The organism is Actinacidiphila sp. bgisy144, from assembly GCF_057708105.1.
The window spans coordinates 1-57671 of record NZ_JBYIRM010000027.1; the positions used below are offsets into that span (position 1 = coordinate 1).

42 protein-coding genes, 1 tRNA gene and 2 pseudogenes (1 of these 45 running past the window's edge) are annotated in these 57671 nt (G+C 69.7%); 27 read left to right on the forward strand and 18 right to left on the reverse strand.

Annotated features, from left to right (window positions below; all coding sequences use genetic code 11):
* Positions 1-70: 70 nt before the first annotated feature.
* Positions 71-2533 carry an SdrD B-like domain-containing protein gene (locus tag AC3EVP_RS26745; protein WP_435134024.1) on the reverse strand — a complete coding sequence of 821 codons (2463 nt, stop codon included), beginning with the start codon at positions 2531-2533 and terminating at the stop codon, positions 71-73.
* Positions 2534-2807: 274 nt separating this feature from the next.
* Between AC3EVP_RS26745 and AC3EVP_RS26750 the strand changes: the two genes are divergently transcribed.
* Complete coding sequence (locus AC3EVP_RS26750; RefSeq protein ID WP_435134199.1) at positions 2808-3506, forward strand: hypothetical protein; 699 nt, start codon at positions 2808-2810, stop codon at positions 3504-3506.
* A gap of 87 nt (positions 3507-3593) precedes the next feature.
* Here the strand turns inward: AC3EVP_RS26750 and AC3EVP_RS26755 are convergent, their stop codons facing one another.
* A complete protein-coding gene (locus AC3EVP_RS26755; RefSeq protein WP_435134027.1) occupies positions 3594-4979 on the reverse strand; it encodes a right-handed parallel beta-helix repeat-containing protein in 1386 nt (461 codons plus the stop codon).
* A gap of 126 nt (positions 4980-5105) precedes the next feature.
* Here AC3EVP_RS26755 and AC3EVP_RS26760 point away from each other — a divergent pair, with 126 nt between their 5' ends.
* Positions 5106-6314, forward strand: a complete 1209-nt coding sequence (locus tag AC3EVP_RS26760) for a Dyp-type peroxidase (protein ID WP_435134029.1) — start codon at positions 5106-5108, stop codon at positions 6312-6314.
* A 34-nt stretch (positions 6315-6348) separates the two neighbouring features.
* Here the strand turns inward: AC3EVP_RS26760 and AC3EVP_RS26765 are convergent, their stop codons facing one another.
* Positions 6349-6726 carry a hypothetical protein gene (locus tag AC3EVP_RS26765; RefSeq protein WP_435134032.1) on the reverse strand — a complete coding sequence of 126 codons (378 nt, stop codon included), beginning with the start codon at positions 6724-6726 and terminating at the stop codon, positions 6349-6351.
* Between the two features lie 99 nt (positions 6727-6825).
* Here AC3EVP_RS26765 and AC3EVP_RS26770 point away from each other — a divergent pair, with 99 nt between their 5' ends.
* On the forward strand, positions 6826-7302 hold the full coding sequence (locus tag AC3EVP_RS26770) for an MSMEG_6728 family protein (protein ID WP_335982366.1): 477 nt from the start codon (positions 6826-6828) through the stop codon (positions 7300-7302).
* Between the two features lie 149 nt (positions 7303-7451).
* Here the strand turns inward: AC3EVP_RS26770 and AC3EVP_RS26775 are convergent, their stop codons facing one another.
* Together AC3EVP_RS26775 and AC3EVP_RS26780 are read right to left on the reverse strand one after the other, a co-directional pair.
* Positions 7452-8822 (reverse strand): hypothetical protein, encoded by a 1371-nt coding sequence (locus AC3EVP_RS26775; RefSeq protein WP_435134035.1) that lies wholly within the window; start codon positions 8820-8822, stop codon positions 7452-7454.
* 296 nt (positions 8823-9118) lie between these two features.
* Positions 9119-10024 (reverse strand): hypothetical protein, encoded by a 906-nt coding sequence (locus AC3EVP_RS26780; protein WP_435134037.1) that lies wholly within the window; start codon positions 10022-10024, stop codon positions 9119-9121.
* 314 nt (positions 10025-10338) lie between these two features.
* Here AC3EVP_RS26780 and AC3EVP_RS26785 point away from each other — a divergent pair, with 314 nt between their 5' ends.
* Positions 10339-10665 carry a hypothetical protein gene (locus tag AC3EVP_RS26785; protein ID WP_435134039.1) on the forward strand — a complete coding sequence of 109 codons (327 nt, stop codon included), beginning with the start codon at positions 10339-10341 and terminating at the stop codon, positions 10663-10665.
* Positions 10666-10893: 228 nt separating this feature from the next.
* Positions 10894-11133, forward strand: coding sequence for a hypothetical protein (locus tag AC3EVP_RS26790; protein WP_435134041.1), 240 nt, complete (start codon positions 10894-10896; stop codon positions 11131-11133).
* 922 nt (positions 11134-12055) lie between these two features.
* Here the strand turns inward: AC3EVP_RS26790 and AC3EVP_RS26795 are convergent.
* Entirely contained in the window at positions 12056-13045 is a 990-nt protein-coding gene (locus tag AC3EVP_RS26795; protein WP_435134044.1) for an amidohydrolase family protein, read from the reverse strand.
* Positions 13046-13160: 115 nt separating this feature from the next.
* Between AC3EVP_RS26795 and AC3EVP_RS26800 the strand changes: the two genes are divergently transcribed.
* A complete protein-coding gene (locus AC3EVP_RS26800; protein WP_435134047.1) occupies positions 13161-13778 on the forward strand; it encodes a TetR/AcrR family transcriptional regulator in 618 nt (205 codons plus the stop codon).
* Positions 13779-14187: 409 nt separating this feature from the next.
* Here AC3EVP_RS26800 and AC3EVP_RS26805 read toward each other — a convergent pair whose 3' ends face one another.
* The 4 genes from AC3EVP_RS26805 to AC3EVP_RS26820 all read right to left on the reverse strand — a co-directional run bounded on the left by AC3EVP_RS26805 (position 14188) and on the right by AC3EVP_RS26820 (position 17652).
* Positions 14188-14325, reverse strand: a complete 138-nt coding sequence (locus AC3EVP_RS26805) for a hypothetical protein (protein ID WP_435134049.1) — start codon at positions 14323-14325, stop codon at positions 14188-14190.
* Between the two features lie 437 nt (positions 14326-14762).
* The gene (locus tag AC3EVP_RS26810; protein ID WP_435134051.1) at positions 14763-16076 is read right to left on the reverse strand and encodes a 7-cyano-7-deazaguanine synthase; all 1314 of its coding nucleotides are present in this window, start codon (positions 16074-16076) and stop codon (positions 14763-14765) included.
* Positions 16073-16732: a hypothetical protein gene (locus AC3EVP_RS26815; protein WP_435134053.1), complete on the reverse strand. Its 660-nt coding sequence runs from the start codon at positions 16730-16732 to the stop codon at positions 16073-16075. Before AC3EVP_RS26815 ends, AC3EVP_RS26810 begins: the two co-directional genes overlap by 4 nt.
* A gap of 707 nt (positions 16733-17439) precedes the next feature.
* Positions 17440-17652, reverse strand: a complete 213-nt coding sequence (locus tag AC3EVP_RS26820) for a hypothetical protein (protein ID WP_435134055.1) — start codon at positions 17650-17652, stop codon at positions 17440-17442.
* Between the two features lie 180 nt (positions 17653-17832).
* On the opposite strand from AC3EVP_RS26820, the gene AC3EVP_RS26825 reads away from it, so the two are divergent.
* From AC3EVP_RS26825 to AC3EVP_RS26870, 10 genes and pseudogenes are all read left to right on the forward strand, one after another.
* On the forward strand, positions 17833-23085 hold the full coding sequence (locus AC3EVP_RS26825; protein WP_435134058.1) for a DEAD/DEAH box helicase: 5253 nt from the start codon (positions 17833-17835) through the stop codon (positions 23083-23085).
* A complete protein-coding gene (locus AC3EVP_RS26830) occupies positions 23082-26114 on the forward strand; it encodes a helicase-related protein (protein ID WP_435134061.1) in 3033 nt (1010 codons plus the stop codon). The genes AC3EVP_RS26825 and AC3EVP_RS26830 overlap by 4 nt, the downstream gene beginning before the upstream one ends.
* On the forward strand, positions 26111-30262 hold the full coding sequence (locus tag AC3EVP_RS26835; RefSeq protein ID WP_435134064.1) for an Eco57I restriction-modification methylase domain-containing protein: 4152 nt from the start codon (positions 26111-26113) through the stop codon (positions 30260-30262). Before AC3EVP_RS26830 ends, AC3EVP_RS26835 begins: the two co-directional genes overlap by 4 nt.
* A 56-nt stretch (positions 30263-30318) precedes the next feature.
* The gene (locus AC3EVP_RS26840) at positions 30319-32169 is read left to right on the forward strand and encodes an AIPR family protein (RefSeq protein ID WP_435134066.1); all 1851 of its coding nucleotides are present in this window, start codon (positions 30319-30321) and stop codon (positions 32167-32169) included.
* 47 nt (positions 32170-32216) lie between these two features.
* Positions 32217-33734, forward strand: coding sequence for an McrB family protein (locus AC3EVP_RS26845; protein WP_435134068.1), 1518 nt, complete (start codon positions 32217-32219; stop codon positions 33732-33734).
* An 83-nt stretch (positions 33735-33817) separates the two neighbouring features.
* Entirely contained in the window at positions 33818-34918 is a 1101-nt protein-coding gene (locus AC3EVP_RS26850) for an McrC family protein (RefSeq protein WP_435134201.1), read from the forward strand.
* Between the two features lie 156 nt (positions 34919-35074).
* Entirely contained in the window at positions 35075-35929 is an 855-nt protein-coding gene (locus tag AC3EVP_RS26855; protein WP_435134070.1) for an IS5 family transposase, read from the forward strand.
* A gap of 79 nt (positions 35930-36008) precedes the next feature.
* On the forward strand, positions 36009-36296 hold the full coding sequence (locus AC3EVP_RS26860; protein WP_435134073.1) for a hypothetical protein: 288 nt from the start codon (positions 36009-36011) through the stop codon (positions 36294-36296).
* 277 nt (positions 36297-36573) lie between these two features.
* Positions 36574-36687: pseudogene (locus AC3EVP_RS26865) on the forward strand (DNA-binding protein); the annotation flags it as partial.
* A 239-nt stretch (positions 36688-36926) separates the two neighbouring features.
* Positions 36927-38511 (forward strand): annotated as a pseudogene (locus tag AC3EVP_RS26870) (LacI family DNA-binding transcriptional regulator).
* Positions 38512-38561: 50 nt separating this feature from the next.
* Here the strand turns inward: AC3EVP_RS26870 and AC3EVP_RS26875 are convergent.
* Both AC3EVP_RS26875 and AC3EVP_RS26880 read right to left on the reverse strand, forming a co-directional pair.
* Positions 38562-38635: transfer RNA gene (locus AC3EVP_RS26875), tRNA-Pro, on the reverse strand.
* A gap of 106 nt (positions 38636-38741) precedes the next feature.
* Positions 38742-39665: a metallophosphoesterase gene (locus AC3EVP_RS26880; protein WP_335983862.1), complete on the reverse strand. Its 924-nt coding sequence runs from the start codon at positions 39663-39665 to the stop codon at positions 38742-38744.
* 154 nt (positions 39666-39819) lie between these two features.
* On the opposite strand from AC3EVP_RS26880, the gene AC3EVP_RS26885 reads away from it, so the two are divergent.
* Positions 39820-40281, forward strand: coding sequence for a GatB/YqeY domain-containing protein (locus AC3EVP_RS26885; protein WP_335983860.1), 462 nt, complete (start codon positions 39820-39822; stop codon positions 40279-40281).
* Positions 40282-40466: 185 nt separating this feature from the next.
* On the opposite strand, the gene AC3EVP_RS26890 is transcribed toward AC3EVP_RS26885, so the two are convergent.
* Positions 40467-42827, reverse strand: coding sequence for a transglycosylase domain-containing protein (locus AC3EVP_RS26890; RefSeq protein ID WP_435134076.1), 2361 nt, complete (start codon positions 42825-42827; stop codon positions 40467-40469).
* 626 nt (positions 42828-43453) lie between these two features.
* On the opposite strand from AC3EVP_RS26890, the gene AC3EVP_RS26895 reads away from it, so the two are divergent.
* Complete coding sequence (locus tag AC3EVP_RS26895) at positions 43454-43792, forward strand: WhiB family transcriptional regulator (protein ID WP_335983855.1); 339 nt, start codon at positions 43454-43456, stop codon at positions 43790-43792.
* Here the strand turns inward: AC3EVP_RS26895 and bagB are convergent.
* Positions 43774-45102, reverse strand: coding sequence for an ATPase BagB (gene bagB, locus AC3EVP_RS26900; RefSeq protein ID WP_435134080.1), 1329 nt, complete (start codon positions 45100-45102; stop codon positions 43774-43776). The genes AC3EVP_RS26895 and bagB overlap by 19 nt on opposite strands.
* 162 nt (positions 45103-45264) lie before the next feature.
* Positions 45265-46419 carry an ATPase BagA gene (gene bagA / locus AC3EVP_RS26905; RefSeq protein WP_435134083.1) on the reverse strand — a complete coding sequence of 385 codons (1155 nt, stop codon included), beginning with the start codon at positions 46417-46419 and terminating at the stop codon, positions 45265-45267.
* A gap of 229 nt (positions 46420-46648) precedes the next feature.
* Between bagA and sp36 the strand changes: the two genes are divergently transcribed.
* From sp36 to AC3EVP_RS26935, 6 genes are all read left to right on the forward strand, one after another.
* Positions 46649-46807 carry a Sp36 family protein gene (sp36, locus tag AC3EVP_RS26910; RefSeq protein ID WP_202234418.1) on the forward strand — a complete coding sequence of 53 codons (159 nt, stop codon included), beginning with the start codon at positions 46649-46651 and terminating at the stop codon, positions 46805-46807.
* Positions 46804-47271 (forward strand): RidA family protein, encoded by a 468-nt coding sequence (locus AC3EVP_RS26915; protein WP_335983849.1) that lies wholly within the window; start codon positions 46804-46806, stop codon positions 47269-47271. The genes sp36 and AC3EVP_RS26915 overlap by 4 nt, the downstream gene beginning before the upstream one ends.
* A gap of 280 nt (positions 47272-47551) precedes the next feature.
* Positions 47552-47875 carry a DUF952 domain-containing protein gene (locus AC3EVP_RS26920; protein ID WP_435134204.1) on the forward strand — a complete coding sequence of 108 codons (324 nt, stop codon included), beginning with the start codon at positions 47552-47554 and terminating at the stop codon, positions 47873-47875.
* Between the two features lie 80 nt (positions 47876-47955).
* Complete coding sequence (locus AC3EVP_RS26925) at positions 47956-48855, forward strand: NUDIX hydrolase (RefSeq protein ID WP_435134086.1); 900 nt, start codon at positions 47956-47958, stop codon at positions 48853-48855.
* Positions 48852-49685, forward strand: coding sequence for an MBL fold metallo-hydrolase (locus tag AC3EVP_RS26930; RefSeq protein WP_435134088.1), 834 nt, complete (start codon positions 48852-48854; stop codon positions 49683-49685). Before AC3EVP_RS26925 ends, AC3EVP_RS26930 begins: the two co-directional genes overlap by 4 nt.
* A complete protein-coding gene (locus AC3EVP_RS26935; protein ID WP_435134091.1) occupies positions 49682-51034 on the forward strand; it encodes a cytochrome P450 in 1353 nt (450 codons plus the stop codon). The genes AC3EVP_RS26930 and AC3EVP_RS26935 overlap by 4 nt, the downstream gene beginning before the upstream one ends.
* 60 nt (positions 51035-51094) lie before the next feature.
* Here AC3EVP_RS26935 and AC3EVP_RS26940 read toward each other — a convergent pair whose 3' ends face one another.
* Positions 51095-51922 carry a diacylglycerol kinase family protein gene (locus AC3EVP_RS26940; protein ID WP_335983840.1) on the reverse strand — a complete coding sequence of 276 codons (828 nt, stop codon included), beginning with the start codon at positions 51920-51922 and terminating at the stop codon, positions 51095-51097.
* A 134-nt stretch (positions 51923-52056) separates the two neighbouring features.
* On the opposite strand from AC3EVP_RS26940, the gene AC3EVP_RS26945 reads away from it, so the two are divergent.
* Positions 52057-53340 carry an adenylosuccinate synthase gene (locus AC3EVP_RS26945; RefSeq protein WP_335983838.1) on the forward strand — a complete coding sequence of 428 codons (1284 nt, stop codon included), beginning with the start codon at positions 52057-52059 and terminating at the stop codon, positions 53338-53340.
* Between the two features lie 111 nt (positions 53341-53451).
* Here AC3EVP_RS26945 and AC3EVP_RS26950 read toward each other — a convergent pair whose 3' ends face one another.
* Positions 53452-55326 carry a serine/threonine-protein kinase gene (locus AC3EVP_RS26950; RefSeq protein WP_435134094.1) on the reverse strand — a complete coding sequence of 625 codons (1875 nt, stop codon included), beginning with the start codon at positions 55324-55326 and terminating at the stop codon, positions 53452-53454.
* Between the two features lie 161 nt (positions 55327-55487).
* Here AC3EVP_RS26950 and AC3EVP_RS26955 point away from each other — a divergent pair, with 161 nt between their 5' ends.
* Together AC3EVP_RS26955 and AC3EVP_RS26960 are read left to right on the forward strand one after the other, a co-directional pair.
* Positions 55488-56174 (forward strand): GntR family transcriptional regulator, encoded by a 687-nt coding sequence (locus AC3EVP_RS26955; RefSeq protein WP_335983834.1) that lies wholly within the window; start codon positions 55488-55490, stop codon positions 56172-56174.
* 55 nt (positions 56175-56229) lie between these two features.
* The gene (locus AC3EVP_RS26960) at positions 56230-56877 is read left to right on the forward strand and encodes a hypothetical protein (RefSeq protein WP_335983832.1); all 648 of its coding nucleotides are present in this window, start codon (positions 56230-56232) and stop codon (positions 56875-56877) included.
* A gap of 277 nt (positions 56878-57154) precedes the next feature.
* Here AC3EVP_RS26960 and AC3EVP_RS26965 read toward each other — a convergent pair whose 3' ends face one another.
* On the reverse strand, positions 57155-57671 hold the 3' portion of the coding sequence (locus tag AC3EVP_RS26965; protein ID WP_435134098.1) for an SLATT domain-containing protein. It continues 173 nt past the right edge of the window; 517 of the gene's 690 nt are visible here — the last part of the coding sequence; its start codon lies off the right edge, out of view — the gene reads right to left on this strand; it ends in the stop codon at positions 57155-57157.

A 57671-nucleotide genomic window follows, 5' to 3' on the forward strand; every position in this document is an offset into this window, starting at 1 on the left:
TCGAACCCTGTTGTGGGGGTTGTTTCTTTTGTGCCCCCCCCCCCCCCGCGGCGGTCGAGGGGTTCAGGGATCAGTGGGTGATGCGGCGCTTGCGGCTCACATAGGCGAACACCGCGCCCGAGCCCACCAGGAGGGCGACGACCGCCAGGATCTCGGCGACACCGGACAGGCCGGTGTCCGCGAGGGTGCCCGAACCGGAGGCCTGCTGGGCCGGGTTGGAGGGCGCCGGGCCCGTGGTGGGCGCGGAGGTGGGAGCGGAGGACGTCGGCGGCGGTGAGGTCGGCGGCGGCGTCTTCGACGGGACGTAGACGCCCGCGTCGATGGTGTGGTCGACGCCCCCGGCCTTCGCCGGCGCGGTCACCGGCGCGGTGCCGTCGCACAGCTTGCCGCTGGTGGGCGGGACCACGTTGGAGTCGTGGGCCCGGTCGGAGCCGGCCTTCGGGAGGGTGAAGCGCAGTTCGGCGGCCCCGGGCGTGCCCGGCACGTCGCTGGTGTCGGCGGTGCAGACGTCGAACTCCACGGTGTACTTGGCGCCCGGCGTCAACTGGTAGTCCGCGTCGGCCCCGCCGAAGTAGTACTCGCCGTCGGCGTCGGTCGTGGTCGTGGCGACCTGCTTGCCGTGGGCGTCGAGCAGGTTGATCGTCGCGCCCGGCAGCAGCACCTGGCCGGCGTCCTGGATGCCGTTGTGGTCGCCGTCGTACCAGACCACGTTGCCGATCTGGATCGGCGCGTTCGCCGCGGCGTACGCGATGTCGCCGAGGCCGCCCGCTTTGCCGAAGCCGTTCTCCTCCTGGCCGACGAACTGGTAGGCGTTGGCGCTGGTGTCGTTGCCCGGGCCGAGTCCCGTGGTCAGGTCGTAGTAGCCGGTGCCGGCCGTCTCGACGTGGGTCGCCGGGTCGAACTCGGTGCTGACGACGGACTGTTCGCGCGCGATGTGGGCGACGGCCCCGAGCGCGGTCTCCTGGTGCCCGCCGGCGAAGTAGTCACCGGGGAAGTACTCCACGACGCCGCTGTCCTCGTTGTCGTCGTTGGCGGCGGTGGCGTGGTCGGGGCAGTCGCCGGTGCCTTCCCAGGCGTACCCGCCGGAGCCGTCGGCGCACGCCATGTCGATGTCGCCGCCGGACATGCCGAACTCCGCCGTGTTGTTCAGCGGCCGCGGGTCCAGGCCCTTCGCGCTGAGCACGTCCATGAACCGGTCGCGGAAGCCCAGCACCATGGAGCCGTCGTTGGCGAAGGCCAGGCCGGACAGCTCCGGCTGCGGGTCGATGAAGGTGGTGCCCGACGCCGCCCGCTGGTCCCAGCTGGCCAGGTCGGTGTTCCACGGGTTCCAGTGGGTGGACGCGTCGGTCTGGACGCCGACGAAGACCTTCCCGCGCTCGGCGTCGAGCGGCTGCGTCAGCACCGTGGAGAACCGCTTGCCGTCGTAACGGGCGACGACCGCCTTCAGGTCGGAGCGCTGCTGGGTGCTCTCCGCGTCGCACACGCCGCCGACGTACAGCGTGTTGTCGCGGACGGCGAGGGCGAACGGCCGCCAGTCGCCGGCGCCGGCGCAGCCCGGGTCCGGGATCGGCACCGTCGCCTCGGGCGCGCCCGCGGTGCTGCCGGTCGCGTCGAAGCTCACCAGGGTGCGGGTCAGCAGGTTGACCGCGTAGAGCGTGGAGCCGTCCTCCGACAGGGCCAGCCCGCCGATGCTCTCCTTGCCCGGCGCCTGGGTGAACCCGGCGTCCTTGATCATGTTGCTGCTGTCGTGGGGCGTCACGGCGGCGCCGGGCACCTTCGCGAAGAGCTGCGCGCTGCCGCCGTCGACCGGCACGGTGTAGATCGCGTTGCCGCCGTCGGGCCCGTACGGGGCGTAGCGGCGGGCGAACGAGCTCTGGAAGAGCCGGCCGCGGTACCGGTCGTACGCCAGCCCGTAGGTGGTGCCGACCTCGGACTGCGTGTCCAGGGTGGTCGGGCAGGAGGAGTCGGTGGGGCAGGTGCCCCGCGCGGTGGTGCCGAAGGACACCAGCGCCTGGGTGTCGGTGCCGCCCGCGCCGTTCTGGACCGGCACGAAGTAGCGGGAGTCCGGCAGCGTGTAGTCGGCCGCGTCCCAGACTCCGGTGATGACCGAGGCGTCCTTGCCGCCAGTGAGGTCCACGAAGCTGGTGAAGCTGTCGAAGTGGTTCGCCGCGGTCGAGGCGGGCGCCGCCTGGAGGTAGTCGCTGTACGGTGACGGGACGCTGACGTCCACGCGGTAGCGGCCGCCGGTCAGCTTGGACGACGGCGCCACCACGACCTTCCCGGTCGCGTCCGTGGTCCCGGTGACGTGGTGGCCGGAGGCGTCGGCCACGTCGACTTTCATGCCCCGCTGCGGTACGTCGGTGGTGGCGTTGATCACGCCGGTGCCGAGGAAGTCCCGCAGCACCTCGACGGTCAGTGTGCCGTCGGAGGTCGCGGCGCCGGCGGTGCCGGCGCCCGTCACGACTGCGCCGGTGGCGGTGCCCAGAAGCAGGAGGCCGGACAGCCCCACCCGCACCAGCCTGTGTAATGGCATGGCATTCCCTTTGGTCGTCCCCAGGTCGGTGCCGACGGTCGGCGCCGCCACAGTGATCTCACAGGCCACGTTACAAGTTGACGCACCGTCATGTCCTGGAAACGCTGAGTCTCCATGGCCCGGTTTCCGGTTCCTGTTAGCATCGCGCCGCGTGAGGAGCTTGCGGAGCAGCCGAGGTCTCCCGCGGGGTACGGCGGCCCGCCGCCGACGGCCGCGGTTACGCTGGGCGGCCGCCGCGCTCGCCCTGGTGGCGGCCGGGACGGCCGCTTTCGTCCTGGTCGGCAGCGGCAGCGGTGGTGGCGGTGGTGGCGGCAAGAGCGGTGACTCCGGCCGGCGCGCGCTGACCGCGGACGAGGCGAACCGGCTGGCGATCACCCGCTTCCGCAACTACCAGGCGGGCGGCCGCGCGTTGACGATCACCGTGCCGAGCACCGGCGGCGGGCTCACCGTCACCGGGGCCGTCGACTACCGCGCGAAGGTCGGCTACGGGGTGGTGCGCGGCACCGGCCGCGACACCTCCAGCGACGGCCTGATCGAGTGGTCGTCCACCGCCGTCCTCATCCTGCCCATGACGAACGCCCCTGCTACGGCGCCGAGTTCGCCGCCGACCTCCGGCTGGTACCGCCGCCCGGTGACGACGGCCGGCAGCTCGCTGGACAGCGCGCTGACCATCGCGCTCGGCCTCGGCAGCGACCGGCCCGACAACGCGGAGCTGCTCCCCCAGAACGGCGCCGCCCGCCTCGGCCAGGACGAGGTGCGCGGCCACCGGGTCGTCGTCATGTCCGGCCCGAAGTCCGCGTCGGCGCCCGGCGCTTCGGGCGCCGTACGGTACTGGGTCGGCTCGGACGGGACGATGTACCGGGTACGGGCGGACCTGGCGTCCGAACCGCAGCCGGTGGTCGTCGACTTCGACACGCACCCTTACGTCGCGGTGCGACCGCTGCCCGGGGTCACGCCGACGCCGTCCTCGTAGCGTCGTTCCTTCGTCGCCTCGTTCCTTCGTCGCCTGGTGACCCCGAACGCGGCGTCGTAGGCGTCGAGTTGAGCGGCTACGTCCCGGCTAGCCGGCCTGGACCCGCGCCCCGGTGGCGAGTAGCGACAGGGGCGGCAGCGGGATGTCCGCGGTGGTCGGCAGCGCCGGCACGGCCGGTACGACGGTGGCGCCCGCGGTGGTGGCGTGCGGGAACTGCGGCTGCGGGCCGGGCGCGGCCACCTCGGTGAACGGGATGCCCGCGGGCGCCGTCGGCGCCTGCCATGTGCCGTACGGGGTCGCGGACTTGGCCGGCAGCGGGCAGGACGCCGTGGTCGCGATCCGCGCGGGCACGGTCGTGTGCAGGGTGTTGCCGCGCAGGCAATTGCCCTGCCCGCGGGTGGCGTTGGGGAACGTCCAGCCCACGTCGAGGCCGTTGCCGGTGAACGTGTTGTCCGTGATCCGGTTGCCGTTCGGCGGCAGGTCGGCGGTCGCGGTGATCACCAGCCCGGCGTCGGCGTTGCCGGTGATCCGGTTGCGGACGAACTGGTTGCCGCTGCCGCCGTCCACGCCGATGCCGATCCCCCAGCCGCCGTCGGCCTGTTCGGGTGTGCCGGGCTGCTGGTTGTCCGCGATCAGGTTCCCCGCCACGACGGCGCCGCGCTGCGGGAGCAGCTTCTCCTGGTGGTCGGAGTCCGTGGTCAGGCCGACCCGGTTGCCGACGAGGCGGTTGCCCACCACGTACATGTCGCCGCTAGCGTTGGTGCCCTCGTAGCCGACCGCGTTGAGCTCGGCGACGTTGTCCCGTACGACGACCTGGCACGGCTTGCACTGCCCGACGTAGATCCCGGAGTCGGCGCCGCCCGAGGCGTAGGAGTGCTCGATCACGCCGTTCTGCGCGGAGAACGCGTAGATGCCGTAGAGCCCGTTGCGGGTCGCGGTCACGTAGGAGACCAGGAAAGAGCTGAGGAACTTCACCGGTTCGTCGCCGGTGTCGTAGCCGCCGCTCTGGCCGGGCAGCCCTGCCACCGCCCGCGCGGAACCGGTGACCAGCACCCCGTTCTGCGTGTTGTTCTCCACGGTGAGGTTCTCCACCGCGACCCCGGGCGCGGCCACGACGACACCGTTGGCCTGCTGCAACCGGCCATCGATGACGACCTTCTGCCGGTTCTCCCCGCGCAGCGTGACGCGCGCGGTGTCGATGCGCACCGACTCGTGGTAGACGCCGGGGGAGACCAGGACCAGGTCGCCGGAGCGGGCCAGGGACACCGCGTCCGAGATCGTCGGGGCGTCGGCCGGTACGTGGATCGTGACGTGCGCGCCGGGGGGCCGCGTGCCCTCGGGCGCGCTCTTGCCGCTGCTCTTGCCCTTGCCCGTGGAACCGCCGCCGTGGGCACCGCCGCTGCTGCAACCGGCGAGGAGTGCCAGGGTGCCGCCCAGCAGCGCCGCGGCCACGCGAAGAGCTAATCGAGGCATGCGCTCAGTCTGGCACGGGCCGCCAACGCATCGCGTAGATAGCAAAATTGACGGCGCGTGGGCGGTCGCGGCAGTCGTTGGGACATCGGCGGGCGCGGCGGCGGCGGGTATGGCACTCTGCACATCATGCGCCCGCCCGATCACCAGCCGTCACGCCGCAGGTTCCTCGACGCCACCGGGGCGATGGTGGCGCTCGGGCTCACCGCGGGGTGCACCTCGGACGCCGGCCACTCCGGTTCCGGCCGGGCGTCCGACGACGCCGAACCGCCGGACGCGCAGACCGCGTCCGCGGCGACCCCGGCGCCCGTACCGGCCACCGGCACCCACCAGGCGGGCATCACCCTCCCGCAGCCCGCCCAGGGCAACCTGCTCGCCGTGGTCGCCGACCTCACCGCCGCGGCCGACCCCGGCCCGCTGCTGGCCGAACTCGGCCGCGCCGTCGCCGCGTTGACCGCTGGCACCGACGCCCGGCTGCTCGGCCTGCCCCCGGGCGACCTCACCGTGACGGTCGGCGTCGGCCCCCGGCTGGTCCGCACGGCCGGCGCGGCCCTGCCCGGCGGCACCGACCTGCCCGGCGGCACGGACCTGCCCCGCTTCTCCCGCGAGCAGGTCGCCGCCGGTGCCCGCGGTGGCGACCTGCTGCTCCAGATCTGCGCGAGCGACGCCCTGCTGCCCGCGGTCGCCGCCACCGCGCTCCTGGAGCAGGCCGGCAGCCGCCTGCGCGAACGCTGGCGCCAGTCCGCACACCGCGGCGCGAACATCCCCGTCGGCAAGTCCCTCACCGCGCCGCGCAACCTGCTCGGCTTCATCGACGGGATCGTGGGGCCCCACACCGCCGAGGCGCAGCAGCGCAACCTGTGGCTGGCCGGCCCGTCCCAGGTCGCGGGCGGCACCATCGCGGTGGTGCGGCGGATGGCACTGGACCTGCCGCGGTTCGCCGCGCTGTCCGTCGCCGAGCAGGAAGCGGTGTTCGGCCGCCGCCGCACCTCAGGCGCCCCGCTGTCCGGCGGCGCCATCACCGCCGACCCGTCGCTGGGCGCCAAGACCCCCGACGGGCGCTACCTCATCCCCGCCGACGCCCACGTCCGCCGCGCCAACGCCAACGCGGTGGGCGCCGGCCTGATGCTGCGCCGCTCCTACAGCACCGACGCGCCCGCCGCCGGCCTGCTCTTCATCAGCTTCCAGAACGAGTTGCGGACCTTCACCAGCACCCTGGCCCGCATGGACGACTCCGACGCGCTGCTCGCCTTCACCACCACGACCGCGACCGGGACCTTCCTGATCCTCCCCGGCTTCACCCCCCACCGCCCCCTCGGCTCCACCCTCTTCCCCTGAGGCCGTGCGCACCGTCGGCCCGCCGCCCCCGGCGTCACCCGATCCAACGGGCCGCGGCCTCGTACGTCGTGTCCGGGGAGCGGTTGAAGGCGATGGCCGCAGCGGGCGCGTAACGCCGGATCAAGTTGACGACCTGCTCCAGGAGTTCGACCTGCTCGTCGGAGTGCCGCAGGCCGCCGCCGACGGTGACGCACTCCCACGGATGCGCGCGCAGCGCCTCCCCGACCACCGCGCCGACGTCATCGCTGCCGTCGAGCCCGATGAGGCAGGTACGCACGCCCACGCCGTGCGCGTCGAACTCCGCCAGCCCCGCCCGGATCGCCCGTGCCGCCGGCTCCGGGTCCCACGGCCCGGGCACCCGGTACGGATCGAGCCCGATCACCAGCACCCGCGGCACGTCGACACGGTCCATCCTCGGACGGTACGCCCCGAGGGAGGCGCTCGGGCGGCGCTGGGGCGGCGCCTGGCGTGTCGCGGGCGTTCGGCGGGCCCGGGCGGTTACTCGTACCGGGTGCAGACTTTCCTCCCCTACCCGGACTTCGCGGCCACGGCGGGCGTGCTCGACCCGCGCCGCCTCGGCAAGCAGCGGGTCGAGGCCATCCAGGTGCTGCGGGGCCTGACCGTGCCCGGGTACGGCTGGCGCCACCACCCCGCGGTGCACATGTGGGCCGGGTACGAGGAGGCCCTGGTGCGCTACGGGTTGGAGATCTGCCGGGTGTGGACCGCCGCGGGGCGGGCCGACACCTGCGCGGACACCCTGCGGCACGACCTGCCGGCCCGGGCGCGCGCCACCCGCTCCATCCGCACCGCCGCCGAACTCGCCGAGGACGGCGACCTCCCGCCCTGGCTCGGCGACCCGGCCTTCCACCTCAGCCACCGCTCAGCCCTCGTCACCCGGGCCCCGGAACACTACCGCCGCTACTTCCCCGACACCCCGACCGACCTCCCCTACATCTGGCCCTCCTCGGACCGTAAGCCCTCCGTCTGACCGGGGCGTCGGCGGGCGCCGAACGCAACCCCACCTCGCCGCCCCGTCCGTGCCGGAACCCGTCCGTGATCCCGGGTCGGCTTCCAGCCGGCTACGAACCTCCATGACGAGTGTCCTGAGCTGCGCGATTGGGAGGAGGCGAGGACGGGTCAGTTGACGGTGAGTGCGGCCGTGTCGTCCGACGGGTTCGTGTCGAACGCCGGCTGCCCACCCGGGCTCCAGTCCATGGAGACGGAGCCCTGGGCGCCAGGGATCACCTGGTCGACGCGCAGGGTGAGGGAGAAGTCCGTGACAGTGCCGGCCGTCGAGACGATGCTCTGGTTCGAGCAGCGGTACCCGCTGCCCTGCTCTCGGCAGTTGGCGGAGGAGCCGACGGGCGACGTGCCCGGCGGCAGTTGGACGTCGACGGTGCCGACGATGTCGCCGCTGCGGTAGAAGATGGTCGCGGGACCGTTGTTGGTCATGGCGAAGTCCAGCGTGACGGTGTCGCCCTGGGCTGCGGTGGCGCTTGCGCCGGACACCGAGAAGTCCGCCGTGTTGGCGGCCTGCAGGTTGGTGATCCGGTAGTCGCCGTGCGTACCGCGCTCGGAGAGCGACACGACGCCGGACGGCGCGTCGTTGGCGGTTCCCGGCGTGATGGTCCTCAGCGTCAGTTGGCCGCCGGTGCCTTGGGTCCACTGGTGCCCTGAAGCGGACTGCTGGATGCCCGGATCACCGGCCGGCGCGATCATCGAGTCCAGGTAGGTGTAGTAAGCGGTCGACTCGACGTTCAGCCGGACGGCCGGCGCGAGCGCGGCCTTCTCTCCCGGCAGCACCTGTCCGGGGATGGTGCACAGCGCCATCTCCGCCACCATGGGGCCGCCGTCGGCGCTGTACTCGCAGTTGCCGAAGTGCTTGGCGAATCCGATCCCGGGGGACGCCCACAGCAGCACCTGCGTGCCGTCGGCGGCGCGGTCTCCGATGTTGGTGAAGCGCACCGGCTTGTTGACGGTCGACCCGACCGCGAGATCGGTCAGGTTCGCCGGCTGGGCCTGGTCGAAGGCCGGGCCGCCGATCTCGACCGTGCCCTGGCCGCCGACGATCGACGCGTTGTCCGCGGTGCCGCCGATCGTGTACGCGGCGGACGATCCGACGGGAGCGCCGACCTTCGCCCTCACGGTCATCTGGGTCTCGGCGCCGATCGTGCCGACACCGGTCAGGTCGTCGTAGTAGAACGACTCCCCGCAGCTGGCGACGTGCTGGACCACCGTGCAGTTGTCCGAGAACGTCACGTTCGCGATCTTGGAGAGCTGCGTCACGTCGATCGTCAGCGTGGCGCTGGTGCTCAGGCTCTTCGCCGTGGTCGTGAACGAGAGGTAGGGCATCGCGGTCTTCGACACCCCGGCCAGGGTGGCCGGGGAAACCGCGACCGGCGCGATCTGCCGAAGGGCGATGACCGGCTGGTCGTCTGCCTGCGCCGGGACGGTGCCGACCCCGGCGAGCGCGAGGCCCATCGCCACGCCGACGACTGCGGTCAGCACCGTGGCACGGCGATTCGGACTGTGTTTCACGCGGTCCCCCCACAGAGATTTCACAGGATGTGCACGGGACAGGCTAGGCACGGCAGTTGGAGTTGACTACTCCGGCCGTGCGCCCGGCTGAGGCCAAATCCGGCTGATCCAGCATGAACAGCCTGTGGCTTTGCGGATATTTGACGAGCGCGCAACGGGGTCACCGGTTCGCGTTCCGCCGAACGTTCCTGCATGTGGCGTCCCCCCGGCGCCTGCAATCCGTGAAGGCGGCCGTTGCGCCGTCGTGAGGGCGTACCGAGCGGACGTCAGGCGCTTGCGCCGGTCAGCGCGCCCGGGCGGCTGTCGAGGGCGGCGCGGACCAGGGCTCGGCCCCGGGCGGCGGTACGGGCGCGCTCGTCGACGGGGTCGGGCGGTGGGGCGCCCACTCCTGCGCAGGTGCGGCAGATGCCTTCGTACGGGCTCGGTCGCGCGCAACTGCCGCACTCGTGCCAGCGGGGCTGCGGCGGCGGCGCGGTGATCGGCTCCGGCGGCGGGGGCAGCTTGCGGGTGAGGCGGTCGCGCAGGAAGGCCGACGCGCTGTGGACCCGTTCGGGCAGGCCGCTGAGCAGGGCGGGGGCGAGGTCACGCGGGCCGAAGCCGCGTTCCAGCCAAGGCGTCACCAGGGGTGCGAGCGTCATGGCCTCTGCCGCGCCGAGGCGCAGCCGCGGCTCCGCCGCGGTCACACGGTGGAGCAGGGCCGCCGCCTCGGTGCCCGTCGCGTCCGACGGCTCGGTCTGGGCCTCGGCCTTAGCGAGAGGCACGGACGGGAGGCCCCGCTGTGCGGGGAGGGTGGGTTCTTTCCCACGGTCCTTTACGGGGTTGGCACCGCGGTCATCGGCCGCCGGCCGACCGGAGCCCGGACGTACGGCACCCGGTCCCACCTGCGGGGAGTCGTACACGTGAGCCTGGCTGACGAAGGTGCCGTCCGGGCGCCGCACCCGCTCGACGCGGTAGTAGCCGAAGGCGGTCAGCTCGCGCAGGGCCTTCGCCACGGCCAGGCGGCCCTGGGGACTGGTGTCGGCCATGCGGCGGCCGTCCTCGCGCCAGCCGTCGGGGCGGGAGAGGAGGTCGGCCAGCAGGCCGCGCGCGGTGTACGACAGCCGCCGGTCTTGCAGCGCCGTGTTGGGCAGGACCGTGAAACCGCGCGTATGGCGGCTACGATGGATCTGCATGGGGAGAGTTGGCTCCTTGTGCCGGACCCCGGAGCGTTGGCGCGCTGCCGGGGTCACTCTATTAAGTTCACTGGTGACAGAACGTACCACGTGATTCGCCCAAGATCGACTGCTCTTGGGCGCCTTGTGGACCGGTGGAACGTTCCTCCGTGAGCGAGGACGGCGTCACGGGCCGAAAGCGGGCGCACGGTGTCCCGCCTCGGTCGGTGGCCAGGGCTCGGCCCGGCGGCGGGAGCGGCCCGGTGTGCCTTCGTCCGGACCGGGCCCGGCCCACGGGCGGGCCCGGCGGGCGTGCCCCCGGCTACCCTCCGGGTGTGGACCACGACAGACCGCTCCTCCGCATCGTTTTCCCCGACCTCGTCGCCGAGCTGGTTGCCCTGCTCGAAGCCGAGGGCGAGCGCGAACTCGCCACCTGCGCCTGGGATTTGCGGCTCTTCGGCGAGTGCGGCTGCCGGGACGACTTCTGCCAGAGCCTCCGTACGGCTGATCATCCGGAAGGACAGCCGTACGGTGAGGGCCACCGCTGCGTCCCGCTCCTGCCGTCCAGCGGCATGGTGAACCTGGACGTCGTGCACGGGCGGATCGTGTACGTCGAGATCCTCGACCGGCCACCGCTGGTTCGGCATGAGGCGGAAGGGTGACCACGGAGGGGTTATACCTCAGCGCGAGTTGTCCGAGGGCTCCTGCCGCCGGGCGAGCGAGAGCCCGCGGCGGTCCGGTCGACTCCGGTGACGGCGACCGTGCCGGACAGCGTCGCGCCAGGGGGCAGGGGCAGGGGCAGGGGCAGGGGCCAGGGGCCGGCAGGTCCGGGCGGTTCGGGCGGGCGATCGGGTGTGCATAGCTCCTGGGCGCCCGAGAGGGGGCGCGGCATGGGGATGTTCAGCAGGGAAAGGCCCGGCCGGCGGGAATTTCCGCCGGAGTTGGTCGAGGAGGCCAGGGCCAATCCGGGAGGCTGGGTCTACGAGATCGACGGGGACATGTTCGACGATCCGAACGGGGACGTGCCCCCTGAGGCCATCATCGGAGCGTGGCAGGTCAACACACGGGGGAAGATCTACGGCGACTTCCGGCCGAATCCGAACTACCGGCCGGGACCGGAAGGCCCGTAGCCCGGTATCGGTGCGCGCGCCGGAAGGCCCAGACCTCCACGCGGCGGACGTATGACAACTACTCGTCGTTCAGCCGCTGGAGGATGTGCTCGAAGTCGCCTTCGTCGAGTACGCCACCGGGTCCAAGTCCTCACCGGTACTGGGCAGGAAGGACGCCACGAACCTGTTCGTCCGCAGTCGGCCCGGGGATGACGACGGCGCAAGGGTCAGTCCCCCTCATTGGGGTCTGCATCCTGACGGGCACAGCGTTGCGAGGGCCGCCTCTGACAAGGGAGTCGGTACGGCGACGGCTCACCGTTCGACGTCGGGCGGCGCGCGGCGCCTCGCGGAGAAGGAGCTGTTGCGATCGACCGGCGCCGGCGACCGAGCGGGCCGCGGGACCGTCGCAGGCGTCGGCCGGCCAGGGCAATGCGCACCGCGGAGACGATGGCCGGCAGCAGCGCGGCGCACCGGGTGGCTGCGCTCGTGCCCCTGACCGCTCCCACGACAGCCGCCACCACGTAGAGGGCGGTGAGGATCGAGCCGGCTGCTGGTGCCCTGCGTCTTGCGGGGAGTGTGATCGTGGGGCTCACGGGATGAGGAGGTGCCTCCTGCCGCGGGACATCGTGGTCTTCGACGCGTTCTGGAGGGCGGCGTCGCTTGGAGTGGGAGGAGTGCATTGCCACCTCGGTGCACGGAGAGGTAACCCCGGACGGGAGAAGAAGCCTGGCTCGCTGCCTCCGGAGCACCCTTCAGGGCGCCAGGGGCGTGAAGCGGCTCTTGGTGGACGGCTCACAGCCGGCGCTCCTGGGCGCCGTGGGGCCCAGGAGCACCGCGTCGGTGCGTCCGCCCCGGCGGACCGCGGCGTCGGCTTCGGAGCCCCGCCTGCCATGGCGAGAGTGGGCCTGCCCGGGCGGGACTTCGCCGAATGCGGTGACTGCCGTCAGCCCCGGTCGGATTCGAGGCGTTCCGCGAGGCGTTCCTCGAGGCGTTCCGCGAGGCGGGGAAGGATGCGCAGCGCGTTGTCCCCCGCGACGCGACGCGCGCCGCCGGCGCCGAGCAGTTGTGTCAGGTCGTGCTCTCCGGTCCGCGTGTGGTCGAACAGTTTGTCGGCGTAGATCCAGTCGGTTCCGAAGAGCATGCGGTCCGTGCCGACGGCGTCGACCATCGTATTGACCTGGACCTGGGAATCAGCCACTGCGACGTCGTAGTAGACCGAACGCAGGTATGCGGAGATCGGGCGGCGGACGAGTTCCTGGTAGGCCTCGACCACACGGGGCGCGGCGGCGAGTCGGTGACCGAGGTAGGGCACCGCGCCGCCGCCGTGCGACAGAATCCAGTTGATGCGCGGATAGCGGTCCAGCACACCGTTGAAGACGAGCGTCATGAAGACGCGCGTGGTGTCGAACACGTACTCGCCTATCCAGTGCTGCCAGGGCAGTTCCGGGGTCTGCTTCGGCTCGACCGGGTGGAGCAGGACGGTGGCTTCCCGCCTGTCGAGGGCGGCGTAAACCGGCTCCCACTTCGGGTCCCCCACGTAGGCCCCGTCCACCTGCGACACCAGGTACACCCCGTCGAGGCCGAGGTCGTCGTAGATGTGGTCCACTTCGGCCAGGGCGGCGTCCACGTCCGGCAGCGGAACCGCGCCGAACACACCGAAACGCTTCGGATGGCGCCGGACGACGTCGGCGCCGATGTCGTTGACATTCCTGGCCAGTTCGTTGGCTTCCCGCTGGTCTCCGAAGTAGACCCCGGTCTCGGCCAGGCAGGACAGCACCCCGACATCGATCCCCCAGTCGTCCATGAAGCGGAGGTGGGCCTCCGGGGTCCACGGCGGGAGGTCGACTCCGCCGGTCCAGTTGATGCCATGGCGAATCAGGGTGTCGATGTAGGGCTGCGGCAGGAAGTGCGTGTGCACGTCGATCGTGAGCATGACTGCTCCTCAGGTTTTCTGGGTCAACCTACCCAGAAAACGTACCGCCGTGATTCTGGGATGGCAACACCAAAAAAGTCGCTAGACTGGGCTGCGGCACGGGAGGTGACGCCGCGTGGAGTCCGAACGGTGGACCGCGAAGGGAACTGCTACTCGATCCCGCATCGTCGACGCGGCCGCGAAGCTGATCTATGAGCGCGGCCTCACGTCGGTGGGGATCAACGACGTCCGGGCGGCGAGCTCCACCAGCCATGGCCAGATCACCCACTACTTCCCCGACGGACGGGCCGAGTTGCTGAGGGCCGTCGTGGAACGGCAGGTCAGGCAGGCACTGGACGACCAGGGCCCCGAGCTCAACGCACTGGACTCCTGGGAGGCGTGGCAGCGGTGGCGCGCCCACTTGATCGCGGTGCATTCGGCTCGCGGCGGGGCCGGAGGGTGCCCGCTGGGCTCACTGGTCGCACAGATGGCGCAGAGCGATCCCGCCGCCGCGCAATTGATGGAGGCGGGGTTCGACGCGTGGGGCGACGCGCTGGCACGCGGGATCGACACCATGCGCCGCAACGGGGACCTTGCGCCGGATACGGACGCGCGGCTGCTTGCGGCATCCCTGCTGTCCATCGTGCAGGGAGGTCTCGTGCTCATGCAGGCATCCCGGTCGGTCGAGAAGCTGGCACGGGCACTGGACACCGCCCTCCAGGTGCTGCGCGCGCACGCGTCTGGCACCGCGTGAACCGTCCTCGGTCCGCCCTGCGCTGCGCGCTTCCGAGGAGACCGGCCACCGCTGGGACCGCCCGGCACGGAGTGGAGACCGGAGGCCGCGAACTCGCGGACGCGTGGCCGGGGAACGAGCCCCCCGTGCCGGTGATCCGTAGGCCGTGACCCGGGGAGACACCCGCACCCCTGTGCGACCTGCCCATGGCACTGGGCAATGCGACCCGGCTACCCGCTCAAGGGGCCCGGTGCCGCCGCCCCTGCGGTAGCGGGACCCATCAACCCGGCCGGGCACCGCACCGCCACCGGCTCGCGGGCCAAGATCTCCGGTGCCGGCCGCGCCCGGTCCTCGGTCGGCTTGGAGATGCCGACCTCCCGCAGCGCCTCGAACGGATACTGGATGCTGTTCCGCGCGGAACCCTTTCTCTCTACCAGCCGGGTCCGGAGGCTGCCGCGCAGTATGGCTCCAGCCGTGCGGCGGTGCCGACGATGTTCTGCCGGAGTTCCTTGTCGGTGGCGATCGGTGGGTCCAGGGCGACAGCGACATCGGCGGTCCGCTCGGTCACGTGTCCCAAGGTGTGCTGGGGGCTCTCTCCGAGTGGAAGACCGGCCGGCCCTGCTGGAGTCGGGCCGCTTCCGCCGGGGAACCGGTTTTCGGGTTTGGCTCCCCAATGGTTCCCAAGCCGCGCCCGGGAACGACTCAGGGCCCTGATCCGGAAAGATCAGGGCCCTGGCCTGCTGCTTTGGAGTCGGGGTGGCGGGATTTGAACCCACGGCCTCTTCGTCCCGAATGAGGCCATGATCGTTCCCTGACCTGCGGGATTCGGGAAACCGCAGGTCAGGGGGTGGGTAGGGGTTGGTCTGGGTGGGTGTGGGGAGGCGGTTTTTCCATGATCGTCTCCCATTTTTCCCCCAAGGGAGGTGGGTCCTCGGCAGTCGGCGCTCCTGGCCGCGTTTTCGGTCGCCTCGTGCGGCGGCAGCTGCGTGGGCACGACGTGCGAACCTATGCCGCGCTCGTGCTGCCCGCCATCGAAAGCAGCCGAGCCAGCTCATTCCGTCCGCGTTGGATTACGTCGAACGCCTCGGCAATGTCCACGTCTGGAGGCAGTGGGCGGTCGGTAAGGAGGTCCGTGGAGGAGTACGGGCTGAACAGCCATCGTTGAAGGGCGCGCCAGTCGGCTGTCCGCGGGAAGGGGACGCTCTCCGCCCACGGAAGCGCCTCGTACGCGGTGCCGTCTCTATCGTTGGCCTTCAGCAGGCCGGAACGACGTACCAGGCAGGGAAAGCAGACGCCGCAGTTGGCGAGGCGAGGACCGCCGTTGCGGCGGGCGGGCGGCTTGCCACAGCTCAAAGTGGACTCCAGGTCGGACGCGGTCAGGCCGGCGTCTAGCGCGGCCACGCACACCTCGCCCTTCGTCAGCCGCGCCAGGGGGTTGATCACCCGTACCGCGTCGCCGGCGTTGGCGATGGTGGTCACCAGGGCATTCAGGTGGTGCAGGGTCCACGGGTGCACGGACCGTGTGGACAGGGCCGCGGACCGCGCCGGCGTCAGGGCCGGGTTGAGGGCGAGCTGGCCGTTCTCGGGGATGTGGACGGTTGGCACGCCGTGCGCGCTCGCGACACGGATCGCACCCGTCGCATACAACAGACCGCGAGTGCGGGAGGAGGTTTCCAGCCGCGTTCCGGAGCCATCGCCTCTTGGCGTCTGGCTCATCGGCAGGAGGAGCACGTCTCGAATTCGTTCCAGTTGCCTGGCGGCCTCATACACCCGGCGCTGGAGGCGCAGCAGACCGATCTCCCGGAACATGACGAGAAGCAGAGGCCTGGAGTCGTCCGCGTTTGCGCGGGTGGCAGCCCAGCTCAGCGAGTCCAGCCCGCCGGAGAACAAAGCGACTTCCGAGGCTTGCGGCTGGGTGGCGTCAGCCATCGCCTCCTGAACCGGGTTGAGTGTGAGGTGCCGGAAGTCAATCTCCCAGACGTCTCCGGTGAGAAGCTGGAGAAGTGTGGTGAGGTGCGTTCGGACCGCTGCGGTTCGCCAACTCCCAACGTCGGTAACGGGCACTGAGAGGCGGATGTTGCGAGTCCAGCGATCCAGGCTGTCGGTGCGGCGAACATACTTGTCACTGACGAAGACGGCCCTGGCGACCCGGAACAGATCTTCAGCCCAGTCTGGTATTGGGCCGGGGAACTGGTGCCGACCGCTGATGCGCCCCTCTCTCTCCTGGAACGAGTCCTCACCGACCTCCTTCCAACGGGGATCGCGTGCCCCGTCCCCGCGGTGTCCGCGCCACCACACGAAATTGGTAGAGTCCGTCATGCCGCAGCTCCCTGCTCACTGGAAGGCCCCTCGTCAACCAGACCAAGCACGCTGCCCACCGCCCGAGGAACCAGTGATTGCGCGATCCCGACGAGTGCGTCGGCCGGGTTCTGCACCGAATCCACCGTCGACTGAGCGGTGTCGAGAGCCTCAGCGAGACCCGTCGCCTCAGCGGACTCCTCACAGGGGTTCGGCACCAGGCCCACCAATTTCTCAGCTACCCAGTCGGCGATCCGGCTCTCCGGATCGGCGACGATGAGCACCGGCACGGCCAGCTTCACGTGTTCTGCGACTGCGGACCGCAGGAACTCGGCCACTATGTCGGCGAAGAACACCTGATAGAGGTCGCACAGGATGTCCCAGGCGAAGCCGCTGCTCGAGCCACCTGCTTGTATCGCGTCGCCCAGCTCGGGATGGATGTGACGAACATCGCCGATCGCGGCGATTACCGCTCTGCGCACTGCTGCATCCGCGAGCGTGCCGCCGTCTCCGCCGACCTGCGAGACGAGTCGGGCGATGAGCGCGTCCTCCGACTCCGCGCCGTGCTGCGCCAGCGAGCCCATAGCCTTGGCGAGCCGCTCGCCAGCTGCACACGCCGTCTCATACAGCTCGAAGGCTGATCGATCGGTACGGAGCGACTCATGCAGGGCATGCAAATGATCCGCAGCGATCTCTTCCAGCCTCTGATCCGAGTTCCGTTGGTCCGGCCGCCAGCGCGCCAGCCGCGCTGCTGCGGCGCTCCACCGATCGCCGCTCGGACCTCTCCACCGCGTGGATGTGCCCAAAGTCCCCCCAGGCTGACGGTGTCCTTCGCGCTCGCCTTGCCATGGCATCAGACCGGACGGACCCGGGGTAGAGCGCGACTCAGCCAGCACGACCAGAACCTGCCCATAGGCTTACTGAACCGTTCCGGGTTCGGTGGAGAGGCTGATGTGCCACGGTCTTGGTGAAGGATTGCTTGATCTGCAAGTCCGTGTAGATGCGGTCCAGTTCCTGGGCAGGGAGCGCCACGACGTAAACCATGCACGGAGGGTACGGGAGCCGGTGCGGAGAGCGGCGGGTGGGTGTGAGGTTTTCGTCCCAGTACGCCTGACTCATGACGATTTTCTCCCAGATGGTCCGCTTCACTCGACGTCTCAATGGCCAGTAATCTCGCTTCCATCATGAGCAGCCGCGGGCTGAGCAGAACGGCGAAGGCGCCGCTGCCGTCACCGCGGGTTGTCTACGCCCCGGACGGCTTCCCCTGGGGACCTCACTGGCCAGCCTGGGCTGCGAGCACGACGTGAGCTGCGCGCCCGTAGGCACGGCTGGCTCGACACCCTACACATCGCCGCCGACGGGCTGATCCCGATCTCCGACCCGGCTATGAGGGCACGCCTGCCTCCCTTCCAGCTGTTCCGCAAGAAGCCTGCTGACGGCGCTTGTCGCCGCTCAGCAGCAGGTCGATAAGGTCGTCGAGCCGGGTCTTGGCGGAGAAGACGCGGATCTGACGACGCGCTTCAAGGCGCTGCAGCTCGTCAGCCTGTTCGCGCAACCTATAGACGACGCCACCACGGCAGCCCTCGCGATCTTCCACATCGAGAAGGGCCGCATCGCCGGATGAACACCTAGAGTGACGACCCTGTTGCTGTCGCCAACTCGTTGGCTGTGTGGCGAGACTACGTATCGTGGGTCCCGGCCGGTCTGACCTCCATCGATTGTCACAGTGATACGAGATGATGTAGGCCGGTCCGGCAACGAGAGGGGTTTGGCGACTGTGGATGTCTTCGAGGTGCACCGGCGGCTCATCGATGACTACCGGCGCTTCACCGAGTCCTTCGTCGGCATCCGTGATTCCCGCATCCGGCAAGCGGTTGCCGACGACCTGGCAAGCGGCGGCCAGTGGCCGGACGCGTGGCTGTCAATAAACCCGATGTTCGAGCCAGGGGGGACCGTCGAGGAACTGGTCGCGGACGGCCTTCTCCACCGCGAGTGCGCGCGGATCTTCAGGAGCGGCAAGGACGCTGAGCCCGGGAGCGGAACCCCGATCACCTTCCACCGCCACCAACTGGAAGCCATCAGGGCCGCCAGGACCGGCAAGAGCTATGTGCTAACCACAGGGACTGGTTCGGGCAAGAGCCTCGGGTACATCGTGCCCATAGTCAACGAGGTCCTCCGCGCCCGTGAGCGCGGGGACACTGAGCGACGTACCCGTGCCGTGATCGTCTACCCCATGAACGCGCTGGCCAACAGCCAACTGAAGGAACTCAAGAAGTTCCTCCAGGCTGGCTACGGCGAGGATGAGGCTCCGGTGAGCTTCTCCCGCTACACAGGACAGGACAGCGATGCCGAGCGGCATCGGATCCTACGGGATAAGCCGGACATCATCCTCACTAATTACGTCATGCTTGATCTCCTGCTGACCAGGGACAAGGAGCGGGAAAGCTTCCTCAAGGCCACACATGACCTCCGCTTCTTGGTGCTTGACGAGTTGCACACATACCGAGGCCGGCAAGGGGCGGATGTCGCCCTCTTGGTCCGCAGGGTTCGGGACGCTTGCGAAGCGACGAGCCTCCAGTGCATTGGTACCTCGGCGACTATGTCGAACGAAGGCGGCGAGAAAGAGCGGCGCACTGATGTCGCGGAGGTGGCGACTCGCCTCTTCGGTGGGGACGAGCCGGTGCACGCCGACCTCGTCATCGGCGAAACTCTGCGTCGAGCCACCCTGGGTCCGGCCCCGACCTCGAAAACCCTCGCGGCGGCCGTGCGCATCGCCACGTCCACAAGTGGGCGAGTCTACGAGGACCTCGCTGCAGACCCGCTCGCTGTCTGGATCGAGCGGACTTTCGGGTTGACCGGCGAGGGCGGAAGCCTGGAACGGCAGCATCCCACGACGATCCGCGAGGCAGCACAACGGCTGGGCGAGGCCACTGACATTGACGAGGAAACCTGCCGGACAGCGATCGAAACGGTACTACGGGCAGGGTCGAAAGCGAAGGATCTGCACACCCGCCGGCCACTCTTCGCATTCCGCCTCCACCAGTTTCTCTCCAAGGGCGACACCGTTCATGTCAGCTTGGAACCGGAAGCCGAACGCCACATTACCCGGCGCTACCAGCGGGTTGTAAAAGGGGAGCGGGGCAAACTCCTAATGCCTCTCTCTTTCTGTCGCGAGTGTGGACAGGAGTACCTGGCTGTCTACCGCACCGAGCGTGCAGGACACATTGTTTACGAGCCGCGACGTGACTACGAAGCCAGCGACGATCAGGCGTCTGACGGCTATTTGTATGTGAGTTCAAATTCTCCTTGGCCCACGAACCCTGCCCAGTCAGGAAGGCTCCCCGAGTCCTGGCTGATAAGCGAGGCGGAGGGCGTATCCGTGGTGGACAACCGCCGACGATATCTGCCGCTCCGCGTCCGTGTGGCGCTTGACGGCACGGAGCTCGGTTCGGACGGATCGGAGCATCAGGAGGAGGACGGTGCCGCCGAGGGACTTGCTGCCGCCTTCGTGCCTGCGCCGTTCCTGTTCTGCCTCAACCCTGAATGCGGGGTCTCCTACGAGCAGGTACGCGGCAGAGACTTCGCCAAACTCGCCAGCCTCGACGTCGAGGGCCGCAGCTCCGCCATGACCGTAGTCAGCGCCAGCATCGTGCGCAGCCTAAGGACCCAGCCCCCCGGAGAGGAACTCGACGAAGAAGCTCAGAAGCTGCTTACCTTCGTCGACAACCGGCAGGACGCCAGCCTGCAGGCCGGACACTTCAACGACTTCGTCCAGGTCGCACATCTGAGAGCGGCGTTGGTTCACGCCTTGCGTGCGGCGGGCGCCCACGGGCTCCGTTACGACGAACTCGCGCAGCAGGTCACTGACGCCCTGGCACTCCCCATCGAGACTTTCACCGGAAAGGCTGACGTCCGGTTCAGCCACCAGCGGGAGAGCGCACTCGCGGCCCTTCGGGGCGTGGTCGAACTGCTTCTCTACCAGGACCTGCAGGGCTCCTGGCGGGTAACCATGCCAGGCCTTGAACAAACCGGGCTCCTCCGCTTCGACTATCCGGCCCTGGACGAGATTGCCCGAGCTGAGGACTTGTGGGAGACCGGACACCCCGCCCTGGCGTCGGACGATCCCGTGCACCGCGTGATGCTGCTGCGCCTGATCCTGGACGAGATGCGCCGCAGTCTCGCTGTCGATGCGGAGGTGCTCTCGCGGACCGGTTTCGAGCGCATGCGCTCCCGCTCAGACCAATGGCTGGCCGGCCCCTGGGCGCTGGCCGAGAACCATCCGGAGCCGCGACCAGCAGTCGTCTATCCCGCGCCCGCGCGTCCTGGCGGCTTCCGCTCGGACGTCCACTTCACCGGTCGCTCGATGCTCGGCCGCTACCTCCGTGCCCCCGGTAGATTTCCGCACCTCCCGGACCGGCTCTCCGTGGACGACGCGCAGCGGATCATCAGTCATCTGCTCCGTGTTCTGGGTGAGGCCGATTTGGTCACGGAAGCGGTGAACCGTAAGGAGATGGGCACGCCGGGCTACCGGGTCAAGGCGTCCTCACTCGTCTGGTTGCCCTCGGATGGAGCCGAGGGCATGCGAGACCTACTGCGCCGTCGGCACGACGTGGCGGCCCCTCGAGTGAACGCTTTCTTCCGGGAGCTCTACACCGACCTCGCACACACTCTCGCGGGGTTGCAGGCGGCCGAGCACACCGCTCAGGTGCCCACTCGCATCCGGGACAAGCGCGAGACGGATTTCAGCGCCGGGACATTGCAACTGCTCTACTGCTCCCCGACCATGGAGTTGGGCGTCGACATCAAGAGCCTCAACACCGTGGCAATGCGCAACGTTCCACCGACCCCGGCGAACTACGCGCAGCGGTCCGGTCGGGCAGGCCGCTCGGGCGAGCCGGCCCTCGTCACGACCTATTGCGCCACGGGCAACGCCCACGATCAGTATTACTTCCGCCGTTCCCAGTTCATGGTGCAGGGGCGAGTGGCGGCACCCCGCCTCGACCTGGCCAACGAGGACCTGGTGCGCAGCCACGTCCAAGCGATCTGGCTGGCCGAGACCGGAGCCGACCTCCACTCCAGCCTTCCCGAGGTACTCGACCTGGGCGACCCCCTGCGTGGATACCCGGTCAGGGAGGAGATCTGGACGCAGATGCTCTCCCCAGCCGCCGCGCGGCGGGCGGAGGACCGAGCCCGACATGTCCTAGCGTCGGTGCTCGACCTGGACGAGTCGCTGTGGTGGAGTCCGCGTTGGTTGGCGGATGTGGTCCGAAGCGCCGCGCAGCGGTTCAACCAGGCTTGCGACCGTTGGCGGAACCTGTACCAGGGTGCGCTGGAGGAGCAGGAGGAGCAGAATCGGCGGGTCCTAGACCAGTCCCTGAACCCGCAGAGCCGCGAGCGTGCCGCCCGCCGTCGGCGCGAGGCGGAGAACCAACTCAAGTTGCTCCGCAACGAGGACAGCAAGAAGCTCGGCCAGAGTTTCAGCGACTTCTACACGTACCGCTACTTCGCCTCCGAGGGCTTCCTGCCCGGTTACTCGTTTCCGCGTCTACCGCTGGTCGCCTACATTCCCGGTTCCCGGCACTCGCGTGGAACCAGCCTGGAAGGGGACTACCTTCAGCGGCCCCGATTCCTGGCAATCAGTGAGTTTGGCCCGGGTGCACTCATCTACCACGAAGGTGCCCGCTACGAGGTGAAACGTGTTCAGTTGCCGGTGGCCGAGCCGGGCGAGATCGATACCGAGACCGCCCGGGTATGCCGCAACTGCGGCTACTTCCATCAGCAGCAGGCCGGTACCGACGTCTGCGACGGCTGCGGCGAAGTCCTGACGGGCCACATCCCTAATCTGATGCGTCTCACCACCGTGTTCACGGAGCGCCGGGAACGAATTTCCTCGGACGAGGAGGAACGCCGCAGATCAGGCTTCGAGTTGGAGACCGTCTACCGATTCAACTCCCATGGAGATCGACCCGCGAGCCTCGACGCACATGCACTGGTGAACGGCGAGACCTTGGCTGAGCTCTCATACGGTGACACTGCCAGCCTGCGCGTTATCAACAAGGGGCGCCGGCGCCGCAAGGACAAGGCCCGTATCGGGTACCGCATCGACACCTCCACCGGCAAGTGGCTCGCCGATACGCTGACCGCCGATCCCGAAGGCCGGGACGGAGACGCCAGCTACGGCGACGTGGACATCTCCCGTCCCGTGGTCCCCTTCGTCGAGGACCGCCGGAACATCCTGCTGCTCCGCCTGACCAGTCCGGTCAGCGAGACTGCCGCGACCACCCTGCGCTACGCCTTGGAACGTGGTATCGAAGCGGCCTTCCAGTTGGAGGACTCCGAACTGACTTCTCTCCCGCTCCCCGACCACGAGGACCGAGCGAGGATGCTCCTTACGGAAAGCGCCGAAGGCGGAGCGGGTGTTCTGCGCCGGCTCCAGTCGGAGCCGAAGGCCCTGGCAAAGGCCGCCTCTGTGGCGTTGTCGATCCTGCACGTGAACGCGGACACTGGGCAGGACATCCCTGCTGGAAACGGCTTGCCGGAGCCCTGCGAACTTGGCTGCTACGACTGCCTGCTGTCCTATAGCAACCAGAGCGAACACCGTCTTATCGACCGGACCTCGGTGATCGGTCTGCTCCAGCAGATAGCTGCTTCCACTGTCAGGGGAATCGGATTGGCTGCCACCCCCGCCGAGCGCCTCGACGCGCTCAAGGAAGAGAGCGGTAGCGAGCTGGAGCGGAACTTTCTGGAGTTCCTCGCCCAGCGCGAACTCCGGTTGCCCGACGAGGCCCAGGTTCCGCTCCCGCAGCTGGGTGCGCGGCCCGACTTCGTCTACCGGTTGCCGGGTGCGGAAGTCGCCGTCTTCGTCGACGGTTCCCACCACGACATTCCCACGCAACACCAGCGGGACGAGGATACGGAGGACAGACTGATGGACTCCGGCTGGCTGGTCATCCGTTTCGGGCACACTGATCACTGGCAGGGAATCGTTGATCGCTACCCCAACGTGTTTGGGTCCGGAGGAGTTCGGTGACCGACTACAAGATCGGCAGTCTGGTGGCAGCCCGCGGCCGGGACTGGGTCGTCCAGGAGTTCACCAAGGACTTCGTGGTCGCCCGGCCGCTCGGCGGCGACGCTGCCTTCACCGCCGGCCTGTTCGCCGACGAGGTCACCGACGCCCGCTTTCCCCGACCAAGCAGCTTGCCGGGCGAGGTCGGCGACCACAGCAGTGCTGCCCTGCTGCGCACCGCCCTCCAGATCGGGTTTCGGGACAGCGCCGGTCCATTCCGGTCGCTGGCGCAGCTCAACTTCGAACCCCGTCGCTACCAGCTCGTTCCGCTGCTCATGTCCCTGGGTATGGACGTAACCAGGTTGCTGATCGCCGACGACGTCGGCATCGGCAAGACCGTGGAGTCCGGCCTCATCGCCAAGGAACTGCTGGCCCAAGGACAGGTCGACGGATTCGCCGTGCTCTGCCCACCGGCGCTTGCCCAGCAGTGGCAGGACGAGCTGCGGGACAAGTTCGGAATCGAGGCGGCCCAGGTGCTGCCCAGCACGGTCAAGAAGCTCGAACGCGACCTGATGGGTACACAGAGTCTCTTCGAGCGTTACCCCTACACGATCGTCTCGACGGAGTTCATCAAGCGGGAGGAAAAGCGCAGCCAGTTCCTGCGAGCGGCACCAGATCTGATCATCGTCGACGAGGCGCACACCTGCGTGCCCGACGCTGCGGACCGCGCGGGTCGGCAACGTCAGCTGCGCTACGAGCTTCTGAAGGAGCTTGCGGCCTCGAAGCAGCGCCACCTCCTCCTCGTCACCGCGACACCGCACAGTGGCAAGGAGCAGACCTTCCGTTGCCTTATCGGCCTGCTCGATCCGCAGTTCGACCCTGTGACGGGTTCCTTTGATCCTGCCCAGTCCGAGGATCGCGCCCGGCTCGCTAAGTACTTTGTGCAGCGCCGTCGGCGCGACATCAAGACCTTCCTCAAGGAGGAGACCCACTTCCCGGACCAGCGGCAGATCCGTGATGTCCCGTTCCGGATGCACGACGACTACGCGGACCTCACCCAGGACGTGCTGGCCTATGCCCGTGAGACGGTGCGCACCAGCAGCGGTGCCACCCGGGACCGCATCCGATGGTGGTCGGCCCTCGCCCTCCTGCGTTCCCTCGCCTCCTCTCCGATGGCAGCCGCCGCCACGCTGGAGACCCGGGCCGCGATCGAGGGCTTGTCCGAGGAGGAGATCGAGCAGCTCGGACGGGCCGCCGTACTCGACGGCACCGAGGACGACACCGATGAGGGCGCCGACGCGGCCCCGGCCGGAGATTCCGCCGAGGCGCTGATCCCGGTGGCCGCGCTCGCCGCCGCGGAGGCGGGGCGCCCACTTAGCGACCGGGAGAAGGCGCTGCTGGCGGACGAGCGGCGGCGGCTGAAGCGGTTCGCGGACAGGGCCCGTGAACTGGCTGGACCCGAGCGGGATCGCAAACTCTTCGAGGTGGCCAAGCAGGTCCGGTCGCTCAGCAGCGCGGGTTACAACCCCATTGTCTTCTGCCGCTACATCCCCACGGCGGAGTATGTCGCCACGCACTTGAAGTCCGTACTAGGCAAGATTGAGGTCGAGTACGTCACGGGGAAGCAGCCGCCGAAAGAGCGCGAGGACCGGATCCGGGTGTTCACCCAGAACGCCGACGCACGACGGGTGCTCGTCGCCACCGACTGCCTGTCCGAGGGCATCAACCTCCAGCACGGGTTCCAGGCCGTCGTGCACTACGACCTGCCCTGGAATCCGACGCGCCTGGAACAGCGGGAAGGCCGAGTCGACCGCTTCGGGCAGCGGTCCACCTACGTCCGCGCCGTCACCCTGTACGGCGAGGACAACGGCATCGACGGCGTCGTCCTTGAGGTTCTGCTTCGCAAACACCGAGCGATTCAGAAGGCCACCGGAGTGGCAGTCCCCGTGCCCGATGCCGGGGAGAGCCTGGTGCAGGCACTGGTGCAGGGACTGCTGCTACGCGGCAGGGAGGACCGCCAGCTCACCTTCGACGTGGACGTGGAGGAACGAGCCAAGGACCTGGACCGCAAGTGGCGGGACGCGGCCGAACGCGAGTCCAAGGCCGTCACCCGCTACGCGCAGCGCACCATCCACACCGAGGAGATGCAGCAGGAGCTCAACGCGGTCACCGAGGCCATCGGCAGCCGCGAAGAGGTGTCCGCGTTCGTACGGACCACCTTGGAGAAGCTCGGGGCTTCCTTGCGGCCGGCTGATCCCCCAGGACAGGGGCCTGGGAAGGCGGGCAGGAAGGCCGATGTCAGCAGTGACTCACCGGCGCAGACATTGCTGGGGGAGCTGCCTGTCACAAGGTCGGCGGACTTCACCGCGGACTTGACGGGCCTTCCCGCGACACTGCTCCGCGAGCTCCAATCCTCAGACGGCAGAGCACTGACCGAGGTCACCTTCCGCGAGGAGCCGGGGGGACGTAGTGATGAATCAGCACTGAACCGTTCCGACCGGAGAGTGCTGGCTCTCGCCCAGTGGGTCCTTGACACCTCGCTCGATGGTTCGCTAGCTGGACCCCGACGCCTAGCACGACGGTGCGGCGTCATCCGCACTGACGCAGTCACTGCCACCACCACGCTGCTACTCGTTCGGTTCCGCCACCACGTGACGCTGCCCGGCCGGGGTCGGACACCCACCGTTGCCGAGGAGGCGCGTGTCCTCGCGTACCAGGGCCCGGCGAGCGAGCCGCGATGGCTGGACCATGCAGAGGTGCGCGAGGTGCTGTCCGCAGTTCCCACCGCCAACGCACTCCCCGAGCACATTGAGCAGTATTCGCACAGGGCGATCAGGGCACTCGACCGAGTCCAGGATGCACTGGACGCACAAGGGGTCGAAGCGGCTGATGAGCTGCTCTCCGCCCACCGACGGGTGCGCAAGTCAGCCTCCGCCGCACGCGAAGGGTTGAAGGTGAAATTCCAGCCCTCGGCTGACGTCCTTGGCGTCTACGTCTACGTTCCAGCCGTCACAGGTTCCTCGGCTCCGATCGCCCACGGAGGCAACGAGTGAGCTCCCCCGCATCACTGCTGCCAGCCACCGACGGTTTCACGGCAGTCCGGATCGAAGGCGGAGTGCTCTCCCCGGAGATCCTCTCCAGGATCGCCGGCGGCGACCGGAGCCTCCCCGGCACCACCCCCGGGGAGTATGGGCTACCAGTCGGCCGCCTCGGTGACGCTGTCAGTCGCTCCTGGGCCTACCTACAAGGCGTCTACCGCGCCTACCGGGACCAGCTGGCGGCCCTGCCCTCCACTGACCGCGGTACCACGCTGACGCGCAAGAAGTGGCTGCTGCCTCTCTTCGCTGAACTCGGCTACGGACAGCTACCCACCATCAGGGGCCTTACCGCTGGCGGAAGGACCTTCCCAGTCAGTCACCTGCATCGCGAACACTTCCCGGTGCACATGGTGTCGTGGCACACCCAGCTCGACCACCGGCCAGCCGGCGGCGGCAGGGTTCCCCAGGCCATGCTCCAGGACTGCCTCAACACCGGAGGCGCCCTCTTGTGGGGGGCGTTGTCCAACGGCAGGATCCTGCGGCTCGTCCGCGACTCAACATCGCTGGTCGGCTCTGCCTACGTTGAGTTCGACCTTGAGTCCATCTTCGACGGTGACCTCTACCCCGACTTTTTCCTGCTGTTCGCCCTGCTGCACGCCTCGCGCATCGACCTGCTACCGCGCGAGGACGAGGACGAGACGCGGCTCACCGCTGCTGACTGCTGGCTGGAGCGGTGGCGCGCCGAGGCCATTGAGAGCGGTTCCCGATTCCTTCGGGGCCTGAGCGATGGACTCCAGCAGGCCGTGGAGGAACTCGGCACCGGCTTTCTGAGCCACGACGGACGAACCCCACTTGCCGTACCGGGCAAGCCCGCTGGCGAACAACCAGTCTCACCCAACGAGAGGCTGCGCCGCGGCCTGCGGGACGGCACGATCACGAAGAAGCGCCTCAACGACGCCCTGCTGCGGCTTGTCTACCGCATGATCTTCCTGTTCGTCGCCGAGGATCGGCAGGCACTGTTCGAACCAGGGGCCGATCCCACGGCGCGGGAACGCTACGAGAAGTACTTCTCCAGTGCCAGGCTGCGCCAGCTCTCACTGACGATGAAGGGCGACCGCAGGGACGACCTGTGGCAGTCCTTCACCATGGTGTTGCGTGCTCTTGGCGACGAGGAAGGCGATCCGCGACTCGCACTGCCCGGACTCGGCGGCGTGTACGACGTTGGCCAGCAGGACCAGTTGGCGGAGAAACTAAGCCTGGCTTCGCTGGATCTGCCTAACGATCGGCTGTTGGCGGCCATCCGGAGTCTCGCGCGGGTACGCAGCGAGGATGGAACGCGGTGGTTGCCGGTCGACTACCGTCACTTGGGCGCCGAGGAGCTAGGCGGCGTATACGAGTGGCTGCTGGCCCTCGACCCGGACCCGGATCCCACCCGTAGGACCTACCAGTTCCGCAACTCCGCCGGGCACTCGCGCAAGACCTCCGGCTCCTACTACACCCCGACCGCTCTCGTCGACATGCTGCTCGACTCCGCACTCGACCCAGTGCTCGATGAAGCGGCACGGCAAGCCGACCCGGTTAAGGCCCTGCTTGCGGTCACGGTGTGCGATCCAGCCTGTGGATCGGGGCACTTCCTCGTCGCGGCCGCCCGCAGGATCGCCAAGCGCATCGCTGTCGTCCACACACAGGAGGCAGAACCGCCAGTGGAGGCGGTGGAACGCTGGCTGCCGGAAGTGGTAGCCCGTTGCATCCATGGTGTCGACCTCAACCCGATGGCCGTGGACCTCGCCAAATTTGCCTTGTGGATGCAGGCCCTGGAGCCCGGCAAGCCACGACCAATGTCCTTCCTGGACGCACACATGAGGCACGGCAACGCGTTGTTGGGAACAACGCCGGCGCTGATGAAACAAGGCATCCCCGACGCCGCGTACCTGGCGTTGGAACTCGATGACAAGAAGCAGGTGACCCTGCTGCGCAGCCGCAACCGGATGGAGCGCGAGGCTAGGCAGGATGCCCTGTTCTCCACCGGTGACTTCGGGGTCGCAACAGGAAATGCCCATCACGCCGAAGCCCTCGCCGAGATCCACAAGCGCCCTGGTCGCACCCTCGCCGATGTTCACCGGCAGGTGTCGCAGTACCGCAAATGGCAGCGTTCCGAGCCGAAGGTGAAGGACCGACGCACGGCTGATGCCTGGTGCGCGGCCTTCGTGTGGCCCACGTACGTCGGCGGACCGGAAGGCATGACCGCCGACACCTGGCGCAGGCTCGCTAAAAGCGGAAGCATGGGTTCGGTAACTGACAGCACCGTTGACAGTATCGCGGCCGACTACGGCTTCTTCCACTGGTATCTGGAGTTCCCGCATATTTTCCAGACCTCGGACGATGAGGCAGCCGGGTTCGACCCGAAGCTGGGCTGGAGCGGCGGCTTCTCCTGCGTGCTCGGCAACCCGCCGTGGGACCGGGTCAAGCTCCAAGACAAGGAGTTCTTCGCTCCCCTCGTCCCGGAGATCGCGGCGGCGGCGAGCAAGGCGGCACGGGATCGCCTGATCGCCAAGCTCGCCAAGGACAAGGACCAACAGCATCATTACGAAGCGTTTCGCAGGGCCCGGCGTCGCTCGGAAGGGGAACTTCACCTGCTGCGGGACTCCGGTCGATTCCCGCTCACCGGACAGGGCGACGTCAACACCTATTCGGTGTTCGCCGAGACGGCACGCCAACTGACAGCGGGGCGGGGTCGTACGGGTGTCATCGTGCCAACCGGCATTGCAGTGGACTCCACCACCGCCCCCTTCTTCCGCGACATCCTGAAACAGCGTCGGTTGGACTCGCTTCTGGACTTCGTCACCAACCCGAGGATCTGGACCGATGTCGGCAACCGCCGCTACCGATTCTCCCTAATGACCGTCACCGGGCGCGACGTCGAGGTCGAAGAGGCCGAATCATGGACGCTGGCGAAGCACCCGGATGAGCTTCCTCCACGGGGTGAGCGCATCCAAGTGAACCCGCAGGACCTGCTGTTGGTGAACCCCAATACCGGCACCATGCCGATGTTCCGCACTCAGCAGGATGCGGATATCACCCTCGGCGTATACCGGCGAGTGCCAGTACTGTGGCGAGACCCGGATGAGAATGGTGAGGGGGAATCAAATCCATGGGGACTTTCGTTTCTGCGCATGTTTGACATGGCGAATGACTCGGACATGTTCTGGGAGCAGCTGGAACTGGAGGCTGGTGGAATGCGCCTGAAGGGCAACGTTTTCACCGACGATGTTCATAGGCTGCTGCCGCTGTATGAGGCAAAGTTCATCCATCACTACGACCACCGTCTGTCCTGTTACAGCAAGCGAGCCGAAGGCAGCCAGGACACCGAACTGCCTCGACTAACGCTGGAGGAGAAGAACGACCCCTTCCGGGGGCCGATTCCGCGTTATTGGATGTCCGAGTGCGACGTGGACAATCGACTACGGGATAGGTGGCAGAACGGATGGCTGCTCGGGTGGAGAGATATTACTAATCCGACAAATGAAAGGACTGCGATTACGGCCGTCTTGCCAAGGGCTGCTGTTGGCCACACTGCGCCGCTTGTGCTGCCGACCCAAGGCTCTCCTGCCGCTCTCATCGCAAATCTGAACAGTTTTGTTTTTGACTACAGCGTGCGGCAGAAGATGTCGGGGATTCACCTGACACAGAGCTATTTTAAGCAAGCACCAGTCCTGTCCCCAGTAGATTTTCAGGAGACGCTGCCATGGGATCGGCAGTGTTCAGCACAAACGTGGCTAGACCCCCGCGTCCTCGAACTCACCTACACTGCCCATGACGTCGCCTCCTTCGCCCGCGACCTCGGCGACGACGGCCCGCCCTTCCGTTGGGACGAGTCACGCCGCGCACTCATCCGCGCCGAGCTCGACGCCGCCATGTTCCATCTCTACGGTCTCACCGAGGCTGAGGCCGACTATGTCATGGACACCTTCCCCATCGTTCGAGGCAAGGACATCATCGCCTTCGGCGAGTACCGCACCAAACGGTTGATCATGGAGGCCTACGCAGCCCTGGCCAAGGCAGCCCAGTCTGGCGAGCCGTACATCTCTCCGCTCACCCCGGCGCCCGGTCATGGGGAGAGGCACGGAGCTTGGAGTGTCCCTCCTGCGCCTGACGCACCGTGAGCCTATGATCTCCCTAAGGGTGGTGGCGGTGTCGTGAGTGTCGGAGGGGCGCGGTAGTGAGCGTGGTGGGCCTTGAGGGGGAAGCGCGGCTGCTCGACGAGGTGCTTAGTCGTCGGCCCGATCTTGACAGGAAGGCTTATGGCAACAACAAGCGTCTGCTCTTCGCCCTTCAGCTTCATCAAGGCATCGACGACATCCACTCGGTAGCGGCAGAGTCGCTCACTGATGGCGGAGACGACAAAACGGTTGACCTGGTGCACATCGACCCAAAGTCCGGTCTGATGATCATTGCGCAGGGATACACTACAAAGCGGCCGGTGACGTCGGAGAAGAGCGCTGGCGAGCAGAAGGTCAGAGATCTCAACACCTCGATCGCCTGGCTGCTTGCCGGAGAGCCGGAGGTGCTGCCCCCTCGGCTCCGACCGGTCGGCCGAGCCGTCCACCAGGCGTTCGAGGATGGCACTGTCAAAGAAGTGCAGTTCTGGTACGTCCACAACCTTCGGGAGTCAGCTCACGCGCAGGCGGAGCTCGCCGCTACAGCTCGAATGGCCACCGACCGCCTCCGGCAGACTTACGAGGATCGCGCGCCCGAGCGAGTCCTTGGTGTCGAAGTTGGTGTTCATACTCTCTATCGCTGGTACGAGGGCTCCCGCAGCCCGATCCTGATCACTGAGGACATCCAGCTTATTGTCGACGACTACTTCGAGATATCGAACGGCAAGTGGCACGCCCTGTGTACGGCGGTGGACGCTGCCTGGCTCCAGGGTCTCTACTGGGAGCACAACAGCGACGGCGAGAATCGCCTGTTCTCCGCGAACATCCGAGGTTTCGTCGGGGTCAAGGGTCGCAAGGGTGCGATCAACAGCGCCATCAGGAAGACGGTCCAAGACCAGCCGGACAACCTCTTCGTGTTGAACAACGGCATCACCGCGCTCACTCGCAAGGTAGAGGTGGCCGAGGAGCCCGACTCCGACGGCCGACGCCGGATTAGGTTGGAGGGGCTCTCCATCGTCAACGGCGCGCAGACCACCGGCGCGGTCAGCGACGAGACCCTACGCGGGCAGACCGAGTCCGCCCAGGTCATGATTCGCTTCGTGGTATGCGACGAGCCCTCTCTCGTTGAGGAAGTCATCCGCACAACAAACCGTCAGTTGGCCACCCAGCCAGCCGACTTCCGTAGTAATGATCGTACGCAGCTGCGCCTGGTCCGTGATTTCCGCGAAGAACTGGGTGGGATCGTGTACGACGGGGGGCGACGCACGGCACCAAGCGAGATCACCAAGGCGACACCGACCAACCGCGTCTTCGCCGTCACCGCCGCCAAGGCACTCGCGGCTTTCCATGGCGAGCCTTTCGTGGCGCACAGCGACTCTGGCCGGATCTGGTCTTCGGAGCAGCCGCTCTACGCACGGCTTTTTGGAGAGCACACCACAGCCAGGCACATCCTCTTCTGCTACAGCTTGCAGCGGGCCGTGGAGCAGGCCAAGGCGGAATTCGCAGGAAAGTGCGCCAAGGATCCCGAGCGGTCCGGCCCGGTTCGCGACGTGCACGAATTTTTTCAGACCAGAGGGTCCATCCCATTGGTGATTTCCGCGGTCGCAGACTGCATGGAGATCATCCTTGATCGCAGCGTCGCAGACCCCTTTACCTTGGAATTCCCGCGCAGGCCACAGATCGCCACGACGGTCAAGCACTGGGAACGGGTCCTGGAGCCAGTCTTGCCGTTCGTCACCAAGCTGTCCCCAGTGCTGGGCCGCCGGTCCGCTCAGGGCGATGCCGGCGACTATGACCGGGCAAAGGCGTTTAGTGACGCCCGCAAGGACTTCGCCCAAACCGTCTACGCCCAGACGATGCACGACCACGCCAAGACTGCCTTTGACCGCTTCCGACAGGTGCTGGGGCAGTAGTAAGGAGCAGCGCACCTCCTCCCGTCTGCCAGATACAAAGGAACGATGTGCAGGAACCCGACGGCACTACTTCCGGGACCCATGAACCGACCTCCGGACCTCCGGACCGCCCCGGCGACGCCAACCCGCCCCGCCGGGCCTGGCTGATTCGAGCCCCGGATATCGAGCGAGCCGACCTCCTCGACGACTGGCTCAGCGGCGGATATTGCGGAGTCGAGGCAGCACGACTGCGCCAGCTCGAACCGGGGGTCAGCGAAGAAGAGATTCGCCGTGCCGTGGAGGAAGACTATGGTTACCTCGCGCAAGTGGCGATCAAGGACAAGACGGCCGAGGTCCACTTGTTCCTCAACCGCGTGTCCCCGGGGGACCTTGTCGCGACACTTAGCGGGGAGGGCGATCAGCTCTACCTCGGTGAGGTGACCTCTGCTCCACGTTTCACGACGGACCGTACTACCTCCCTGCGCCGGAACGTACGCTGGCTTAATACCGAGCAGCCGGTCGACCCTTTCGACGACGAGGCCCCCGACGGCCTGAGCGGCAAGTTCGGGGTCCAACTCAGGGTCGTCGACCTCACTGACCTCGCGCAGGACCTCGAGACCTTGCTGCCCGCGGTTGCCGGAGCCCCGTCGGCCCCGCCGCTGCGAACCCTCCACCTGCCAGATGCCACCCAGAAGCTCGCCGAGGAGCTCTTCGTCGGCTTCGAGGAACTGGATGACTGGCTGCACCTGCTCCGGGACCGGCCCCAGATCGTTTTCTACGGGCCGCCAGGGACCGGAAAGACTTACTTGGCCCGGCAACTGGCGCTGCATTTGACTGCAGGCCGGCGTGACCGAGTGACGCTCGTCCAGTTTCACCCCTCGTACGCCTACGAGGACTTCTTTGAGGGGTTCCGTCCTCGCCAGGGGAAGGACGGCCAGCCTGGCTTCGAACTGGTACCTGGCCCTTTCCGGCGCACGGTGGAGAACGCCCGCAAGGACCCCTCTAGTCCGTACGTCCTGATCATTGACGAGATCAACAGAGCCAACCTCGCCCGAGTTTTCGGCGAGCTGTACTTCCTGCTGGAGTACCGCGGGGAGATCGTGCACCTGCAGTACGGCACGGACGAGGGCAACGGCTTCACCCTCCCACGCAATGTCGTCATTCTCGGCACGATGAACACGGTCGACCGCTCAGTCGCCCGGGTGGACGCGGCCATGCGACGCCGATTCTCCTTCATCGAACTCCACCCCTCGGTGGAGCCCACCGCCTCCATGCTGCGCGCCTGGTTGCACAGTCACCAGCTACCCGATGCGGCTGCCGATCTACTGGACGAACTGAACAGCCGAATCCTCGACCGGGACTTCCGCCTCGGTCCCTCCTACCTCATGCGCCTCAGCCTCTATGAGCAGTCCGGGGCGCTCGCTCGCGCCTGGCGCACCTCGATCCTCCCCCTCCTGGAGGACCAGCACCGGGATGAGGGCGATGCGATTGAGCGGTTCGGACTTCCGGCGCTGCTCGCCGAGCTAGGGCTCGACGAGTCGGCGCTCCTCAGGGAACCCCCTGTTGTGGATGACACCAGCACGTGACCCGCCTAGATCTAGCAGAGAGCGGGGGCGCGGTCCTGGCGGAGCTCAGTCCAGAGCAGGCCGCGGCGCTCACTTCGTCGCAGGTGGTTCGGGTCGAGCAGGGACGTCGCGCCGGACTGTGGAGGGTCAGTGGACGACGCCTGGTCGGGGCCGCTCGCATCCACGGTGTCGAAGTTCGAATCGCGCCGAAGACTCCTATCTCCCGACTGCTGTTCCTGTTGGGCTACTCTGCCGCACCAGGTCGGTGGTGGCCCGAGGTTGTGGACGCGGCAGAGAGGGACGGACTGCTGGCGGCCGTCGCCTACGCCTTCGTCCGAGCGACGGAGCGCGCCATGCGGTATGGCCCGCTACAGGGCTACCGCTCGGTGGAGGACACTCTTCCGGTGATACGCGGCCGGATCAGGCCGTCCGATCAGGTGCGGCGGCACTTCGGACAGGCATTCCCGGTCGAGGTCAGCTTCGAAGAGTTCACTGAGGACATCCCCGAGAACCGGATCCTACTGGCGGCGGCCCGGAGGCTCCTCTCTTTGCCGGACGTGCCGATCACCTGCCGTCGCGGATTGCGCCGGATCGTGACCACCCTCGCGGATGTGACAGAGGCAGACATTGGAGCCGCTCCGCCGCCATGGGTTCCCGGTTTTCACAATGTGCAGTTCCACAGTGCTGTCCGGCTGGGGGAGCTGGTGCTCCGCGGCGCTTCGTATGACCTGGACAGCCGGGGCCCCGTGCGTGTGGACGGACTACTGCTGAACATGGAGAAGGTCTTCGAGGACTTCGTCGCGGGAGCCCTCACCGAGGCCCTGCGTCCCTTCGGCGGCACCACGCACATCCAAGACCGGCGCCACTTCCTTGATCAACGGCACAAGATCCAGCTCCTGCCGGACGTCGTCTGGTGCCGCAACGATGGGCACCCAGCCGGGGTCGCCGACGCCAAGTACAAACTGGGGAAGGTCAGCGGTTACCCGAACGCCGACCTCTACCAGATGACCTCGTACTGCCTCGGACTCGGGCTCGACCGAGGGCACCTCGTCTACGCGGCCGGAGAGACTCCCGCTACTCGGCACGTTATCCGCAACTCGGGAATTGAGTTGGTTCAGCACGCGCTTCCCTTGGGAGCAGAACCGAACGAGTTGCTGACCGCAATCGCCACAATCGCCGGGGACATTGCGTCACCCATGCCCTGAATATGATCTCGCAATACCTTGAAGTAGTGCAAAACGGTGGGCTGTCGGGAGGTGTTCGGAGCGCGGTACAGCGGCGCGGATCTCGTTGTGGCCGGTCACTCAGAGCGTGTCTGAGATCCGCCGTATCGGCCGTTCGGGTGGCTCGTTGAGTGGTGTGTGAGTGCCGGCAGGGACGGCTACCCGTCTGATCTAACCGATGAGCAGTGGGCGTTGATCGAGCCACTGCTTCCCGCGCCGAGGACGGGCCGCAAGGGCGGGCGGCGCGAGAAACACCCGCGTCGGCGGATCGTGGACGCGATCTTGTACCTGGCGCGGACCGGGTGCCAGTGGCGGTACCTGCCCAAGGATTTTCCGCCCTGGCCGACGGTGTACTGGTACTTCACCTGGTGGCACGACGACGGCACGGTGGAGAAGGTCCACGACACCCTGCGGGTCAAGGTCCGCCAGGCCGACGGCCGCGACCCGGAACCGTCCGCCGGCCTGGTCGACTCGCAGTCGGTGTGGGCCGCGGACACCGTCCCCAAGGCCACCAGTGGCTTCGATGCGGGCAAGAAGACCAAGGGCCGCAAGCGGTTCATCGTCACCGACACCCTCGGTCTCCTGCTGACCGTGCATGTGCTGGCCGCAAACGTCCAGGATCGCGACGGCGCCAGACGCTCCCTGCTGTGGACCCGTCTGGACCACCCCACCGTGACCAGGATCTGGGCCGATCAGGGCTTCGCCGGCAGGCTCGTCGAGTGGTGCGCCGCGGTCTTGCACCGCGCCTTGGACATCGTCCGCAAGGAACCCGGGCAACGGGGCTTCAAGGTGCAGCCCAAGCGGTGGGCGGTAGAGTGCACCTTCGCATGGATCACCACGCGACGCCGCCTGGCCTGCGACTACGAACGCAATCCGGCACACTCCGAAACCATGATCCGCTGGGCCATGACCGACGTGATACTCCGCCGACTCACCCGAGGCCGACCCGCCGTACGCCAAGGCCCCCGCCCACTACGGAAAACCACCTCATAGCCGATCTCAGACACGCTCTGAGTGGCGGGGGAGCTTTCTGGAGTCCGTCCACGTCGCTGGTGACATCGACGCGTCGCAGGTGACCGTCGTTCTCGCCACCCCTGAAGCGACCCTCGTGCTGGAACTGGCGCAGGTGGTCCACCTGAGTTTCGACAATGGTGGGCACACCTTCGTAGACGAGATTGAGGTCGTCGACCTGCCGCGCGTCGGTAGGTGGCCGAGCCAGGTTCACCACCTGCTGAGCCACCACAACAACGAAGCAGCCATGGTGTGGCTGCAGTTGATCGGCCCCACGACGGTTGAGGTACTGGCGCGCACACTCGCGATTCGTGCGAGCGAAGCCGATGAGGGCCACGGGCAGCAGTAGGCGTGCGGTCCGCCGATTCGAGCTGCCGAGTCGTGTCCGGGATTCCGTGCTACCGTCCCGCGACGACCGCCCGACCAGGGCAAGTCGTAGCCGAACACGCTTCCCCACGGCGGCGACGGCGAGGTACACAGCACCTCCGCCAGCTGACCGCCCGCCCGCACCCGTACCGCCGACGAAGGAGGGACCATGCGTTTGCCAGTCGTGCCGTGTCGGGCCCTCAACCGGCGCCGGAGAACCGCCTGCTGACCTTGCGCCCCTCCGCGCCAGAGGTCCCACCATGTCTCCTTCCGCTCCCGACAACCTGGCCGTCCTCTACCGGCCCGCCCAGATCGCTGACGTCCTCGGCTGTTCCGAGTGGTGGGTCAAGGAGCAGGCGCGGCGGCGACGGATTCCGTTCGCCCGGCTCGGCGGCAGCTACCGCTTCACCGCCGAGCACCTCGCGGAGATCATCCGGATCTTCGAGGAACGGCCGCCCGCCCCGCCCGATGCCGGCACCCTGCCGTCCGCCAGGTCGGCGTACCGACCGGCCCGGGCCGCCCGTCGCGGTCGAGCCTCGGCTCAACGCCCGCCCGCCGCGGCGATGGCGGGCGGGCGCAGGACCCCAGACCACCACCCCGGAAGGAGCCAGACATGGGATACGGCGAGAAGCGAGGCGACTACTGGCGTCCCCGCTACAAGATCGCGCCCGGCAAGTACCGCACCCTCGCCGACGGTAACGGCGAACTGCTGCGCTTCCGGACGAAACGGGCCGCCGAGCAGGCCGCCAACGAGGAAGAGGCGAAGGTCCGCGGCGGGCGGTGGCACGACCGGCGGCAGCACGGATTACGTTCGGGGAGTACGCCAACCGGTGGTCCGCCGCACAGGACTTGGCCGCCGCCACCATGCAGAACTACCGGCGGCACACGAGGAGCACCGGCTGCCGTACTTCAACGACCTGGAGGTCGGCGAGATCAACCGGCACCACGTCGAGCAGTGGGAGCGGCAAGAGCGAGGGCGGGGATACGCGGCCGCCACCTTGAAGACATGGCGCAGCACCTTGCACCTGATCCTTGGGGACGCCGTGGATGACGGGCTGCGCGAGACGAACCCCGCCGCTAGGCGAAGGGGGCGCGGCAAGCGTGTCGGACATTCGCGCAACCGCAGGCCGGAGAAGGTGATCACCGACGCGCTCGGCATCCTGCTCATCGCCGAGCGCGCCGCGCTGCTCGCCGGGCGGGACGACGAGTTCGTCGCCCTCGTCACCAAGGGCTACACCGGCATCCGGTGGGGCGAACTCATGGGTCTGGAGACGCTGTTCATCCGGCCCGGCTCACTCCGTGTCGAGTGGCAGCTCTACGAGCTGGACGGCGGCGAGTTCCATCGGTGCCCGCCCAAGGATGACTCCTACCGCACCATCGACACCCCGGACTTCCTGTCCGGGCTGCTCGCACGGCACGTTGCCGCCAAGCGGCCCGAGCCCTGCGGCTGCCACGGGCTTCGGTACGCCTTCAACGGCTACAGCGCAGCCAACGGCACCCGCCGGCCCGGCGCGAAGATCGTCGACGTGGCCCGCAAGGCCGGTGTCTTCGCCGGGAGCGTCTCCAACGTTCAACTGACCTGCCAGCGTCTCGGAGGACAGGCGGCTCCGGGTGGAGGCCGCCATCGCCGACCTCGGGTACGTCCGCAACGCCAGCTCAGGCGAACTCGCGCCCCACTGGCGGCGCAGTGGCTTCGCCTCGTGGCTCTTCTATCCAGCGACCACCGGCTCCTACCGGCCCGCGCCCCCTGCGACGCCCACCCCGTGCCGCTGCTCGCCGAACCCTGGCCCGGCGTCCCCGCCCGGGGACGTGGTGCCGCCCAGCGCGCCCAAGCCTGTTGGGCTCCCATCGCCCCGGGCCTGACGCCCCACGGCCTCCGGCATGCCCACCGTACGATCATGGAAGAGGCCGGCACTCCACCCAAGCTCATGGACGAGCGGCTCGGGCACGAGGACGGTTCCGTCCAGGCCCGCTACTCCCACGTCACCCCGCGCCTGCGCGCCCGGCTCATGGATGCGCTCACGGAGCAGTGGGAGGACGCACTCCAAGCCCGCCGCGGGATGTGCCCCAGCTCGCCCGTTGCGGCGCTCGACGCGCTCCTCGCAGCGAGGGAAAGACCAGGCCAGAGGGCGGAAGAAGAGAGGCCCCGACCAAGATCTTCTCCCATTTTCTCCCAAGGCCCCCTGGAAACGCCGTGAGGGACGGTCTTCCGATTCGGAAGACCGTCCCTCACCTGCATGTTCACCAGTCGGGGTGGCGGGATTTGAACCCACGGCCTCTTCGTCCCGAACGAAGCGCGCTACCAAGCTGCGCCACACCCCGGTGCAACGAGGATTACTCTAGCGGACCCGGAGCCGGAGGCGAAATCCGGTTTCGGGGGCGGGCCGCAGGCGGGCCGGGAGTGGGGCGGGGCGGGCCGGGGGAGTGGTCAGGTGAGGGTGAGGAGCGTGGCCTCGGGGGGGCACGCGAACCGCACCGGGGTGTAGCGGTTGGTGCCGCAGCCCGCGGACACGTGGAGGTGGGACGTGAAGCCGGTGGCCGTGTGGGTGGAGAGGCCCTTGACGCGGTCGGTGTCGATGTCGCAGTTCGTGACCAGCGCGCCGTAGAAGGGGATGCAGAGCTGGCCCCCATGGGTGTGGCCGGCCAGGATCAGGGGGTAGCGGTCGGACGTGAAGGCGTCGAGGACCCGCAGGTAGGGGGCGTGGACGAGGGCCAGGCTGAAGTCGGCGTCGGGGTCGGGGCCGCCCGCCACGTCCGCGTACCGGTCCCGCTTGATGTGCGGGTCGTCCAGCCCGGTGAGGCCGAGCACGGCCCCGTCGTCGAGCTTGAGCCGCCCGCGGGTGTTGCTCAGGCCGACCCAGCCGGCCGCGTCGAAGGCGTCCCGCAGCTCCCCCCAGGGGTTGCGGATCACGCCGTGGGCGCCGGAGCTCTTGCCGTTGAGCCCGTGCTGGCCGCGGGCCTTCTCGACGAGGTAGCGGCCCGGGTTGCGGAACTTGGGGCCGTAGTAGTCGTTCGAGCCGAAGACGTACGCACCCGGGAAGCGGAGCAGCGGGCCGAGGGCGTCGAGCACCTCGGGGACGGCGGTGGGGTCGGAGAGGTTGTCGCCGGTGTTCACCACCAGGTCGGGGCGCAGCCCGGCCAGCGACTGGAGCCAGCGGCGCTTCTTGCGCTGCCCGGAGACCATGTGGATGTCGGAGAGCTGGAGGATGCGGATCGGCCGCATGCCCTCGGGCAGGACCCGAACCTCCACCCGGCGCAGGCGGAAGGACCGCGCCTCGAAACCGGCCGCATAGGCCACGCAGGCCGCGCCTGCCGCCGTCACACCCAGGGGGATTCCGTATCGCGCGCGCATGCGTCCATCGTGTCAGAGTCCACACCCCGTGTGGACGCTGGTACGGCCCCGGAACAGGGGCAAATACGACGGTAGGAAGGTGCGACCGTACGATCCCCCCGGGGCCGCCGGTTAATCCGGCGCGCCCGCCGCGCGGCGGTGCGAAAATCGGGGCATGACCACGACCCTCAAGCAGCGCCTGCACGACGACCTGACCGCCGCGATGAAGAGCCGCGACGAGCTGCGTTCCGCCACGATCCGGCTGACCCTCAGCGCCATCACGAAGGAGGAGGTGGCCGGTGCCACCGCCCGGCAGCTCTCCGACGACGAGGTGCTGAAGGTGATCGCCCGCGAGGCGAAGAAGCGCCGTGAGGCCGCGGAGGCGTTCGCGCAGGGCGGCCGTGCGGAGTCCGCGCAGCGGGAGAAGGAGGAGGGCGAGGTGCTGGCCGAGTACCTGCCCAAGCAGCTCGACGACGAGGCCCTCGCGGCCGTCGTACGGTCGGCGATCGAGGAGTCCGGCGCTTCCGGGCCCAAGGCGATGGGCGCCGTGATGAAGCTTGTGAACCCCAAGGTCGCCGGGCTCGCCGAGGGCGGCCGGGTGGCGGCCGAGGTCAAGCGCCAGCTCGCCGCGGGCTGACCTCGGCAGGTCCGCCTCGCCGGGAGGACTGTTGACGCGAGCACCGGACAAACGAAGCCGGATATACGTAAGGCCGGATATACGTAAGGCCGGACATCCGTGAAGCCGGACATACGTAAGGGGCGCCCATTCAGGAGGGCGCCCCTTACGTATACGGCTGTTCCCTTACGGGTGTACCCCTGGCGTTACGGGAAGCCGGTGCCGCCGCCGGAGGGTTGGAGGATGACGCCGCCCGAGCCGTCGGTGGTGCCGCCGGTGGTCGTGGTGCCCCCGGTGGTGCCTCCGGTGGTGGTCGTACCGCCGTCGGTGGTGCCGCCCGTGGTCCCGCCGGCGGTACTGGTGCCGCCGGCGGTGATCGCCCCGGTCGTCGCACCCATCACCGTGAAGCCGCCGTGGCCGCCGCCGTGTTTGCCCTTGCCCTTGCCGTTGTCGGTGCCGCTGTTCCCGTTGGTGTCGCCGGTGTTGTCGCCGTTGGCCGGCTTGTCGGACGAGCTGGGGTCGGGCACGTCGAGCTTCACGGTGGTGAAGTTCTCCACCGGGGTGCCCTCCAGGGCGCCGGTCATCGCGTCCTTCCAGATCGGCGCGGGTCCGTCGGCACCCTGGACCTTGTCGTAGTAGCGCGGGCCGATGGTGACGTCGATCATCTGCTGCTTGTGCGACGGGTCGCCCATCCACACAGCCGAGGCCAGGTTCGGGGTGTAGCCGGCGAACCAGGCGGCGTACCGGTTGTCGGTGGTACCGGTCTTACCGGCGGTCTCCCGGCCGGTGAGGTTGGCCGCGGTACCCGTACCGTCGTCGACGACGCCCTTGAGCATGGTGTTCAGGGTGTCCGCGGTGTCCTGCGACATCGCCTGCGAGCACAGCGACTTCGGCACCGTGAGGTGCTTGCCCTGGGCGTTGGTCACCGAGTTGATGACGATCGGCGTGCAGTAGACACCGCGGTTGGCGAAGGCGGCGTACGCGGCGGCCACCGACAGCGGCGACACCTCGTTGGTGCCCAGGGTGAGCGACGCGCCCTGCACCAGCGGCTTGCCGTCGGCCCGGCCGAGCCCGAGCTTGCCGGCCATCTTCACGATCGGGCACAGGCCGACGTCGGCCTCGAGCGCCACGAAGTAGGTGTTGATCGACTGCTTCAGCGCGTCGGGCATCGAGTACGGCCCGACCTCCGACGTCATCTCGTTCTGCGTCGTCTTGTCGCTGTGCAGGACCGACCCGCTGCACGTGGTCACGTCGGGGTACTGGATCTTGTTCGGCGACGGGTAGGTCTGCGACGGCTTGTACCCCGCCTCCAGGGCGGCGGCCGCGGTGATCGGCTTGAACGTCGAACCGTTCTGGAAGCCGAGGCCGCCGTCCATGTCCTCGTCGACCGAGTAGTTTATCTGCGTCTCGTTCTTGCCGACGCCGTACTGCTTGCTCTGGCCCATCGCGACGACCTTGCCGGTGCCGGGCTGCACCATGGTCATCGCCGCGGCGACCGCGTCGCTCTTGTAGACGTGGTTGCTGATCCCGGAGATCAGCGACTTCTGCGCCTTCGGGTCGAGCGTGGTGTGGATGGTCAGGCCGCCGGTGTTCCAGACCTTCGCCCGTGCCTCCTTCGTCTTGCCGAAGGCGGCGTTCTGCAGGAAGGTCTCGCGGACGTAGTCGCAGAAGAAGCCGGCGCCGTTGACCGCGGTGATGCAGCCGTTCTTCGGGGTGCTGGTCTTCAGGCCCAGCGGGGCCTTCTCCGCGGCCGCGGCCTGCGCCGGGGTGATGTCCTTCAGCTGCGCCATCCGCGCCAGCACCGTGTTGCGGCGCTCGGTCGCGGCGTTCGGCGAGGTGATCGGGTCGTACCCGGTCGGGGACTGCACCAGCCCGGCCAGCATCGCGGCCTGCGGGAGGGTGAGGTCCTTGGCGTGGGTGCTGAAGTACCGCTCCGAGGCGGCCTCGATGCCGTACGCCTGCTCACCGAAGAAGGTGATGTTGAGGTAGTTCTCCAGGATCTTCTTCTTGCCGAGTTCCTTCTCGACCTGGATCGCGTACTTCATCTCCTTGATCTTGCGGCCCACGGTCTGCTGCGTGGCCTGGGCGACCTTGCTCTGGTCGTCGCCGGCCTCCTCCACGAACACGTTCTTCACGTACTGCTGGGTGAGCGTGGAGGCGCCCTGGGTGCCGCTGTCGGAGGCGTTGTGGCTCAGCGCGCGCAGGATGCCCTTGAGGTCGATCGCGCCGTGCTCGTAGAACCGCGAGTCCTCGATGTCGACCAGCGCGTTGAGGATGTTGGGGCTCATCTGCGTGATCGGCACCACGGTGCGGTCGCGCGAGTAGACGGTGGCGATGAGGCCGCCGTCGGCGTCGAGGATCTTGGACGCCTGGCTCAGCGGCGGTTGCTTCAACTCGCCGGGCAGGTCGTCGAAGCCCTTGACGGTGCCCTTCGCGGACAGCCCCAGGGCACCGGCGGCGGGCAACGCGATTCCCGCGAGCACCACCCCGGCCAACACGCTGACACCGAGGAATTTCGCGACCTGCTGGGCCGTCGACACTCCCCCACCGGAACGCTTGTGAGCCATGCAGAGCAGCCTAAACCCCGATCCTGAGTGTTCCCGAGGCCTTGGTGGCTTTCCGGGCGGACGCGTACGAGACCGTGACATTGCGATGCCGTGACCTTCGTGACGGAATCGGGTCACGGACGGCCGCCGCAGGTGATCGCGGACGGCGGGGCGCGCGCCGGCTCGCGGTGGGCCGGACCGTCCGGTTGTGCGCCGGCGTATGGCAGGGCGGGCGCCGCACGGGACCCCGTACGCGACCCCACGCCGTACGGGCCTCGCCGTTTCCCGGACGCGCGGCGGGGTGGTCGCCTACCCTGGAGCAAGTGGGGCGCGAGGGCATCGCTGCCCCTTACCTTCCATCGTCACTCTTGTGAGTGATGAGAACTGCCCGAATTCTGGTATATGCCGGGGGACTTGGCTCCCCCCGGGCGACGGGAGATCCCGAAACCTCCCGTTCGTCCGTTTTCTTCGCGGCTCACTCCGTTGGGTGATATGCCGCGCACGCATAGTCCATTCGGGCCATGCAAGATTGGGCCTGAAAGGGCTGTTGCGTCGCGCCTACCTTCCGTAACGTCCTCAACTGGCAACGGTGAATATGCCGTTCGCCGCCGTGGGGGAGCCTCGATTCGGGAGAGGACGGCGCCAGCATGAGCAGCTGGGTAGCGGACTGGAGCACGCAGGCCGCGTGCAAGACGACTGATCCGGACGAGCTGTTCGTCCAGGGTGCGGCCCAGAACCGGGCGAAGGCGGTGTGCACCGGCTGCCCGGTGCGGACCGAGTGCCTGGCGGACGCGCTCGACAACCGGGTCGAGTTCGGTGTGTGGGGGGGTATGACCGAGCGTGAACGCCGCGCTCTGCTGCGCCGCCGTCCGACGGTGACGTCCTGGCGCAGACTGCTGGAGACGGCCCGTACCGAGTACGAGCGCAGCACCGGACTGCTGCCGATCGGCGACGAGGCGGACGAGGACTACGCCGCGGCCGGCTGACCGCCGCCCAGCAGCAGCCCGATCTCCCGCAGCCCCGCCAGGTCGTGCACGTCCCCGGGCAGCGCCCTGACGTCGACCACGGGGACGTCGGGGTGCACCGACACGAAGCGGTCCCGCGTGCGCCGCTCGCGGGCCACCACCTGCATCCGCTCGGCGTGCAACCGCAGCAGCCCGGCCGTGAGCAGCTCCGTACGGCCCTGGGCCCGATGCGCGCTGCGGTCCGTGCGGCTGTCCGCGGCGCCGTCCGCGCCCCCCTGCGCGGTGCTCTTCCCGGCGCCCTCCGCGGCGCCCTCAAGGCTGCCTGGCCCGCCGAAGTCAGCTTTCCCGGCGGGGAGATCGACAATGCCGCCGTCGGCCCCATTTTCCGCGGCAGCGTCCTCCAGCGCCTCGGCGGCGGCCAGCGCCCGCTCCGCGGTGAGCCGGTCGGCACCGCTGCCGTGCACGCGGTTGAGCACCAGCCCGGCCAGCGGCATGTCCTCCGCGGCCAGCCGCTCCACGAAGTAGGCCGCCTCGCGCAGCGCGTCCCGCTCGGGGGCGGCGACCACCAGGAACGCGGTCCCGGGCGCCTGGAGCAGCCGGTACGTGGCGTCCGCCCGGGTGCGGAACCCGCCGAACATGGTGTCCATGGCGGCCACGAACGTCTGCACGTCGCGCAGCAGCCCGGCGCCCATCACCTTGCTCAGGGTCCCGGTCATCATCGACATGCCCATGTTGAGGAACTTCACGCCGGCCCGGCCGCCCACCTTCGCCGGCGCCATCAGCAGCTTGATGAAGCGGCCGTCCAGGAACGAGCCGAGCCGCTTGGGGGCGTCGAGGAAGTCCAGCGCGCTCCGGCTCGGCGGGGTGTCCACGATGATCAGGTCCCAGGCGTCCTGGGCCCGCAGCTGGCCCAGCTTCTCCATCGCCATGTACTCCTGGGTGCCGGCGAATCCGGCCGACAACGACTGGTAGAACGGGTTCTCCAGAATGGCGCGGGCCCGCTCGGGGTCGGAGTGCTGCACCACGACCTCGTCGAACGTCCGTTTCATGTCCAGCATCATCGCGTGCAGCGACCCACCGGCCGACCGATCGATTCCAGCCACCTCGCGCGGGGTGTTGTCGAGTTCGGTCAGCCCCATCGACTGCGCGAGACGGCGCGCCGGGTCGATGGTGAGCACCACCGCCGTGCGCCCGCGCTCGGCGGCGCGCACCCCGAGCGCCGCCGCGGTGGTGGTCTTGCCGACACCGCCGGAACCGCAGCACACGATGATGCGGGCCTTGGGGTCGTCGAGCAGCGGGTCGATCTCCAGCAGGGGGCTTTCCAGGCTCATCCGTACGACCTCAGGACTCGGGTGCGCGGTACGCGGGGCGGGCGGGACACGCGGGGCGGCGGGGTTGACGGGGTGGTGCCGGTGGGACTGCCGGGGCTGGCGGTGCTGCCGGGCCGGGCGTCGCGCGCGGGGGCAGTGGTGCGGCTGTTGCGGCCATGGGGCTCAGTCATCGTCCGCGGCCACCGCTTCCTCCGCCAGGTCCGGCTCGTCCGGCGCCACGGGCGCGAAGGCGTCCTCGCGGGCGGGCGCCACCGCCTGGTGGCGCAGGCTCTCCGCGAGCCGGTAGAGCCCGCCGAGGTCCACCCCGTCGCCGAGCAGCTCCAACTCCCGCACCGGCAGGCCGAGCGCGGCGATCTCGGCGCGCTGCTCGCGCTCCAGCACCACCCGCTGGGCGTGCTCGTGGGCCTGGGCGAAGAGCGGGTCGACGAGGCGTTCGGCGACACCGCCTCGGCGCGCGCCGCCGAGCCCGGCCTGGGACAGCGCCTTGGCGACCGCGGCCCGGCGCTTGCCGTTGCCCGGCCCGGACACCGGCCCCGACGCCGTGCCCGACGCCGTCCCCTTGCCCTCGGTGCCGCCCTCGGTGGCGGCCAGCTCCGTCAGCTCGGCGTCCGCCAGCAGCACCGGCCGCACCATGTTGACGATCACCGCGCCCACCGGAAGCCCCGCCGAGCGCAGCTCCGCCACGCCGTCCATCGTCTCCTGGACGGGCATCTCCTCCAGCAGCGTCACCAGGTGGATCGCGGTCTGCGGGGACTTGAGCACCCTCATCACGGCCTGCGCCTGGTTGTGTATCGGGCCGACCCTGGCCAGGCCCGCGACCTCGTCGTTGACGTTCAGGAAGCGGGTGATGCGCCCGGTCGGCGGGGCGTCGAGCACCACCGAGTCGTACACCGGCCAGCCCGCCTTGTCCTTGCGGCGGACCGCCTCGCACGCCTTGCCGGTGAGCAGCACGTCCCGCAGGCCGGGGGCGACGGTGGTGGCGAAGTCGATCGCGCCGAGCTTCCTCAGCGCCCGGCCGGCCCGGCCGAGCTTGTAGAACATGTCGAGGTAGTCGAGCATCGCCAGCTCGGCGTCGATGGCCAGGGCGTGCACCTCGCCCCCGCCCGATGCGGAAGCGATCCTGCGCTCCTCGTACGGCAGGGCCTCGGTCTCGAAGAGCTGGGCGATGCCCTGCCGCTCCTCGACCTCGCACAGCAGCACCCGGCGGCCCTCGGCCGCGAGGGCGAGCGCCAGCGCGGCGGCGACCGTGGTCTTGCCCGTGCCGCCCTTGCCCGTCACGACGTGGAGCCTGACGGCTGATGACTGTTGAGGGCTCACCTTGCGAGCCTAACCATTCGGCGGCCCGGTCACCCCTCCGGCCGCCGGTTCACTCGGCGCAGCGGGGCCTCGGCAAGGCCCCGGCAGGGCCTCAGCGCGGCCGCAGCGGGGCCTCAGCAGGGTGGCCGCACGGCAGACGCGAGGCCCGAGCAGGACCAGCGGCGGAGAGCGGCGCCGCCGCGGCCGGGTGGCGGGAGGGCCGGGCCCGGCGAGGCACTAAGGTCGCGGTATGGCGAAGAAGTGGGAGTACGCGACCGTACCGCTGCTGGTGCACGCGACGAAGCAGATCCTGGACAACTGGGGCGAGGACGGCTGGGAGCTGGTCCAGGTCGTCCCGGGCCCGAACACCGAGCAGCTCGTTGCCTACCTCAAGCGGGAGAAGGAGTGAGCGGGGCGGTCGCGTCGCGCCTGGCCGAGCTGGGGCTGACGCTGCCCGAGGTGGTGCCGCCGCTGGCCTCCTACCAGCCCGCGGTCCGCTCCGGCGCGTACGTCTTCACCTCGGGGCAGCTGCCGATGGTCGAGGGCAAGCTGCCGGCGACCGGCAAGGTCGGCGCCGAGGTCAGCCCGGAGCGCGCCAAGGAGCTCGCCGCGACCTGCGCGCTGAACGCCCTGGCGGCGGTCCGCTCGGTCGCCGGTGACCTGGACCGGATCGCCCGCGTGGTCAAGGTGGTCGGCTTCGTCGCCTCGGCGCCCGACTTCACCGGGCAGCCCGCGGTCGTCAACGGCGCCAGCGAACTGCTCGGCGCGGTGCTGGGCGACAAGGGCGTGCACGCCCGCAGCGCGGTCGGCGTCGCGGTGCTGCCGCTGGACGCGCCGGTCGAGGTCGAGATCCAGGTCGAACTGGCCGACTGATCCCGGTTGGTGGAAGCTGGTCCCGGCCGGTTTCCGGCCCCTGGTGGCCGGTGCCGGCCCGGCGCACGGCGGGCGCACGTCCGGTGCGGGCGGCACGTACCGGACGCACACAGTGCACGTGACGCACGTGACGTACGGGAAACGACGTGAGGAGCGCACGATGGGCGACAGCACGGCGGACCGCACCGGCCCGGGCACCGGCACCGGCCCTGGCACCGAGGCCGACACCCACACCGGCCCCGAGGCCGCGCCCGTACGGCCGGAAGGCGCGCGGCCGGACCTGATCCTGCACCTGACCGAGCGCGCCCTGTGGGACGAGGCCCGCGGGGTGGGCAGCTACGAGATGTCCACCCGCGGCCGCACCCTCGGCGACGTCGGCTTCATCCACTGCTCGCTGCGCCACCAGCTCCCGGGGGTCGCCGCGCTGCTCTACGGCGCCGAGCCGGACCGCACCGACCTGGTCGTCCTCGTGATCGAGGTGGCGCGGCTCGACGTGCCGGTCCGCTACGAGCCGCCGGTCCCCGGGGGCGAGGAGTTCCCGCACGTCTACGGTCCGCTGCGGGTGGACGCGGTGGTCGGCGTCGAGCCGTGGCCGGTGGCGTAGCGCCGAGCCGGCCGGGGGTTTGTCCACAGCCGTTCGGGTGACCCTCGAACAAACCGCCGCGGGCGACGTAGGCTCCGGCCATGAGCAGCAACAACGGTGCAACCTTCGGCGCGGACTGGGCCGACCGCGTCCGCGCCTTGGCGCGCGGTGAGCTGGTCCCGGTCGCGGCCCGTCCTGCCGCGACCGTTCTGCTGCTGCGCGATGCCGAGGCGGGCGCCGCCCTCGCGGCGGGTGCCGATCCCGCGGGGGCGGGCGGCCCGGCCGTGCACATGCTGCGCCGCCGGGCGTCGATGGCGTTCGCCGCGGGGGCGTACGCGTATCCGGGCGGCGGAGTCGATCCGCGGGACGAGCGGCCGGTGCGCTGGGCCGGGCCGCCCCTGGAGTGGTGGGCGCGGGCGCTCGGCGTGCCCGAGCGGCAGGCGCAGGCGGTGGTCTGCGCGGCGGTCCGCGAGACCTTCGAGGAAGCCGGGGTGCTGCTCGCCGGGCCGGACGGCGCGAGCGTCGTCGCCGACACCACCGGGGAGCGGTGGGAGGCCGACCGCGCCGCCCTGGTCGCCCACGACCTCGCCTTCGCCGACTTCCTGGCCGCCCGCGACCTGGTGCTGCGCTCGGACCTGCTCGCCCCGTGGGCGCGCTGGATCACCCCCGAGTTCGAGCGGCGGCGGTACGACACCTGGTTCTTCCTGGCCCTCCTGCCACCGGGCCAGCGCACCCGGGACGTCTCGGGCGAGGCCGACCGCACCGTGTGGCTGCGCCCCGCCGAGGCGGTGGCCGGGCACACCCGCGGCGAGATGGCCCTGCTCCCGCCGACGCTGGCCACGCTCCGCTCACTGCTGCCGTACGGCCGCGCCGCCGACGCACTGGCCGCCGCGGCCGACCGCGACCTGGCGCCGGTGATCGCACGCGCGCACCTGGACGACGAGGGCCGGGTCGTGCTGACCTGGCCGGGCCATGACGAGTTCACCCGGGAGCAGCCATGACCACCACCCAGCCGCCCGGCCGCCCGCAGCCCACCGTCGGCGGCCCCGCCACCGCCCGGGCGACGTGCGTCCTGGCGCCCAACCCGTCGCCGATGACGCTCGACGGCACCAACACCTGGATCGTCGCCGAGCCCGGCTCCCTGCTGGCCGTCGTCATCGACCCCGGGCCGCTGGACGAAGCGCACCTGGCGCGGGTCGCCGCCGCCGTCGAGGAGCAGGGCCGCCGGGTGGCGCTGACCCTGCTCACCCACGGCCACCCCGACCACGCGGAGGGCGCGGCCCGCTTCGCCGAGCTGACCCGCACCCCGGTCCGCGCCCTCGACCCGGCGCTGCGGCTGGGCGACGAGGGGCTGGCGGCGGGGGACACCGTGACCACCGGGGGCCTGGAGCTGCGGGTGATCGCCACCCCCGGGCACACCGCCGACTCGCTCTCCTTCCACCTGCCCGCGGACCAGGCGGTACTGACCGGCGACACCGTACTGGGGCGCGGCACCACGGTCGTCGCGCACCCCGAGGGCCGACTCGGCGACTACCTGGACTCCCTGCGCCGGCTCCAGGCCCTCACCCAGGACGCCGAGGTGGACACGGTCCTGCCCGGCCACGGCCCCGTGCTCGACGACGCGCGCGGCGCCGTCGAGTTCTACCTCGCCCACCGCGCGCACCGCCTGGCCCAGGTCGAGACCGCCGTCGAGTCCGGCCTGCGCACCGCCCCCGACGTGGTCGCCCACGTCTACGCCGACGTCGACCGGAGCCTGTGGCCCGCCGCCGAGCTGTCGGTCCTCGCCCAACTCGACTACCTGCGCGAACACGGACTCATCGAACTGCCATGACCTCGACCTCCCAGCCCACGCCCCCGGCCGCCCCGACCACACCCGCCCAGGCCCAGGACCACGCCCCGGCTCCGGACGACGCCACCGCCCTCTTCGCACCCTGGTCGCCGTCGTTCGTCAAGGACCCCTACCCCGCCTACGCGGCCTTGCGGGCGGCCGGCCGCGCCCACCGGTTCGACCCCACCGACCAGTGGCTCGTCCCGCACTACGACGACGTCAGCGCCCTGCTGCGGGACCGCCGCCTCGGCCGCACCTACCTGCACCGCTTCACCCACGAGGAGTTCGGCCGCCCGGCCCCGCCGCCGGAGCACGAACCGTTCACCACCCTCAACGGCAACGGGATACTCGACCTCGAAGCGCCCGTGCACACCCGTATCCGGCGCCTGGTCGCCAAGGCGTTCACCCCGCGCATGGTGGACGACCTCGCGCCCACGGTGCACCGGCTGGCGGCCGAGCTGATCGCCGGGCTGCGCGCGGACGGCGGCGGGGACCTGCTGGCCCGCGTCGCCGAGCCGCTGCCGGTCGCCGTCATCGCCGAGATGCTGGGCGTGCCGCCCGCCGACCGCGGCCTGCTGCGCCCCTGGTCCTCGGCGATCACCGGCATGTTCGAGCTGAACCCGAGCGAGGAGACCGCCCGGCGCGCGGTCCGGGCCAGCGAGGAGTTCTCCGCCTACCTGCGCGGCCTGATCGCCGCCCGCCGCAGCGACCCGGGCGAGGACCTGATCAGCGCGCTGATCGCCGCGTACGACGACGGGGACGTGCTCAGCGAGCAGGAGATGGTCTCCACCTGCGTACTGCTGCTCAACGCCGGCCACGAGGCCACCGTCAACAGCACGACCCTCGGCTGGCTCCAGCTCTTCCGCCACCCCGACCAGCTCCGCCTGCTCGGCGAGGCCGTCGCGTCCGGCACCGACCCAGGCACCGGCACCGGCACCGGCACCGGCACGGCGGGCGGCGAACTGCTGCGCGGCGCCGTCGAGGAGATGCTGCGCTACGACACCCCGCTCCAGCTCTTCGAACGCTGGGTGCTGGACGACATCGAACTGGGCGGCACCACGATCCCGCGCGGCTCCGAGGTCGCCCTGCTCTTCGGCTCCGCCAACCGCGACCCGGCCCGCTTCCCCGACCCCGACCGCTTCGACATCACCCGCCCCGCGGCCGCCAACAAGCACGTCACCTTCGGCGCCGGCATCCACTTCTGCCTGGGCGCGCCGCTGGCCCGGCTCGAACTGACCGCGTCCTTCGGCGCCTTCCTGCGCGACGCCCCCGGCATGCGGCTGGTCGAGGAGCCCGCATGGCACCCCGGCTACGTCATACGCGGCCCGGAGGAACTGCTCGTCACCTGGTGACGCGCCCGACGCGTCCGACGTGCCCCGGGGCCGGACCGGCAGCGGCCCCTACCGAGGCCCCTACCGCGGCACCGTCAGCCGCCACGCCGACGGCTCCACCGTCCACGTCCGCGTCCGCACCGGCCCGGCGATCGCCGAGTCGGCCCGGTAGCGGAAGTCCCGGCCGGAGACGGTGATGCTGCGCGCCCGGGCGCACACCTGCGCCGCCCCCGGAGCGCGGCGCACGGACACCTCCGCGAGCCCGGTGGGCGCGGGCCGCACCGACACCTCGTGCACCGGCTCGTCGAGGTCGGCGAGCACCACCCCGTCGGCCTCCACCCGCAGCCGCTGCCGGTGCTGCGGCGCGTTGCCGTTGACCGGGATCGGCGAGGTGAGGGTGCGCACCAGCGAGCGCGCGGTCTTCTCCACCGGCGTCCACCAGTGCGCGGCGGTGTGCGCCAGCGGCATGCCGTACGGGAGGCTGAGCGTGCCCAGCACGATCCCGCCGCTCTCGTCGACCAGCAGGTCCAACTCGCGCGCCACCCCGTCGAGCACCGCCCGGGCCGCCGCGGGGACCTGCGCGGGCAGCCCCAGCGCGTGCGCCAGCGTGGACCGCGGGCCGATCGGCACCATGGACAGCGGTGCGTCGCGCAGCGCCTGCTCGCGGCGCAGCGCCCGGACCGTGCGCAGCAGGGCCGCGTCGTCGCCGAGCACCACCGGATGGCGCCGCCCGCGGTGCGCCAGCGCCCGCTCGGCCTCCTCCGCGGACTCGGGGAACACCACCTTCACCGAGGCCGCGCCGGCACACAGCACGTCCTTGGCGATCCGGACGGATTCGCCGTCGGTGGCGCGTGCGGCGGGGTCGATGACGACGAGCAGGGAATGCCCGGCCGGGACGTGAGCCGACACCTTCGTCCTTCCTCAGGTAAAGTCTTGGTGCAAGAGCCCCTTGCGCCGTTGCGTCAGGGGCTTCGTCTATTCCGGGGCAGGTTCGACGGCTCTCTGCACGTTGGACATGCCCCGCCCGGAAGGGGTGTACGCCTGTGCCCGCACTTGTGCTGCTCGGTGCTCAGTGGGGTGACGAGGGCAAGGGGAAGGCCACCGACCTGCTCGGCGGCTCAGTGGACTACGTGGTGCGCTACCAGGGCGGCAACAACGCCGGCCACACGGTCGTCGTCGGCGACCAGAAGTACGCACTGCACCTGCTCCCCTCCGGAATCCTGTCACCGGGCTGCGTCCCGGTGATCGGCAACGGCGTCGTCGTCGACCCGAAGGTCCTGCTCTCCGAGCTGAGCGGGCTGAACGAACGCGGCGTCGACACGTCCAAGCTGCTGATCAGCGGTAACGCCCATCTGATCACGCCCTACCACCAGACCATCGACAAGGTGACCGAGCGGTTCCTCGGCAACCGGAAGATCGGCACCACCGGGCGCGGCATCGGCCCGGCGTACGCGGACAAGATCAACCGCGTCGGCATCCGGGTCCAGGACCTCTTCGACGAATCGATCCTTCAGCAGAAGGTCGAGGCCGCCCTCCACGACAAGAACCAGATCCTGGTCAAGATCTTCAACCGGCGCGCCATCACCACCGAGCAGGTCGTCGAGGAGTACCTCGGCTACGCGGCGCAGATCAAGGACTTCGTCACCGACACCGCCCTGGTGCTGAACAACGCGCTGGACGCCGGCAAGGTGGTGCTCATGGAGGGCGGGCAGGGCACGCTCCTCGACGTCGACCACGGCACCTACCCCTTCGTCACCTCGTCGAACCCGACCTCCGGGGGCGCCTGCACCGGCAGCGGTGTCGGCCCCACCAAGATCACCCGGGTGATCGGCATCCTCAAGGCGTACACAACGCGCGTGGGCTCCGGACCGTTCCCCACCGAACTGCTGGACGAGGACGGCGAGAAGCTGCGCACCGTCGGCCACGAGTTCGGCGTCACCACCGGCCGCGACCGCCGCTGCGGCTGGTTCGACGCGGTGATCGCCCGCTACGCGACCCGGGTGAACGGCCTGACCGACTTCTTCCTCACCAAGCTGGACATCCTCACCGGCTGGGAGCGTATCCCGGTCTGCGTCGCCTACGAGGTCGACGGCCGCCGGGTGGACGAACTCCCCTACAGCCAGACCGACTTCCACCACGCCAAGCCGGTCTACGAGTACCTCCCCGGCTGGTCGGAGGACATCACCGAAGCCAAGACGCTCGCCGACCTGCCGAAGAACGCGCAGAACTACGTCAAGGCGCTGGAGGAGATGTCCGGTGCGCCGATCTCGGCGATCGGCGTCGGCCCCGGCCGGAACCAGACGATCGAGATCAACTCCTTCCTCTGAAGCCCGCCTCGAGGAGCACGCCCGCCGGTAAGCCCCGCCCACCCTGGTGCGTGGGGCTTACCGATGACCGCGGCGCACCGGCCGGCCACCCCCGTCAGCCGGCCCCCACCCTCAGCCGCTGACCTTCGTGTACGTCAGCGGCGCCTTGCCGTCGTCCACGTCGCTGCGCCGCAGGTGCGTGGCGTCCACCAGGCTCAGCGTGCTGGCGTCGCCGGGCGAGCAGGAGGACGCGGGCGAGCCGGTGACCACCTTCGACGCGCTGAGTTCCACCGGCGGCCCGGCCTCGGTCACCATCATGTTCCAGGTGCAGGAGTACGACGCGCCGGCGCCGTAGAGCTCCACGACGCCGTTCGCGTGCACGGTCAGGGTCCGCGTGTTGTCGCCGTTGTCGGCGCTGGTGAACGAGGTCTGCCAGGTGCCGATCATGGCCTTCAGCCCGTTGGCCGCCGCCGCGGTGTGGGTGGCCGTCCCGGTCGGGGACGGCGTGCTCGCGGTCGGGTTCGGCTTCGGTGCCGCGCCCGCGCTCCCGCCGTCGCGCAGCGCGACGTACGCGGTGACGCCGCCGGCCACGAGCACCAGCGCGGCCACCGACGCCAGGACCGGCACGATCCGCCGCCGCGGCTTGCCCGGCGGCGCGGCGGTCGCGGGCTCGGGCACAGGCAGCCGGGGCGGCGGGACGGCCGCGCCGGGCGGGAGGGTCGCGCCGGGCGGGAGGGTGGCCCCGGGCGGGGTCGGCTGCTCCGGCCAGGACGTGTACGTCGGTGAGTAGGCCGTCGGCGGCGGGGTGGGGGTCGGCGTCGCCTCGTACTCCTGCGGGACCCGGACGCCGGAAGCGCCCGCGGGCACCTCGGTGACGGCCGTGCCCTCGGCCGGCGGCCGGCCCGGCCCGGCCACGGACTCGACCCGGGGCCCGGCCCCGGAATCCGCGCCGGAATCGGGCGCGGGCGGCGGCGCGGGCGGCGGGACCTGGGCGAGCACCGCGGTCCGCACGTCTTCCTCCGCCGCCTCGGCCGGCTCGTCGGCCTCCGCCTCCAACTCCAGCAACTGCACCGCGTGCCGCCCCAGCCGCGCGACGATCGCCCCGGGCAGCCACGGCTCCCCGTCGCCATCGCCGTCGCGCCCCTCCGCCGTGCCGCCGGAGCCCTCGGAGCCCCCGGAGCCTTCGACGCCCTCGGTGCCCAGCATCCGCGTCACGTCCGCGAGCGACGGCCGCTCCTGCGGGTCCTTGGTCAGGCAGGCGGCCACCAGGCCGCGCAGCCCCTCCGGCACGGCCGTCAGGTCCGGCGGCTCCTGCACGATCCGGAACATCTGCGCGTGCACCCCGCTGGCGGCCGCGCCGAACGGCTGGAGCCCGGTGGCGGCGTAGGCGAGCACCGAGCCGAGGCAGAAGATGTCGCACGCCGGGGTGACCCGGTCGCCGCGCACCTGCTCGGGCGACATGAACGCGGGCGATCCGACCATCGCACCGGGCCCGGTCAGGGACGCGTCGGTGACGGTCTCCAGGGCGCGGGCGATGCCGAAGTCGATCACCCGGGGGCCGTCGATGGTGATCATCACGTTCGACGGTTTGAGGTCGCGGTGCACCAGGCCCGCGTCATGGATGTCCGTCAGCGCGTGCGCCAGCCCCGCCGCCAGCACCCGCACCGAGCGCTCCGGCAGCGGCCCGTACTCCTTGGCGACGACCTGCTGGAGCGACGGTCCGGGCACGTAGCCGGTGGCCACCCACGGGATGTCGGCCTCGGTGTCGGCGTCGAGCACCGGCGCCGTCCACCGCCCGCCGACCCGCCGCGCGGCCCGCACCTCGCGCCTGAACCGGGTGCGGAACTCGTCCTGTTCGGCCAGATGCGGCCGCACCAGCTTCACCGCGACCGTACGGCCCCGCTCGGACCTGGCCAGGTACACCCGGCCCATACCGCCGACGCCGAGCCTCCCCAGCAGGCGGTACGCACCGATCCAGCGTGGATCGTCGGCCTTCAGCTCGTCCATCGCCCCGTCCGCTCCCGCTCCCCGCCCGGCCGCGGGCCGCCGCCGGTCATCGCGGCACACCCATTACGGCGAAGAATAAGCATACGAACGCCGGTCGCCTATGGTGTCCGAGGGTGCCGCGGGCGCGCCCGCGGAACAGGACGGTACGCCAAGGAGGCGACATGCGGGACGGCGACGGGCCGCAGGTGCGGCGCAGCAGCCTGCGCCAGCAGATCGCCGACGCGCTGCGCGACGAGATCCTCACCGGCCGCCTCCAGGCCGGGCGCCGCTTCACCGTCAAGGAGATCGCCGAGACCTACGGCGTCTCCGCCACCCCCGTCCGCGAAGCACTCGTCGACCTCGCCGCGCAGGGCCTGCTGGAGGTCGAGCAGCACCGCGGGTTCCAGGTGCGGCAGTTCACCGCGGCCGACTTCCGCTCCCTCGCCGAGGCCCGCGCCTTCGTCGTCGACGCGGCCTTCCGCTGGATGACCGAGTACGGCACCGCCGACCCCCCGCCCGACGCGATCGCCTCCGCACGGCGCCGCGCCGAGGCCGCCGCGCGCGCCGCACAGGCCGGCGTACTGGACGTACTGATCGGCTGCGACCTGCGGTTCTGGCGCGAGCTCGCGGCCATGGGCGGCAACCCGCACCTCAGCGAGTTCCTGGACCGGGTCCGCGCCCAGGCGTGGATCTACGCGGTGCCCCACCTGCGCGCCCTGGACGACCTCGCCGGCGTCTACTGGTCCGACCACGTCGCCCTCGCCGACGCCCTCGCCGGCCGCGACATCACCACCGCGCTGCACCTCACCCGCGCCTACGGCGAGCACACCCTCGCACTGGTCGAGCGGCTCGCCACGGCGCACTCCTGACGCGGCCGGTCCCCCCGCCTTAGGCTGTACGCTCCCGACCGGATGGAGTTGCTTCGTGGCCTGTGACCTGTGGCTCGTGCCGCTCGTGGATGTGCTGTGCCACAGCCCGGAAAACCCGTTCTCCGAGGAACTCGCCCGCTACGACAAGGCGCTGGCCGAGGCGGGCCAACCGCCGGTGCCGGTCTACAGCTACATGCCGGGGCTGTCCGGCGACGTGGCCCCCGTGGCCTGCTTCGACTACGACGCCCTGCACTTCCTGCGCCGCGCCTACCTGCTGGCCCTCCAGGGCCTCGCCGTCACCCCGGTCGACGCGCTCGGCGGCGACTACGAGGAACTGCTCGAGATGTTCGAGGGCACCGCGCAGTCCTCCCACCTGGTCTGGCACTACGACCACGCGGGCGCCTACGTGCCGCTCGACTTCCCGCACCCCGTCGTCAACGACGAACTCCTCGAAGGCGGCGGCCCGCTGGGCTCCTCCCACGGGCTGCTGCGCGAACTCGAGTTCGTGGCCCCCGCGATCGGTATCGACCCCGCCCGCCCCCCGGCCGCCCCCGAACCGCCCGCCCGCCACACCACCCTCGAAGAGCCCGCGCTCGCCCCCGCCGCCACGGGCCCCTTCGCCCGCGAACACCACGTCTGGCAGGGCCTCCACACCGCGGTGACCCGATCCCTGGCACAGGGCTCGATGATCGTGTTCAGCTGAGGGGGCGGACGGCTGGTGTAGGGGGGTGGGGGGTACGTGGGAGCCGTTCGGGCGTGAGGTGCGGGGTACGTGGGGGGCGTTCTTACGCGGCGGCACCGCTCAAGCCCCTTTTTTGCCGCCGCTTCGCCTCCGGGGGCTTTAACCCGGTGTCGACGGTCGATCATGCTCGACCCCTCGTTCCTCGGGGTCTCCGCGTGTTCTCCCTTTCGACACCGGCGCCCCCTTCGGCTCACCGGCTACCACGGGTGGGCCGGGGGAGGGTGGGTGCCCGGAGACATTAGAAGCGGGGGGGCTCCGGGGGGCGTTGGTGGGGCATGGTGATGCGGGTGGGGCGGGGGGAGCGGGGGCGGGGTTCGGGGCGGGAAGGGGGCGCGGGGGTGGCCGTGGGGCAGGGGGAGCCGAAGGCGGACATCCAGTCGGAGGTCTCGACGCGGACGAGGTCGGCGATGTCGTCGCAGAAGCCGCGCAGGACCCCGAGGCAGCGTTCGACCGCTTCGGCGCCGGTCCCTTCGGCGGGCCCCAGGACCTCGCGGACCCCTTCGGCGGCCCAGTCGAAGCGGAAGGCGTCGACCCGGCGCTGGACGGCCTGCGCGGTGGCCATGTCCCGCATCCATCCGGTGGTGAGCCCGAGCAGGCGGTCGGCGGCGGCACAGGCGCCGGCGAGGAGGAGGGCGAGATAGCCCCAGCGGGCCAAGGCACCCTGACTGCTGGCGAGTTCGATGAGGGGGAGGGCGGCGGCGGCCGCACCGCAGACGGTGGTGCCCAGGCGCAGCGCGCGGGCGGCGCGCCGCTTG

Bases quoted from the DNA above. Each gene is read 5' to 3' on its own strand.
- AC3EVP_RS26745 (WP_435134024.1), bottom strand. From the start codon at position 2,533: ATGCCATTACACAGGCTGGTGCGGGTGGGGCTGTCCGGCCTCCTGCTT.
- AC3EVP_RS26755 (WP_435134027.1), bottom strand. From the start codon at position 4,979: ATGCCTCGATTAGCTCTTCGCGTGGCCGCGGCGCTGCTGGGCGGCACC.
- AC3EVP_RS26760 (WP_435134029.1), top strand. From the start codon at position 5,106: ATGCGCCCGCCCGATCACCAGCCGTCACGCCGCAGGTTCCTCGACGCC.
- AC3EVP_RS26765 (WP_435134032.1), bottom strand. From the start codon at position 6,726: ATGGACCGTGTCGACGTGCCGCGGGTGCTGGTGATCGGGCTCGATCCG.
- AC3EVP_RS26780 (WP_435134037.1), bottom strand. From the start codon at position 10,024: ATGCAGATCCATCGTAGCCGCCATACGCGCGGTTTCACGGTCCTGCCC.
- AC3EVP_RS26790 (WP_435134041.1), top strand. From the start codon at position 10,894: ATGGGGATGTTCAGCAGGGAAAGGCCCGGCCGGCGGGAATTTCCGCCG.
- AC3EVP_RS26795 (WP_435134044.1), bottom strand. From the start codon at position 13,045: ATGCTCACGATCGACGTGCACACGCACTTCCTGCCGCAGCCCTACATC.
- AC3EVP_RS26810 (WP_435134051.1), bottom strand. From the start codon at position 16,076: ATGACGGACTCTACCAATTTCGTGTGGTGGCGCGGACACCGCGGGGAC.
- AC3EVP_RS26880 (WP_335983862.1), bottom strand. From the start codon at position 39,665: ATGCGCGCGCGATACGGAATCCCCCTGGGTGTGACGGCGGCAGGCGCG.
- AC3EVP_RS26885 (WP_335983860.1), top strand. From the start codon at position 39,820: ATGACCACGACCCTCAAGCAGCGCCTGCACGACGACCTGACCGCCGCG.
- AC3EVP_RS26890 (WP_435134076.1), bottom strand. From the start codon at position 42,827: ATGGCTCACAAGCGTTCCGGTGGGGGAGTGTCGACGGCCCAGCAGGTC.
- AC3EVP_RS26895 (WP_335983855.1), top strand. From the start codon at position 43,454: ATGAGCAGCTGGGTAGCGGACTGGAGCACGCAGGCCGCGTGCAAGACG.
- bagB (WP_435134080.1), bottom strand. From the start codon at position 45,102: ATGAGCCTGGAAAGCCCCCTGCTGGAGATCGACCCGCTGCTCGACGAC.
- sp36 (WP_202234418.1), top strand. From the start codon at position 46,649: ATGGCGAAGAAGTGGGAGTACGCGACCGTACCGCTGCTGGTGCACGCG.
- AC3EVP_RS26925 (WP_435134086.1), top strand. From the start codon at position 47,956: ATGAGCAGCAACAACGGTGCAACCTTCGGCGCGGACTGGGCCGACCGC.
- AC3EVP_RS26930 (WP_435134088.1), top strand. From the start codon at position 48,852: ATGACCACCACCCAGCCGCCCGGCCGCCCGCAGCCCACCGTCGGCGGC.
- AC3EVP_RS26935 (WP_435134091.1), top strand. From the start codon at position 49,682: ATGACCTCGACCTCCCAGCCCACGCCCCCGGCCGCCCCGACCACACCC.
- AC3EVP_RS26950 (WP_435134094.1), bottom strand. From the start codon at position 55,326: ATGGACGAGCTGAAGGCCGACGATCCACGCTGGATCGGTGCGTACCGC.
- AC3EVP_RS26955 (WP_335983834.1), top strand. From the start codon at position 55,488: ATGCGGGACGGCGACGGGCCGCAGGTGCGGCGCAGCAGCCTGCGCCAG.